Genomic DNA, 49,532 nt, shown 5'->3' on the forward strand with positions numbered 1-49,532 from the left:
GGCAGCATCCACATCAGCGGCAGCGTCGGTGTCGGCGGCAGCATCCACATCGGCCGCGGCGTCTACGTCAGCGGCAGCATCCGAGTCAGCGGCAGCGTCTACATCAGCGGCAGCATCGGTGTCGGCAGCAACGTCCACATCAGCAGCAGCATCGGTGTCGGCAGCGGCATCCACGTCCGCGGCAGCATCGGTGTCGGCAGCAGCGTCCGTGTCAGCAGCGGCATCCACGTCCGCAGCGGCATCCACGTCGGCAGCAGCATCGGTGTCAGCGGCAGCATCGACATCGGCGGCAGCATCCGTATCAGCAGCGGCATCCACATCGGCGGCAGCATCCGTGTCCGCGGCAGCATCCACATCCGTTGCAGCGTCCGTGTCAGCAGCGGCATCGACATCGGCAGCAGCGTCCACATCAGCGGCAGCATCCACGTCGGCAGCAGCATCGACATCAGCGGCAGCGTCCGTGTCGGCAGCAGCATCCACATCAGCAGCGGCATCCACATCGGTGGCAGCATCCGTGTCAGCCGCAGCATCCACATCGGCAGCAGCATCCACATCCGTTGCAGCATCCGTGTCCGCAGCAGCATCGACATCCGTTGCAGCATCCGTGTCGGCAGCAGCATCCACGTCGGAGGCAGCATCCGTGTCCGCAGCAGCGTCCACATCGGCGGCAGCGTCCGTGTCAGCATCCGCGTCCACGTCGGCAGCAGCGTCCGTGTCCGTGTCCGCAGCAGCGTCGACATCCGCGTCGACATCAGCGGCGCCGTCGGTGTCCACGTCGACGTCGACGTCAGCCGCGGCGTCGACATCGACCGCCGCAGCGTCGGTGTCGACGTCGACCGCGCCGTCCTCGATCGTCACGTCGGCCTCGGCCGGCGTCTCGGAGACGTCGCCCTCGGCGGTGACCGTCACGGGGCCCGGCGTGAAGTCGTCCGGGATGGGCAGCTCGACGGTGAAGGAACCGTCCGCGTTCGTCACCACGGTGACCGGCGGCGCACCCGGGATGGAGACCGTGACGGTCTCGTTCCCGGCGAAGCCCGTCCCGTCGACCGTGACCGACTCACCCGGCAGCACCGAGGACGGGTCGACCGTGATCGCCGTGTCGTAGGCGAGGACTTCGATGGTCGTCGTCGCCGGCTCGTCCGATGCGACCCCGAGAGCCGTCACCGTGACGTCACCGAGGGCGTACCCGGCGGGCACCGGCAGCGTGGCCGTGAAGCCGCCGCCCGCGTTCGTCACCTGTGTGACCACCGGAGCGCCGGGGATCGACACCGTCACCGACTCGTTGGCCGCGAAGCCCGAGCCCGTGATGACGGTGGAGTTGCCCGCGATGAGTGCGTCGGGATCGGCGGTGATGACCGGCGTGAACACGATGGCCGTCACCGTGACGGTCGCCGTGGCGGGCGTCTGCGACACCGCACCCTCGGCCGTCACGAGCAGCGGACCAGCGGTGGTTCCCGCCGGGACGGTGATGCCGACCGAGAACTCGCCGGCACCGTTCGTCGTCGCCGGGACCGCGGTACCACCGGGCACCGTGACCGTGACCGACTCGTCGGCCGCGAAGCCGGTACCGGTGATGAGCGTCGCCCCACCGGCCGTGACCGTGCTGGGGGTCGCGACGATCGCCGTGTCGTACGCCTCGACGGTGAGCTCGGCGTCGGCGGGCGTCGCCGAGGTCGCACCGACAGCGGTAACCGTGACCGGACCCACAGGCGTTCCGGCCGGCACCGGCAGGGTGGCCGTGAAGCCGCCCGCGCCGTTCGCCGTCACCACGACGGGGTCGCCGCCGGGGATCGAGACACTGACCGACTCGCCCGGGAGGAAGCCGGAACCGGAGACCGTGGTGCTCTGGCCCGGGTTCAGCGTGTCCGGGGTGAGCGTGATCGCCGTGTCGTAGACCGTGGCCTCGACCGTGACCGTGGTGGTCGCCTCCGTCGCGGACACGACCCCGAGGGCGGTGACCGTGACCGGCCCGGTCGCGAAGCCCTGCGGCACCGCGAAGGAGGTGGTGATCTCACCGTCGGCGTTCGAATCGGCCGTCACCGGGGCGAGCCCGGGGAAGGTGACCGTGACGCTCTCGGTGGGCGCGAAGCCCGCACCCGTGATGACCGTCGAGGTACCACCGGCGACCGTGGCCGGGTCGGCGTCGATCGTCGGCGTGTAGACGACGTCGACCGTGAGGTTCGTCGAGGCCGGGGTGTCGGACGTCGCACCGAGTGCGGTCACGACGACCGTGCCCTCCGCGTAGTCGGCCGGCACGGGCAGCGACACCGAGATGGTGCCGGTGCCGGAGGCCTGCGTGGTGACGGGGTCGGCACCCGGGATCGAGACGGTGACGTCCTCGTCCGGTTCGAAGCCGGTTCCGGTGATCAGCGTGCTCGAGCCGGCGACGACCGTGGCCGGGTCGGCCGTGATCGCGGTGACGTAGATCGTGGCCTCGACCGTGAGGGTGGCCGTTGCCGGGGTGGCCGAGACCACACCCGTCGCCGTGACCGTCACGTCACCGATCGGGAAGGCCGCGGGGAGCAGGATGCTCACCGAGATCTCGCCGTCGGCGTTCGCCGTGGTCGGGAGCGGGTCGACGATGCCCGGGACCGTGACGTCCACGCTCTCGTTCGCGGCGAACCCGGTGCCGGTGACGGTGGTGCTGCCACCAGGGGCGACCGTCGCCGGATCCAGCGTGATCGCCGTCTCGTAGGCGAGCACGGTGACGGTGGTCGTGGCGTCGGTCGCGGAGAGTGCACCGGTCGCGGTGACGACCAGGTCGCCGGCGGCCGTGCCCGAGGGGATCGGCAGCGCGACGGTGAAGCCACCGGTGCCGTTCGTCGTCGTGACGACCGGGGTACCGCCCGGGATCGACACGGAGACCGACTCGTTCGGCGCGAAGCCGGTGCCGGTGATCGTGGTCGAGGTACCGGGGAGCAGGGTGCCGGGGGCCGCGGTGATCGCGGTCTCGTACGCCTCCACGGTGACGTCGGCGTCAGCCGGCGTGTTCGAGGTCTCACCGGTCGCGGTGATGGTGATCGGCCCGGCCGGGGTGCCGGCCGGGATGGTGACCTCCTGCGTGAAGTCGCCGTCGCCGTCCGTCGTGACCGTGACGGGGTCGCCGCCGGGGATCGTGATCGTGACGGTCTCGTTCGGTGCGAAGCCGGTGCCGGTGACGGTGGTGGTGCCGCCGGGGTTGGCGGTCGTCGGGTCGACGGTGATCGCCGTGTCGTAGACGACGGCCTCGACCACCACGGAAGTCTGCGCCGGGGTGAGCGAGAGGGCGCCCGTGGCCGTGAAGGTCACGGTGGCCGGCACGAATCCGGCCGGGAAGGCGACGACCTGGCTGATCTCGCCGAGCCCGTTCGCGGTGGTGACGACGTCGTCGAAGCCGGGGGCCGAGATGGTCACCGATTCGTTCGCGACGTAGCCGCTGCCCGAGAGGATCGTCGAGTCGCCGGGGTTCAGCGTGGACGGGGTCGCCGTGAGCGTGGTGTCGAACGCCTGGACCGTGACCGTCGCGGTGGCCGGCGTGTTCGAGACGGCTCCGACGGCGGTGACGACGACGGGTCCGGCGGCCGTGCCGGGCAGGATCGGCAGGATCGCGGTGATGCCGCCGTCGGTCCCGGCCTCGACGACGACGGGCGTGCCGCCGGGGATCGAGACGGTGACCGACTCGCCGGGCAGGAAGCCCGTGCCGGTGACGGTGGTGCTGCCGCCGGGCAGGAGCGCATCCGGGTCGGCGGTGATCGCCGTGTCGTACACGGTGGCGGTGACGTCGACCGTGGTCGTCGCCTCGGTGGCCGACACGACGCCGAGCGCGGTGACGGTCACGGGACCGACGGCGAAGTCCTGCGGGACGGCGATGGTGGTCGTGATCTCACCGTCGGCGTTCGAGGTGACCGTGACCGGGTCGAGCCCGGGGAAGGTGACGGTGACGCTCTCGGTCGGTGCGAAGCCGGTGCCCGTGATCTCGGTGGCGGTGCCGCCGGGGACGGTCGCCGGGTCGGCGGTGATCGTCGGGGTGTAGACCACGTCGACCGTGAGGTTCGTGGTGGCCGGGGTCTCGGAGACCTCGCCGAGCGCGGTCACGACGACCGCTCCCTCGGCGTAGTCCGCGGGGACGGGGAGCAGCACCGAGATGGTGCCGGTGCCCGACGCCTGCGTGGTGACCGCGGGCGCACCCGGGATCGAGACGGTGACCGTCTCGTCGGGTTCGAAGCCGGTACCGGTGACGAGCGTGCTCTCGCCGGCGACGACCGTCGTCGGGTCGGCCGTGATGGCGGTGACGTAGGTGGTGGCCTCGACCGTGAGGTCCGCGGTGGCCGGGGTGGCCGAGACCTCGCCGGTGGCGGTGACCGTCACGTCGCCGAGCGGGAAGTCGCCGGGCAGGGAGACGCTGACGGAGATCTCACCGTCGCCGTTCGCCGTGGTGGTCACCGGGGTGGTGAGGCCGGGGATGGTGATGGTGACCGTCTCCTGCGGCACGAAGCCGGAGCCGGTGACGACGGTGCTGCCGCCGGGGGCGACGGTCGACGGGTCGAGCGTGATCGCGGTGTCGTAGGCCTCGACGGTGAGGTCCGTCGTCGCCGGGACACCGGAGACGGCACCGGTGGCGGTGACCGTCAGTGTGCCGGCCGGCGTCCCGGACGGGATCGGGAGCACGGCGGTGAATTCGCCGTCGCCGTCCGCAGTCACGACGACCGGCGTTCCGCCCGGGTAGGAGACGGAGACCGATTCGTCCGCCGCGAAGCCGGTACCGGTGATCGTGGTGGCGTTCCCGGGGAGCAGCGTCGCGGGGTCGGCCGTGATGGCCGTGTCGTAGGGCAGGACCTCGAGGTCGGCGGTCGCCGGGGTCGCGGAGGTCTCGCCGGTCGCGGTGACGACGAGCGTTCCGGCCGGGGTGCCGGCGGGGATGGGGAGCTCGACGGTGAAGTCGCCGTCGGCGTCGGCGTCGACGGTCACCGGGGTACCGCCCGGGTAGCCGACGGTGACGGTCTCGCCGGGCAGGAAGCCGGAGCCGGTCACGGTCGTCGAGGTACCCGGGATGAGCGACGTCGGGTCGAGCGTGATGGCGGTGTCGTAGATCGTCGCGGTGACGGTGACGACGGTGGTCGCCTCCGTCGCGGACACGGCGCCGAGGGCGGTGACCGTGACGTCGCCGACCGCGAAGTCCTGGGGGACCGCGATGGGGGTGCCGATCGCGCCGAGCGTGGTGGCCGTGACGGTGACCGGGTCGAGGCCGGGGAACGTCACGACGACGTCCTCACCGGGGGCGAACCCTGCACCGTTGATGATCGTGGTCGTCCCACCGGCGATGGTGTCGGGGACGGCGACGATCGACGTGTCGTAGGCGACTGCGAGGTTCGTCGTGGCCGGGGTGTCGGAGGTCGCACCGACCGCGGTGACGACGATCGAACCGGTCGGGTAGTCCGTGGGCACCGTGAGGTCGACCTCGATGTCGCCGTCTGCGGTGGCCGTGGTGGTCACCGGGTCGGCGTCGGGGATGGTGACGGTGACCGTCTCGCCCCCGGCGAAGCCCGAACCGGTGACGGTCGTCGTGCCGCCCGCGAGGACACTCGCCGGGTCGACGGTGATCTCGGTGACGTACTGCGTGGCCTCCACGGTGACCGTCGTGGTCGCCGGGCTGGCCGAGGAGGCGCCGGTCGCCGTGACCGTCACGGGTCCGAGCGGGAAGGCCGCCGGGAACGTGAGGCTCGTCGAGATCGTGCCCGTGGACGTGGCCGTGGTGACGACGGGGTCGGTGATGCCCGGCACGGTGATGGACACCGACTCACCGGCCAGGAAGCCGGTTCCGGTGATCGTCGTGCTGCCGCCGGGGGCGACCGTCGCCGGGTCCGCGGTGATCGCCGTGACGAACGGTGCGACGACGAGGTCGGTGGTGGCCGGGGTGGCAGAGGTCTCCCCCGTGGCGGTGAATGTGACCGTCGCCGGAGTGAAGCCGGCGGGGATCGCGACCGGCTGGCTGATCTCGCCAGCGGCGTTCGCCGTCGTGATGACCGGATCGAAGCCGGGCGCGGCGAGCGTGACCTGCTCGTTCGCCGCGAAGCCGGAACCGGTGATGACGGTGGACTGCCCCGGGTTGACGGTCGCCGGCGTCGCCGTGATCGCCGTGTCGAAGACGACGAGCGTGCCGCGCACCGAGGACGACGCGAGGTTGACGGTGGCGAGTGAGATCGCCGGGACGAGGGAGACCTGCGCGGCGCGGACCGTCGAGGACCCCGCCCCGAGGTCACCGGTCGCCGGTTGCACGTTGGCGGTGACGTCCGCGGCGAGGCGCACGATGTTGAGGATCGGGCCGACGACGTTCGTCGCCAGGCCACCGGTGATGGTGTTCAGGCTGGTGTTCACCGTGCCGAGCCCGGTGAAGGCGGTCGCGACGGTGTTCTTGACGATATTCAGGACGAGGTTGACGACGCCGTCGAGGGTGAGTCCGAGGGTCGTGAGGATCGGGTTGAGCACGTTCGGCAGGAGGCCGGCCGAGGTGAACGCGGCGGTGCCGTTCTGGACGGCGCCGAGCGTCGAGTCCAGCGAGAGCGAGATGACGGGCACCTGCGTGACGACCACGTTGGTCGTGACGTTGCCGGTGACCTGGATGCGCGTGTTGTTGACGAGCGTCTGCAGGCCGGCGGACACGGCAGTGACCTGCGCGGTGACGGCCGAGGTGATCGCGGCAGCGATCGCAGCGCCGATCGGCCCCGACAGCAGCGAGGTGTTCGGTGGGAGGTCGTTGAGGTCCGGCAGGGTCGGATCGTTCGCGAGCAGGGTCGCGAGGTCGACGGTGACGGCGCCCGTGAGCAAGTTGACCGAGACGCCGGTCGCCGCGGTCTGCGACGCCTGCGTGGTGAGGATCGTGTTGACCGCGGTCGCGAGGTTCGGCGGGGTCACCGTCGCCGTGGCGCTCACCCGGAGGACGCCGATGAGGTTCGCGTTCAGCGCCGTGTTGAGCGCCGAGGTCAGTCCGTTGAGCGTGGTCTGCAGCGACGGGACCAAGCCCGTCACCTGCGTGCCGACGTTCTGCACGAGCGGGCTGGTGAAGTTGAGGGTCGCACCGGAGATCTGGTAGTCGGGGACGGCCGTGGCGCCGCCCGTCTGCGAGATCGTCGAGGCGAGCGCGCCCAGGCTGAGCGAGAGGTCGCTGAGGACACCACCGGTGGGCGTGCCGACCCGGCCGAGCAGGCCGGTGAGGTTCAGGTCGGCGTCCGCGGGTGGAGCGTCGGGCCCGCCGATGGAGACACCGCCCTGGTCGGTGACCGCACCGGATCCGGCGTAGGCGTCACCGTTGGTGGCCGCAGCACCGTACTGGGCGACCGCGCCGAGCTCGACGACGCCGTTGGTGCCGAACAGCTGCAGCGAGCTTCCGAGATCGACACCGAGCGTGTTCAGCACCTCGGCCGACAGCGGGTTCGCCGCGACCGGGTACACGCCGCTGGGGTTCTCCGCCCGGGCGCCGGGGACCGCCGCGAGGGCGTCGAGGTTGATGCCGGCCGCCTGCCCGCCGAGGAACCGGCCGAAGCCGTCCGAGACGTCCGCCGGTGCCGCGGTCGCCGCCGTTGTCGACCCCATGGCGATGACCGTCCCGACCACGGCCATGGCCGCGACCTTCCATGCACGGCCTCTGCCGAGGATGCTTCGTTGCTGTTCCCCCACGGTGGAACCCTTTCTTCGGTGCACGGGCGGACCCGTGACTGGCGTCGATCCCGGCCAATCTAAAGCCGGCTCAACCTGTCCCCCACCGAGGGGACACCAACCCCGGTAGTACAGGGATCGAAACCCGTATTCAGACCGCCGAGAGCCCCCGGACGCGGGACATTCCCCCGGGGTTACGAGATAACCCCCATGTGAGGTACGTAGTTTCTACTGAGAACCCACAGCTAGGTCTCCTGGACCGCTCAGGGAATACGGATAATGGGGGCAGTCCGACGGAGGATTCGCAGCATCCCTAGTGGTGCGGATCCCGTCGGAAGCTGACGGAGCTTGAGGGGGCTGCGATGGATGGACTGTTGGCGACGGCACGACCGCAGGAGCGGTGGACGATCTCGCGTGAGCAGGTCCGTTCATGAGCGCCGGCGGACACCAGTACAGTGGCGCGAGCCGGTCGGCCGGGTCGGCGCTTCGGCGCTCCGGCGAGTTCCGACAGTCCGCCACGCGGGCGCCAGCCGCCCAAAGCAGCCGAGCCGCGGCCATCGCCCGCGTCGCCACGCTGATCGACGATCGGGCCAGCACCCTGCTGGTCGGCCCGCACGGCTACGGCAAGACCTTCGCCGCAGAGTCCATCGGGCGCCGGATGCACGAGCAGGGGCGCTCGGTCATCCGCCTCACCGACTCCTCCCTGCACGCCTCGAACGCCCTCGGCGGGTGGCGCGACGCACCGAGCGGCTCCGTCTTCATCATCGACGACGGCGCCGACCTGCACCCATCGAGCCTGACCGACCTCGTCGATCTCGCACGATCGCGGGACCAGGTCGCCCTCGTCACCCTGGAACAGGAACGCACCGGCCTGCAGGGGCGGCCAGACGAGGCCGCACACCGCCTCCTCGCCGTCTGGCGAAGCGGCGCGCTCACCCGCATCGACCTCCCTGCCCTCGACGGCTTCGAAGCCTCGGCGCTCGCCGACGCAGCAGCCGACGACGCCGTCCTCGACGACATGGCCAAGGCCGTGATCGTCCGTCTCAGCAACGGTTCGCCGCGGCTCGTCCACGAGCTCACGAAGGACGCGCTCGAGACGGGCGGGGAGTTCTACCTCCCCCGCAGCATCCTCTCCCTCGGCGTCGCCGGGGTCTCCCCGCGCGTGCACGATCTGACGGAACCACAGCTCGCACGCCTCGAGGACGAGGAACGGTACGCGCTCGTCATGCTGGCGAAGCTCGGGACGATCCCCTACGCACGAGCGGCACGCCTCCTCGGCGAACATCCGCTGCACGCCCTGATGCGGCTCGGACTCGCCCGAAACGACGGGACGGGACAGGACCGGATCGTCGCCGACGAGCTGCACGCCTGGTCGGCGCTCGCGGAATGGCGGCACAGCGGTCGTCTGCACCGCCACGACCGCGTGCAGCGGACCCTCATCTCCGACCTCAGGGTCGGCGGCCGCCTCACCCCCAACGAGTCGTTCATCCTCGGTCGCTACTGGCTGACGACGGCCGCCGACCACCTCGACGAGGGCCTCAAGTCCTCCACCGTGGCCCGTGTCTTCCTCGACGCGGCGCACGTCGCGAACGTGGCGGGGCTGGCCGAGGACGCCCGCTCACTCGCCGAACGTTCGGCCGCGTTGTATCCCTCGGTCGCGGCAGCACTCCAGTGGTCGCGGTCGCTCGCGATGCTGGGTGACGTCGTCGGCGCGCAACGCGTCCTGGAGGTGGACGCCTCCGCGGCCACCGATGACGACATCCAGTCGGAGGTCCTCAGCTGGCGGGCGACCCTCGACCGGTGGAGCGAGCGCACCTGCGCCCAGCACCTCACCGAGCAGGAGGAGGACAGTCGCGTCCTCTCGCAGCGGATCCTGATGATCGAGACGTGGCGGGACCAGCACGAGCAGGGTCCGACCGACAGCGACGCGGTCTTCTGGAAGGTCCTGCGCGACACCGAGGCGACGCAGTCCTCGCGGCTGTACGCCGCAGCCGCGCTCCTGACGCGCCTCGGCATGCACTCCACCCCGTCCGAACTCCGCGACCTGTTCCAGCTGGCCGACTCGGTGTACCGGGCGGTGCCGTACAGTTCCGCTCGCCCCCTCTCCCACGCAGTCCGGGACGCCAGCGCGATGTACGTGCTGTCGGCGGGCACCATCCGGCTCTTCGCGGGGCTGTCCTGGGCCGGCTTCGCCCGCTACGTCGACGAGTTCGCGGAACGGGCCGAACGCGGTACCGGCCGGTTGGCGACCATCGATCAGAGCGTGGTCGGGATCCTGGGCGCACAGTTGGCCCTGTTCGACGGACGACCGGAACGGGCACTGGCCGACCTCCGGATCGTCGAACGGATGCTCGACTCCACCCTGCCTCCGGAAGTGCACACGCAGCTCGGCCTGCTCATGGTCAGCGCGCTCGCCCAGACCGGTCACGTGGACGAGGCGATGGAACGTCGCGCCACCGAGGATCAGCAGCTGATCGACGCTTCGACGGCCCTCTCCTACCTGGCCGACGTGGCCGACTTCAGCCTGTTGATGTCGAGCGGCAAACTCGACGCGGCTCGGGTACATCTGTACGGCATGGCACGGTCGTCTCAGAAGCCGCTGACGGAACGCGTCTACGCCGCGTGCCTCGCCTCGGTGGTCGGCGCGGAGCCGGTGGAGGCCTTCGAGTGGGTCGCCGATGCCCGGTCGAACGAGCTGACCCCGCTCCAGGGCGCCTTGCTGCTCCTCCTCGAAGCCGGGGCGGTCGGTGACGCCAGCCGAGCCGAGGAGGCCGCCTGCTCGCTCGAGCAGCTCGGAGCCCGGCATCGGGCGATCGGGGCCCATCACCTCGCCGAACGACTCCACGCCGCACAGGGCCGGCCGCAACACGCGCGTCGGTGTGCGGAGCGAGCCGCGCAGCTGACCGACGCCTCACCTCGGCCGTCATCGGAGGCCGTGATCGATCAGCACGCGATCGCGTCCCCGTCACCGCTCTTCGTCTCCTTCCGGACCGACACCGGTGCGGTCCCGACGACGCCGGCGCCGCCGCCCTCGCACGCGCCGCTCGCCTATCTCGCGACGGACGCTCGGAGGAGCGAGAGCGAGGAACCCGCCGATCTGAGTGCCCTCACCCGCCGCGAGCTGGAGGTGGGACTGCTCATCGCCGAGGGGCTCAGCAACCAGGAGATCGCGACCCGACTGTTCCTCAGTGTGCGGACGGTGGAGTCGCACGTGCTCCAGGCGCGGACGAAGGTCGGTGCCGGACGCCGGCGGGACCTCGGCAGGATCGTCTCCCAGTCGGTGCGGCGCGAGGCGTGATGCCGGTGATGCTGCGCCGACGGGCTCCGTCCCCGCAGTTTTCCCGGTAGCGGTGAGGGATCCCAGTACCCCACTACTGGTGACAACACCTGAGCGTCCTGCCTATCGTCCTGTGAGTGTCGAGAGACGCGTGGAGGTCGTCTCCCCGTGCCAGACACCCGCAGGTGGCACGAGGTGCCATCGCCGGACTCCAGGGGGCTTCCATGACCATCGACACCACCACCGAAGCCCCAGCGGCGACCGGCGCTGACACACCCGCACGCGGCCTCCGCAGCAAGCGGGCTAAGGCGATCCTCGCGGGCGGGCTCGTCCTCGGTGTCGGTGCGGCGATCACCTTGGCCGCCTGGAACGACTCGGAGTTCGCGACCGGGGTCTTCGCCGGTGGTGCGTTCAGCATCGAGGGCAGCACCGACGGCGCCGCGTTCACGGAGCACCCGACCGACGACGTCGCCGCTCCACTCACCTTCGCTGTCGAGGCCGACAACCTGGCCCCGGAGGAGCCCGTCTACGCCGGCTTCGCCGTGCAGCTGACCGCCGCGTCGACGTACGCGGCGACGGTGGACATCACCGCGTCCAGCGCCGCTCCGATCGCCGCCTCCCTCACCTACTCCGTCGTGGCGACCGACACCTTCGGGTGCGACGCGACGAGCTTCGCCGCGGGTGAAGCGCTCGTGACGGACGCCGCGACGACCACGAGCACGGCCGCCGACATCTTCACGCTCGGAGCGGCCACGGAACCCGTCTTCCTCTGCTTCGAGGTCACGCCCGCCGCGTCACTCCCCCAGGCCTCACCGAGCGGCACCGTGCTCTGGGAGTTCTCGGCCGTCTCCACGACCCCGCTGCCGTAGTCGCGGGACGGACGGGCATCATGGGACGCCACTCGCCCGCCCTCGGGCGGCACCATCGCACGGCGACGCCTCGCCGGGCAGGTCGGTACACGCGCACGCGGGCCGCACTGGCCGCAGCACTCGTCCTCGGCGTCGGCACCTCACTGACCCTGGCGGCCTGGAGCGACGACGAGTTCGGAACGGCGACCTTCGCGGCGAGCACCTTCGCCGTGGAGTCGCAGACCGTGACGTCGACGTGGGCGGCGCACGAGGCGGGGAACCCGGCCACGTTGGCGTTCAACGCGGTCGCGATGTCGCCGTCGCTCTCGCAGTACGCGACCATCGACATCCGCACCACGGCGTCGACGAACATCGGCGGCTCAGTGGCACTCACCTCCACGTCGGCGGCGACCGGGACCCTGCTCCCGCAGCTCGAGTACCGCGTGGTCGTGATCCCCGTCGCCACCGCCTGCAATGCAGGGGCCTTCACCTCCGGGACCGTCCCCGCGTACACGACCACCCTCGCCGTCGGTACGGCCACGCCGACGGCGTCCGGGGCGTTGTCGGCCGCGGCCGGTTCCACGGTGCGGTTCTGCTTCGACGTGCGGGTCAAGGCGAACGCCCCGTCCTCGGCGCAGGGTGGGACGGCGTCGGCGACGTGGCAGTTCACCAGCACCTCCAGTTCCTGATCGGAGCACCGTGACCCCGACCCTCGCGGACACCATCGACGTCACCGGACGGCAGCGACCCCACCGTTCGGTGGCGTCGGTCGTCGGGAGCACCCTGTTGAACCTCGCGGCCCTCGGCGGCGTGGTCTGCATCGTGCTCGTGATCCTCGCCACCTGCTTCAACATCACGCTCATCATGTTCAAGACGGGTTCCATGAGCCCGACCATCCCGACCGGCTCGCTCGCCCTGGTGCGGGAGATCCCGGCGTCGGACATCCGCGTCGGCGACGTCGTGACGGTCGACCGCCCCGGGCAGCTCCCCGTGACCCACCGGGTCACCTCGGTCACGGACGGTGGTGACGGCGCCCCGGGATCGCAGCGCCTGATCACGATGCAGGGGGACGCGAACCTGTCCGAGGATCCCGAGCCCTACCGTGTGGAGACGGTCAGGATCGTCCTCGGCTCGGTGCCCGGCCTCGCCGCCATCGTCATCTGGTTCTCGAACCCGTGGGTCCTCGGCGGCCTGACGCTCGCCTGTTCGGTGCTCGTCGGCTGGGCGTTCTGGCCGCGCTCCGGACGGAACGACCCGCCCGGAGGGACCGGCGGACGGCGGACCGCGGCTGCCCCGGCGGCGAAGGCTCCGAACCGGCGACCTGCACGGCACGCCGCCCTCCGTTCCACACCCCTCGCCGTCGTCCTCGGGACAGGCCTCGCGCTCGGCGCCGCAGCTGGTCCGGCGCACGCGGAACCGCAGGTCGACGTCGTCTCCGGCGAGGCCGTCGTACTCACCTCGGTGGGCGACCCGACGGCCATGCAGAACCTCGGCCCCGGCCGGTCGACACCGTGGCAGGTGGGCATCCACACGAAGCCGGCGGCGACGCCGGGGTCCATCGACGTCTCCATGGTGGGTTCCGGTTCGTCCGCACTCGGCCTGGTGATGGAGGTCGACGCCTGCTCGGTCCGGTGGACCTCCGCCGGATGCGAGGGGACCACCACCCACCTGTTCGACGAGATGCCGGTACCGGTCGACGGTGTCGAGCGTGCTGTCCTGTCCATGCGCAGCACCGAGGCCTGGTGGGTGCGCTTCGACGTGCGGATGCCCGCCGGGGCCGCGGCCGCCGACGCGTCGGTCGCCCTGACGCTCATGGCCGACGGCATCGGTGACGACGTGTCCGTGTCGGCCTCGCCCATGACCACCCTCCCCCGCACCGGCGCGAACGTCGAGTTCGCGATCTGGGCGGCGGCCGGAGCCGTCATCCTCGGACTCGTCGGGGCCTGGACCGGCGCGCTGCGCCAGCGGGCTCGACTCGCGAAGGCCGGTCGATGAGGGATGCGCGCTGACACGACGGTGACGGATCGACGCGGGCGAGCGGGCCATGCCAGGCGCCCGATCGGCACGCACCGACGGCTGGTGGCGTCGGTGGTCGCGCTCGCCGCACTCCTCCTCGCGGCGCAACCCGCCCCAGCGCAGACCGAGGCGGCCTGGACGGTCACCAGGTTCGGCTCCGCGAGTTTCTCCGCGTTCACGGTGCCGTCACCGGCGATCACCAGCTGCACCTTCAACCCCAACACGATCGGGCTGCTGTCCTCGTACACCGTCGTCTACACGATCCCCGCGGGCTACACCATCAACTACGCGTACTCGCCGAACGCCTCGTTCACCTCGCCCACCGTCATCACCCCGACCTCGACGAGTGGGACCACCACGGTCACCTCGACGTTCAGCCTCGGGTTGCTCGGCGGGCTCCTCGGGTCCAACGTCTACATCGGTGCCCGGCTGACGCTCCCGTCGACGACGTGGTCGTCGCCCTACCGGCTGGTGAACGGGACGTCCAACGCCCTGGGGACCAACGGCGGCTGCGCGATCGTCCCCTGAGTCCGCCTCGGTCCCTGAGCCTGTCGAAGGGCGCACCCCCGGTCCCTGAGCCTGTCGAAGGGCTCGGCTGCTGGTCCCTGAGCCTGTCGAAGGGCGCTCGCTCCGGGACCGCGGCCGGTCAGCTCGGGCCGCTCAACTCGCGCCGCTCCCCGCGATCACGAGTGCGGCGGCCATGCCGTTGAACCACATGTGGGTCCAGATGCCGGGGCCGAGTCGCTTGGTGGTGGCGGCGTACACACCGTTGACGACGCCGAGCACGAGGATGGTGAGGCCGAGGGTCACCATGGTGATCGGGCTGCCCCAACCCTCGTAGAGGTGGACGGCGGCGAACAGCAGTGCGCTCGCGCCGACGGAGACCACGGCTGCGGTTCGGCGGCGCGAGGTCGACGGGGTCGCGCCCGCGCCACCGCGGACCGCGCCGGACGCTCGTCCGCGGAGGATCGTGTTCCGGAAGCCACGGAGCAGCAGCCCACGGAAGAGGAGCTCTTCGCAGATGGGCGCGACGATGGCGACGGCGATCACCGAGTTGAGGATCACCCACCCGATCTCGGGGGCAGGGGGTGCCAGGTTCGACTTCGGCGTTCCGCCCATGAGGGTGATGACGAAGCCGTCGATCATGCCGGCGATGAGCCGGATGCCGATCGCCGAGCCGAGGCCGATGAAGACGTCGAACCAGCGGATCTGCAGCCCGAAGTCCGTGACCCAGGAGCCGGTGCCGAACCGTTTGCAGACGATGGCCAACGCGATGAGGATGCCGCCGTAGAAGACGGTCCACAGGAGGAGGTCGGCGAGTTGGGTGTCGCCCAGGACGGCGGGGAGCGCGCCGCGCAGGACGACGAGGAGCGCCAGGGTGATGACGAGGACGACGAGGGCGGTGCCGGCTCCCCATCGGCTGCCGTCCGGTGGGGTGTATGGCAGGGCGGCGGCGGCCCGGCGGTCCTCGGCTCGTCGCTGGCGCGGGGTCGGCGACGGCTCGGTCTGTCCGGTGGTCATCGGACGGGTCGGGAGAAGTGCGCCCGCGCTGCCGGGAGGTACATCTCGACGACGGCGACGATGGTCACGATGACGACGACGATCGCGAGGATGTTGCCGACGAAGATGGAGGCGATCGAGCCGAGGACGGACAGCACGCCGAAGATCGTGAGGATCACGCGGGCCCAGTTGCGTCCTTGCGCCATGAACCAGGCGAAGAGCACGTGGAGCGCGGCGCCGATGAACGAGCCGATGCCGGAGGAGATGGTCATGACCTCGGTCGGCACGGGCAGGTTGAGGCGGGTGGCCGCGGCCTGCTCAGCCGGTGAGGTGGCGGTGAGGATGCCGGAGATGACGAGGAGGACGGCGACGACGACCCACAGCCAGAAGGAGATGGCGATGGGGGTGGGGACGGTCTTCTTGCCGATGTTCATGGTCATGATGCTCGTTTCGGATCACGGGAGGATCCGACGGCCGGACCCAGGCTGGTCGAAGAGTATTGCCGACTGCCTGACCCCCGGAAGGGGGTATGTCCCGGCTGTCCGTTTTCTGCAGCGATCGCCTGCCGGCCGAGGTCCTGCCGGCCCGTCGGGTCCGGTCCCTGAGCCTGTCGAAGGGCACCCGCGCATCCTGTCAACCCTGCCCGTCTCCGGAGCCGTACCTCTTAATCTCTCTCCATGACGAACCACACCAACGACACCGACAGCACCTCGAGCGAGGGCACGCCGAAGCCGGACGGCCTGGGCGAGAACCAGACCATCCCCAACAGCGAGGACGGCCTCGCGGTCGGCCACGACCCCGACGCCTCGAACTTCAACCAGGAAGAGGACCCCGACCACCCGAGCGACGACGCGTAGGTGGGAACACGACAAAACGGCCGGTGCATTTGCACCGGCCGTTCTGTGTTGGTCCGTGGACCGAGAGGTTGTTACGCGGCGAGGCCAGCGCGCTGACGACGCATCATCACGAGGACCGCGATGAGTGCTGCGCCGAGGACGACTGCACCAGCAGCGCCCCACACGAGGAAGGCCGGGGTGTTGAAACCGGTGTCGGCGAGGCCGTCGCCACCGGTGCCACCCGAACCGCCACCGGCAACCGCACGGACCGTGACGGTCGTGGTGCCGATGATCTGCGAGGAGAGGCCGGTGCCGGTCACCGTGTAGGTGCCCGTGGCGTTGGTCGGGAGGGTGACGTTCAGCGCAACCGAGCCGGTGGCCGAAGCGGTCTTGACGAGCGTCTTGGTGTCGACGGCGGCGAGGGTCGCGCCGGTCGCGTTCTCACCGGTCAGGGCGAGCGAGACGTCCTCGTTCGGCTGGAAAGCGCCGTCGGTGAAGGTCACGGTGAAGGTGCCACCGGCCGTGACATTGCCGGAGACGACAATGTCGGCGCCGGGAACGTACGAAGCGTTCGCAGCGACCGGAGCGATGAAGAGGCCAGCGAGGGCCAGCGCGAAGACCGCGGTGATTTTCTTGAGCATGTGTGGATTCCCCTTGGAGACTGATCGGTTGACAGTGCTGTAACTGACAGAGCTGTAGCTACCGCCACGAACAGCCGCATCGTGACGAAGAGCGTTGCGTCGTATCCGAAGCCCCCCGAAAACGGTTCAAATCCGACAACACGCATTACTGTACGGCAAATTCGCAGGTAAGCGCCAGTTGTTGTGTTTCAAAAAGATGAAGTTTGGGGGTCGAGACGACAAATGGCTGCTTCGACACGCCGGACGTGGAGACCGCGAGGTCGACCGTCGTGCTCTCACCGGGAGCCAATTCGAGCCGGAACTGTGACAGCGGGAAGTCGCCGTCGAGCGCCGGCTGCACCGGAAGATCCGCGCCATCACGCTGGATTCCCTCGGTGTACGACCCCGGCGGCGAGTACAGCGCGACCTTGAAGTTGAAGTTCCCCGGCGTGACCCCGTAGCTTCCGCCACCGGTGATGTAGTCGCTCAGTGACGTCGCCGCATCCGCTGGAGCCGTGTTCGTAAATTTCAGACGCAATCCGAGGATCTGTCCTCCGGAACCGCATTGTGCTATGCCGCTCTCCGTTTGCACGTCCAGGTAGTAGCCCATCTTGCTGCCGGTCGCGTCGTTGATGTACACGCCGAAGGCGTCCGCCTGCTGCTCCTTCGTCGGGAGCATGTCGGTCAGGCTCGTCCCGGCGAGGAGCGCCTGCTCCTCCTCAGCGGCGCTCCACACCAGCACCCGTCGTTCGTCGCCCGACTTCGCGAGGGCTTCCACCAGCTTCGTGGCGTCGAAGTTCCCCGTTGAGATACGCGCGAAGACGGCGGCCGATGCCGCAGCGAAGAACGCGTCCTGCTCCGCCCCGGCCGGATAGCGCTGGTAGACCTGGTTCAGGAGCAGGTCCGCGGCATTCTCGGTGGTCAGCTGGTCGCCCGAGGGCAGGTCGATCGGACCCGTCGCCGCCAGGAGGTAGCCGAGTGCCACCGGATCGATGCTGAGCACCCCGTCGACGCGCGTCCCGAACCGCTGGAACCACATCTCCGATGCGAGCTCCGAGGACAGGTCGAAGCGTGGCGTGAGCGTCGTGTCCTGCAGGAATCGGCCGGTGATGTTGCCGTACACGCCGGCGGTCTCCACCGGGAGCGGCAGGACCGGCTCCGGGAAGCGGGGGAAGTCGGCGGTGGTCGCCTGCTGGACGAGCGAGATCCGACCCCCGTCGGTTCCGATGAGCGCGAGGGCTCCGGGGTTGCCGCCGCTTGCGCGTGGCTCGGCCGGGTTCTGGAACATGATCAGGTAGTTGCGCGGGCCGTCAGCCCCGAGCATCGCCGGGAGGAGGTCGATCGCGCGGCGCGCCGCATCCACGGTGTCCGCGGTCTCCGTGAGCACCGGCCCGAGCTGGTCGACAGCGGCCGACACCTGGCTGATCAGCGAGGACTGGTCGATGCCGCGGACGCGCTGGGCAGCGCTCTCCAGGGCGTCGTCGGCTGAGCGGACGTCCTGCTGGGCGTCGATCATCGGCTGCAGCGGCACCGCTCCGTCGACCGGCTTGAAGAGGTCGGGGCGAAGGGAACCGGAGAGGTTGACGAGGGGCGAGATGGCTCCGACGGCCACCTCGTCCGTCGCACCGGCGAGGTTCCGCACCGCCGAGAGGTTCGGCCCGATCCAGGGGACGACCTCGGCAGCACGCCAGATGGGGTCGCTCGTCAGCGCGGCAGCCTCACGGGCGTGTGAGGCGAGTTCACGGGCGGTCTTCCCTGCAGCGGCGGCATCGCCGGCGAGCACCTGCTCGCGGACCTGCTGCGCGAGGGGCACCGCGGCCTCCAGCTCCCCCTTCGCGAGGAACGCGCGAACACCGATCCAGGCAACGACGGCGAGGAGCAGCACGAGCACACCCGAGACGATGAGGGCCGTCCGACGACGGCGGGCGCGGAGGCGCTCAGGGTCTGCATTCTCCCGGCGGCGGGCACGCTTACGAGCATTCGTGCTTCGGCGGCTCCGCGACGAGGATCGGGAGGAGCTTGAGGAGGATGAACGACGATTGTCGGGTTCGGGTGCCGGCATGGGGGTTATTCAATCACGACGCCGGTGCCGCCCGTCACGGCCGTCAGGCCGAGAGCGAGGACCGAGGTGTTGAAAACGATGTGCGCGACGATCGCCGGGCCGAGCCGACCGGTCAGGATCGCCAAGCTCCCCGTGACGAGACCGACGAGGAGGGTTCCGACCCCGACGACGATCGTCTGCGCCAAGGTGGTCACGACCAGCAGGTGCAGGACGGCGAAGAGCACGGCGCTGATCACGACGGCGATCCAACGGCCGCCGCGAAGGGTTCCGATCACGGAGGGCAGGACGAGGCCGCGGAAGAACAACTCCTCGATGATCGGAGCGAGCGCGACGACGGCGAGCAAGGCGACGACGAAGAATACAACCTGATCGACCGTGTCCAACGGGACGGCACCTCCGGCTGTCGCCGGCAGCCCGCCGTAGAAGAGGATCTCGAGGGAGCTCGACGCGATCCGGAGGACGAATCCGGCGGCGGCACCCCACAGGAGGTCGATGGGCCGGATGCTCCAGCGAACCGCTGACGACCCCGCAGCGCGCCAGCGAGGTACCAGGGCGACGGCGAGCAGTGCCGCGACGAGCGGCAGCCAGACGAGCAGGTAGCCGTTCAGCGGGGAGAACGGGCCCAGGATCTGGACGCCGGCGGGGAACGCCAGGATGAGCGCCACCGTCGCTGCGAACCCGAACAGCGCGATGATGAGGCGCGATCGAGCGACGTGTTGATCATCGTGCGGAGTCGGTTCACCTGGGTTCGTCACGAGAGCAAACTACGGCAATCGACCATGTTCGCGACACGACCGCTCGGGAACAAGCGTCGGTTTATGGCAGCATGGCTCCCAACGCCCTGTTCGGGGCACGCCTTGGCAGCAGGGTGAACCGCTCTCCTCCTGACTGATCGGAAGCCACCGCGTGGAGCTCAGTGACTACCTCCGTATCCTCCGCAAGTACTGGGTCCTCATCCTTGCCCTCGCTCTGACGGGGTTGGCCGCCTCCGCGCTCTACTCCCTGTCGAGGACGCCGGAGTACAGTTCATCTGCAAAGGTCTTCGTCTCGACGCAGGCCACGGACAACCTTTCGGAACTGAGCCAGGGAAACACCTACTCGCAACAGCGGGTCAAGACCTACGTGAACCTGGTGAGCACGCCGATCGTGCTGCAGCCCGTCATCGCGGCACTCGAGCTCAACATCACCGCCAGCCAGTTGGCCGGTCAGGTGAGCGCCACCTCGACGGCCGACACGACGATCATCGAGATCACTGCTTCGAACGCCGACCCCGTCCTAGCCGCCGAACTCGCGAACACCACCGCAGAGAGCCTCACCGGCGTCGTGGCGAAGATCGAAAGCTCCGAGGATGGCGCCTCCAGCCCGGTCAAGCTCACCCGGGTGCAGGAAGCGAACGTCCCCACCCAGCCTGGAAGCCCGAACGTTCCCCTCAACCTGATCATGGGGACGCTGCTCGGCGTGGCACTCGGAGTCGCGTTCGCGGTGCTGCGGACCACTCTCGACACGCGAATCCGCAACGAGCGCGACGTAGAATCGGTGACCGACCTCCCGCTCATGGGTGGCATCGCCTTCGATCCGAAGGCCAAGCAGCGCCCGCTCATCGTGCAGGCCGACCCGAAGAGCCCCCGGGCTGAATCGTTCCGCAGTCTGCGCACCAACCTCCAGTTCCTCGACGTCAGCGATCAACCCCGCAGCTACGTGATCACCTCCTCGATCCAGAGCGAGGGCAAGAGCACGACGGCCGCGAACCTCGCGATCGCCCTGGCGGACGCCGGTCACCGCGTGATCATCATCGACGCCGACATGCGTCGCCCGAAGCTCGCGTCGTACTTCGACCTCGAGGGAGCCGTCGGGCTCAGCGACGTCCTCATCCGTCGGGCCACGCTCGAGGACACCATGCAGCCTTGGGGCCGCGGCGCACTCACCGTCCTGCCCGCCGGCGCGATCCCGCCGAACCCGAGCGAGCTGCTCGGGTCGAGCGTGATGCAGAAGCTCATCACCGGTCTCGAGAAACAGTTCGACTACGTCCTCATCGACGCACCGCCGCTGCTCCCCGTCACCGACGGCGCGCTTCTCGCCCGCCACACGGGTGGCGCGCTCGTCGTCGTCGCCGCCGGCCGGACGCACAAGAACCAGCTGAAGGGCGCCCTCGAGTCCCTCGTCCATGTCAACGCCTCGGTGTCCGGTCTCGTCATGACCATGGTCCCGACCAAGGGCCCCGACGCCTACGGCTATTCGCGCTACGGGTACGGTGCCGGCTACGGCTACACCGAGGATGTGAAGGCGTGACCGACGGCACGACGACGACGGACACGCGTCCGTTCTCGATCCTGTTCGTCTGCACCGGCAACATCTGCCGCTCCGCGCTCGGGGCGCAGCTGCTGACCGCCCGACTCGACGAGGCCGGGGTCACCGCGGGTGGCCACCTCATCCGCGTGACGAGCGCCGGAACGGGCATGGAGCCCGAGCTCGTCATGCCGGCGGAGGTCGCCGAGCAGTCCCGCCGCTTCGGAGGAGACCCGAGCGGACACGTCGCCCGCCAGCTGGACCGCGACATCGTCGCCGACGCCGATCTCATCCTCACGGCGACGAGAGCGCACCGCAGCGACGTCGCCCGCCTGCTCCCCCGCGCTTCGCGAGTCACGTTCACGGTGCCCCAGTTCGCGCGCCTCGTGGCCGAGACGGAACCGGCGGCGGACCTGTGGGCCCTCGTGGCGGAAGTGGCCGCCGAACGCGGGCTCGTGCCACCGCCCGAGAACCCTGACGACGACGACATCGAAGACCCCTATCGCCGGAGCGCCGAGACGTATGAGCGGGTCGGCGAGCAGATCCGCGGCTTCATCGACATCATCGCGAGTCGCTTGGCGCAGTCGGGCGATCGACGGTGAGCACGAAACGAGGGCGCTCAACGTTCCGCTCGGCGAAGGGCCGATCACGGTGGCGGGACTCGCTGAGTTCCAGCCAGCGGGTACTCGTCCTCGTCGGCCTCGCGCTGTTCCTCATCGTCGACGTGATCCTCGTCGGGCTCGCGCTCTCGGCGAACCAGGCTCCGAGTGCAGAACGCACGCCGCGCCCGCTCGTCACCTTCAATTCGACTCCGCAGCCGGCGCCCGAACCCGTTGCCTCGGCCGATCCGACGGCTGCGCCGACAGCAGACGGCAAGCGGTTCATCACGACCATCGACGGCCAGACGCTGTGGCGCGCCACCGCAGGTGCGTGTGCCTCCGCACCCGCGGTCGTCGAACGGAGCGTCGACGCCGGCGCGACGTGGACGCCGTTGGCGACGAGCGCCTTCGACCTCCGACAGGTACTCACGCTGACGACCGGTGACGAGGGAGAGCTCGAGATCATCGGCGCCACGGGCGACGCCTGCGCTGTCGGCGGTTTCTCCTCCACCGATGCTGGAGACACCTGGGCCCCGGATGCTGCGTTGCCGGGCGAGGTCGGCTATCTGACCCCCGACGAGACCTCTGTCGTCGTCGCAGGCCAGGGCGTCGGGCTCCCGTGCCCAGCAATCGACGTCATCGACGCGACGGCGACGCGGACGGTCGCCGCCTGCGCAGCGGTCCTGGCGGAATGGAACCCGGCCACCAGCTCCTGGGGTGCTTCCCCCTACGCCGGTGTGCACGGACTGGCAACCGACGGCGAGCGCCTCATGTTCGTCGCGCGTGGCGTGCCGGGCTGCAACGGTCTGGGTGCCCTCGTGACGAACGGTGCCCCCGCTCCGTTCGAGAACGCCTCGCTGGTCGGTTGTGCCGAGGGAGCGGACGTCACCGCTCCTGCTGCCCTCGCGATCGCGGGCACCGGGGCCTGGCTGTGGGTCGGCGACACCGTGCTTCGATCGACCGACGGCGGCGTCACCTGGGGTTAGGGTTTTCCCTACAGTTGTAGCTCAGGAACCCCGGCTGGGGGCCAATCGCTAAAAGGAGGACAGATGTCGGGCATCTCGACCGCTATCCTCGGCAACAGGATGGATACATCCGCGTATCGAACCACGAAGCTCTTCCCTCGTCACCCGTAGTAATTACGTGTCCCACCACGGAGACCGCATGTTGTCGCAGCCTTCCGTGCCGCTGCCAACGACGCCCGCGAGCACTGCCCCCGACCCAGCTCGCCCTGTCGCGCGCGATTGGCGACGTGTCTACGCGCGCCGACTCGCGGTGACCGACGCGATCGTCCTCATCTGGATCGTCTTCGGCACCCAGCTGTTCTGGTTCGACTTCGACCAGGAGACGACGTCGGTCGGTTTCGACATGGCCCGGGTGGTCGTCAACTACACGGTCATCTCGATCACGCTCATCGTCGCGTGGCTCGTCACCCTTCGCATCTTCGGCACCCGCGAGTACCGCGTGGTGGGCAGCGGCAACGCGGAGTACCGGCTCATCGCCGACGCGAGCATCCGGCTGTTCGGCATCATCGCGATCATCGCCTTCCTGGTGAAGCTCGACCTTGCTCGCGGCTACTTCCTCCTCGCGTTCCCCCTCGGCATCCTCGTCCTCCTCCTCTCGCGGTGGATGTGGCGGCAGTGGCTGTCGGTGCAGCGCGCGCACGGGCGCTACGCATCACTCGTCCTCCTCGTCGGCTCGGCCGAGTCCGCCGAGCACATCGCCAAAGAACTGACCCGCAACACCGATGCCGGCTACCGGGTGGTCGGCGCGTGTGTACCGACGGGCAAGATCGGTGGAACCCTCGGCGACACGGGCATCCCCGTGTCCGGCACGGTGGACACCGTCCTCGAGGCGATCGCGGTGACGCGCGCGGACACGGTCATCATCACCAGCTCCGACGAACTGACGCCGGTGCGCGTGCGCGAATTGAGCTGGAGCCTCGAGCCCGGACGCCAGCACCTCATCGTCGCGCCGAGCCTGACCGACGTCGGTGGCCCACGCATCCACACGCGACCGGTCGCCGGGCTGCCGCTCATCCACGTGGAGACCCCGCGATACGAGGGCCGCAAGCGGTTCTCGAAGCGCGCGTTCGACATCCTCGGTTCCGGTGCGATCCTCCTCGTGGCCTCGCCCATCCTGCTGGTCGTCGCGCTCCTCGTGAAGTTCACCAGCCCCGGTCCGGTCCTCTACCGGCAGGAGCGGATCGGTTTGAACGGCGAGCCGTTCCACATGCTCAAGTTCCGCTCCATGCGGGTGAACGCCGACGCCGAGCTCGCCGCGCTCCTCGAGCAGCAGGGCACCAGTGACCGCCCGCTCTTCAAGGTGCAGAACGACCCCCGCCTCACGCGGGTGGGCGCGACGCTCCGGAAGTTCTCGCTCGACGAGTTCCCGCAGCTCATCAACGTGTTCCGGGGCGACATGAGCCTCGTCGGCCCACGCCCGCAGCGTGAGGGCGAGGTCGCGCTCTACGACTCGGCGGCCAAGCGTCGCCTCATCGTGCAACCCGGCATGACCGGCCTCTGGCAGGTCAGCGGCCGTTCCGCGCTCAGCTGGGAGGACGCGATCCGTCTCGACCTGTACTACGTCGAGAACTGGTCCCTCACGGGCGACGTCATCATCCTGTGGCGCACGATCCGGGCGGTCGTCGCGCCCGGCAAGGAAGCCCACTGATGGCGGGTCTCATCGTCCACGAGTGGATCGAACGCCACGGGGGTTCCGAGAACGTCGTCGACGCGATGGCCGCCGCGTATCCCGACGCCGACATCCACTGCCTCTGGAGCAACGCCCCGGACCGCTTCCCCGGCCACACGGTGAGCGAGTCCTGGCTCGCGCGCACCCCGCTCCGCAGGAGCAAAGCGGCGGCCCTGCCGTTCATGCCCCTCACCTGGGCGCGCACCGACGTCTCGGACGCCGACTTCGTCCTCATCAGCTCGCACGCCTTCGCGCACCATGCCGGAGGACGACAGCCCGTCGACGGCCCAGAGCGCTTCGTCTACGTGCACACGCCGGCCCGCTACCTCTGGGCTCCGGAACTCGACGTCCGTGGCGGGAACCTTGCCGCTCGCGCCCTCGCACCGGCGCTGCGCCGGGTCGATCGCAAGCGCGCGCAGGACGGGGCGACCTTCGCCGCGAACAGCGACTACATCCGGCAGCGGATGGAACGATCCTGGGGTGTCGAGGCCGAGGTCATCCACCCGCCTGTCCGCGTCGAGTACCTGCAGAGGGTGCCGTCGTGGGCCGATCGGCTGAGCACCGCGGACGCGTACCTGTTCTCGACGCTCCCGACGGACTACGTCCTCGGCGCCTCGCGATTCGTCGACTACAAGCGTCTCGACGTCGCGATCCGAGCCGGGGAACTGGCCGGGCTGCCGGTCGTCCTGGCGGGCGCCGGCCCGCAGCACGCCGAGTTGCAGGCCCTCGCGGACGCCGCCTCGGTACCCGTCATCATCATGACGCGGCCGAGTGACGAGCTCCTCTTCGCGCTGTACGAGGCCGCATCCCTCCTCGTGTTCGCGGCGATCGAGGACTTCGGCATCATGCCGGTCGAGGCGATGGCGCTCGGCACCCCGGCGCTCGTGCTGTCCGAGGGCGGCGCTTCGGAGAGCGTGCTGGCCATCGACGGCGGGGTGGTCGTCGATGCGCTCGACGACGCGACGCTCCGCGAGGCCGTCGAGCGTGCACTACTCGTCGACATGGCACCCGCGCAGGACCGGGTGAACGCCCTCTTCGGATCGGCCGCCTTCGCCACCAAGCTCACGAACTGGGTCGGACATCCCGTCTCCGCCAGTGGTACCGATCGGACCGTCGCCTCATGATCCTCGCCGACACCAGGTGGAGCGGCGTCCACGGTATCGGTCGCTATGCGTTCGAAGTACTCCCACGGCTGAGCGTCGAGTGGTCGGCGCTCCAGGTGGGCGGCAAGCCGTCGGACCCCCAGGACTTCCTGCGGGTGCGCCGCACGCCGGCCGGTGAGACCATCTACTCCCCCGGCTACAACGGCTTCCTCGCGCGTTCGCCGCAGGTGGTCACCGTGCACGACCTCATCCACCTGCACCCGACCACCGGTCGCCGCGCCGTCTACCTCGCGCACTACTCGACCGTCCTGCGGCCGATCATCCGCCGCAACCGCCTGGTGCTCACCGTCTCCGAGACGTCGAAGCGCGCGATCGAGGAGTGGGTGGACGACGACCGCGTCCGTGTGGTGAACGCCGGCAACGGCTTGTCCGAGGCATTCCACCCGGGCGACACCCCGGCCACCGCCGACGGGGCCCCCTCCTTCCTCTACGTCGGGAACCTGCGGGCGCACAAGAACGTCGATGTGGTGTTCCGGGCCCTGGCGCGCGTCCCCGATGCCCGGCTCGTCGTGGTCATGAACGACCGCGACGGTGCGGTGCGTCGCGCCACCGAGCTCGGTGTCGCCGACCGGGTCGAGGTGCGCAGCGGGCTGTCGGACCCGGAACTCGCCGAGCTGTACCGTGGCGCCGTGGCGACCGTCTTCCCGTCGCTTGTCGAAGGGTTCGGACTCCCCGCGGTCGAGAGCATCGCGTGCGGCACACCGGTGATCTTCTGGGAGGGGTGCGAGTCGATCGCCGAGATCTCGAGTGGGCAGGGGTTCCCGGTCGGTGACGCATACGACGACGTCGCATGGGCAAAAGCGATGGAGCAGGTACTGTCTGAACGCCCCAGCGCGGTTCCTCTCGCAGCGTCCTACAGCTGGGACCGGACGGCCGAGCTCGTGTCCCGGACGTTGGAGGAACAGTCATGACGAAGCCTCTGACGATCGCATTCGTCAGTCACACCGACGCCTCGGGATCATTCCGCGTCGGCAGCCACCACCTTGCTCGGGAGCTGTCCCGCCTCGGCCATCGGGTCCTGCACCTTTCCACGCCGGTCTCGCTCGTCCACCGAGTCCTCAGGCGGGGGGAAGCGACTCGCGACGAGGCCTCGCTTCAGGGAATCACCACGGACTCGGATGGCGTCATTCACCTGGTGCCGCGGACGCTCGTCCCCGCCGGTCTCGCACCGCTCTCGTTCGCGCGGATCTTCTCGAAGGCCTTCGGCACACCCCGAATCGACGTCGCGTTCGTCGACCAGCCTACGCTCTGGTCGAGCGAGCTCAGACGGCTTGCGATGACCGTCGTGTACCGCCCGACGGATCTCTACGAGAGCGGCGTTAAGGCACGATTCCAACGTGCAGCCGTCATGGCCGCCGATCGCGTCGTCGCGACGTCGGGTGCCGTCCTCACGGCGCTCGACGTGCCAGCCGCAACACCCTCACTGGTGCTGCCGAACGGCGTGGAACTCGCCCGCTTCGCAAACCTCGACGAGGTTCCCCGCCAGGACCGAGCGGTCTACATCGGCGCACTCGACGAACGGTTCGACTGGGACGCCGTCCGGGAGATGGCTGTCGAAGCACCAGGGTGGGCCTTCGACGTCTTCGGGCCAGGACGGCCTCCGCAGGCACCTCTCCCCGCGAACGTCGTCTTGCACGGTCCGATCAGCTATGACGACATCCCTGAGCAACTGCGGAGTGCTCGTGTCGGGCTCCTGCCGCTGTCCGACGCCCCCGTAAACCGCGGGCGGAGCCCTATGAAGTTGTACGAGTACCTTGCGTCGGGGCTCGCCGTTGTCACCCGAGAGACTGAGGTGCTGCAGAGTAACCCAGAGTTCGGGGTGTACGGATATGAGACCGCCCGAGACGCCGGCAAGGCCATCATTGCCGCGGTGTCGGTGATCATGCCAAATAGGCATGGTATGGCGGCCGCAGCCGAGGAAGGTTGGGCTGGAAAAGCCCGCAAGCTGCTCGACTTCACCCTGGAGGCACGACGATGACCGCCATGACCGACCAGCTGAAGACGTCGCATCGCCGCCGCAATGCTGCACTACCGTTAAGCACTACTTTGCCGTTCGCAGAAGGGAAGGAGGCCAGCGTGTTGAGGCGTCTCCTCACGAACCCGCTTTTCTACCTGCTGGCCCCGGTAGTCGTCAGTGCCCTAGTCTGGTCCGTTCCCGGAACCTCGGACCAGCTTCGCGGGTTCACTCAGCGCGCGGAAGGCACGTTTGAGGGCTGGCTCCTACTCGCCTGCTTCTATCTCGTCACTGCATTCGCCGTCTGGTTGGGCTTCCGGCTCGGTGTCCTGGCCGGCCCGAGCGAGCGTCTCATCCAGGCGACCAGCACAGAGCGGTTCGACCGTCGGTTCTCCCTCACGCTGTCCGCGTTTGCCACCGTCGGAGTGCTGTACTCCTTGTACCTCGTGCAGCAGCAAAACTCGATATTCGAGGTGCTAGGAGCCACTCAGGGAAACCAGCTCAAGGAGTCGATTGGCGGCTCCGCCGGAATTGCAACGCTGAGGTACACCGCCGCGATCTCCGCGCCGGTAGCCCTGTACGTGTGGCGCTTCCGCTCCGGCCGATTGAGCCTAGCTATCTGGAACGTCCTCCTCCTCGTCGCAAGTGCCCTATTCTCGAGTCGCCTGTCATTTATCATGGCCGTCGTCGTGCTCATCTTCATCGTGATCAACCTGAGGAGCGGAATCCGGTTCAAAGCGGTGCCCGTAGCAATCGCCGGGGCAGTCGTCTTTGGTGCACTCGTCGCATTCAACTACTTCCGGAATGCAGGTTTCTACGAGAATCTCGGCATTACGGACCCGATCTCGATGAACTTCTACCAAGTGGCGGCCTACCTCGGTTCACCTTTTCAAGCCTCGCTCGGTGTCGCCGACGGCATAGCAAACGGCGGGTTCCGACAACCCGTGGATGTGGTGTCGTCCGCAGCTATCGTGGTTCCAACTTTTCTTCGGCCGGAGAAGTTTGGTTCCTACGGGTCTTTCGACAGCGTTGTCCAGGTCGCGTCCAACCTCACGACGAACTCTGCATTCGCCGACACCTACGCGGATTATGGATGGTGGGGGCTCGCCTACGTGATCGCGACGCTGTTCCTCGGGAGCATGCTCGCCGGGTACGTGTCGCAGTTCCGGTCCCTGGTGATCGTCGCCGGGGCGGTGGTTGCATACGGCCTCGCGGAGGTGTGGCGGATCTTCCTCTTCGCCCAGGGGCTCGTGCTCTACCTCCTGATCGCTGTATTCGCCGCAACAGTCTTTGGTCTCTTTGGCAGCTCGATCCGTCAGGATTCGCGCGTCATCTTGAGAGGACCCGACCGCATTGCCCGATGATCAGAGCGCCGGAGCACCCGGGCGAGGGTCCCGTCCCGCCGAACGACCGATTAGAGTTCTGCTCTCCGTACGCAGGTCCGCCACCAAGATCAATCCTTTCGTGACCTTGCTTGTCGAAGCCCTCCGAGCGGACGGCCGCGTCGAGATCGACTTTTTCTCGTGGCCTACGGCCTTCTCCGGTCGCTACGACGTGTTCCACATCCACTGGCCCGAAGCGATAACTCGTGGGCCGAGCCGATTTCAGCGAGCCGCGTCGCTCGTCCTAAGTTCGTTTCTGCTCCTCCGCCTACGCCTCGCCAGGACGGGCGTGGTGCGGACCGCGCACAACCTGACCCCGCACGAGTCCGGTTGGCCGGGAGAACGTCAGATCCTCTCCGCTTACGACCGGGCGACCAGCGAGTGGATCACGATGAACCGGCACACTCCCGTCCCCACAGACGGCCACCGATCGGTGATCCCGCACGGACATTATCGCGACCGGTACCAGGTACCGACGCCCGCCTCAAATTCCAGCCGCACGCTGCTCTATTTCGGTCTCGTACGCTCGTACAAGGGCGTCGATACGCTCTCGGCTGCCTTCTCGACAGCTCCGGCGCTCACCGACTTCCGACTCCGCATCCTCGGCAAGCCAGATCCCTCCGGCATCTCTCCGGACCTGCAGCGGCTCATCGACGACGATCCGCGCATTGAAGCTGATCTCCGATACATTCCTGAGGACGTCCTCGCCTCCGCGATCTCCGATGCTAGCCTCGTCGTTCTGCCTTACCGGAAGATGCACAACAGTGGCGCAGTCCTCCTCGCCCTATCCTTGAACACTCCTGTCCTCGTGCCCGACAATCCGATCACGCGCGACCTCCGCGAGGAATTTGGCGGGGACGTGGTGAAGCTCTTCCAGGGCGAGCTGACAAGCGACGCGCTGAGTTGGGCAGTCAAAGAGCTCGACGATAGCGCTCTCGTCACGCCGATTGATATGACGTCGCGGGACTGGACCACGATCGCGCAGTCCCATGTCAGCGTCTACCGAAGGGCCAGCTCATGACGACAAAGATCAACGCTGTGCGTCACGCTACACCGATGATGGGTTAGGAGAATTTGATGCATGCCCTTATCGCTGTCGCGAGTTTCCGCAGACCAAATGACCTGCATGTGCTGCTGGATTCGCTGCTCCAATCCGAGGCCAAATCGCAGCACACCATGGATATTCTCGTCGTCGACAACGATCCGACAGGATCGGCCGAACAGACCGTTGCCGCCTTCAATGGAACTGTCCGATACCTACTCGAGCCGCAACCAGGGATCGCCGAGGCGCGCAATAAGTCCCTCGCCTACTTTGCAAGTGAAGGCGACTACGACGCAATAGTCTTCGTCGATGACGATGAGTACGTCGGCGCGCCCTGGTGGGATGTGCTCGCAACCGCGGCAGTGAATACAGATGCCGGGGTAGTGACCGGCCCGGTCACGTCGATTTTCCCGGACGAAACCCCTGGATGGATTCGCCGGGGCGGCTTTATGCAGCGCGAGGGACATCGAGACGGCGAACGGCTGACGGCCGCAGCGACGAACAACACCCTACTGAAGCGAGGGGCCTGGGCGCGGGCAGGCTCTCCTCGTTTCGACCGCTCCTTCTCGTCAACCGGAGGCAGCGACGCGCGATTCTTTGCTGATCTCCTCGCCGCGGGTGTGACAATCGAGTTCTGTCTCGATGCGGAGGTGTTCGAGCCGGTCCCCCGGGATCGCATGACACCAAGGTGGGTGGCCCGCCGTGCGTTCCGGAACGGCGTCGTTTTGGCGCGGATTGGCGTCACCAAACGGAGCGGACCGCTCACCTTCGCACACGGCGGCTACCTTGCGGTGACCGGGTTGGGCCTTGCAATCGTCGATCTTGTTCGCGTCCGTGGGTTGCGGGCGAGGTCCTTCAACCGAACACTGAACGGCATCGGCGTCATGTCGTCCTTGCTGGGCGCACGGGTCCACGAGTACCGACGGGAACCGAGCGCATGACACTCGAACAATTGACGCCACACCAGATCAAGGAAGCCAATATGCGCGACACCAGCATGAGCCTCATGCGCGAACGCCTCAGCGGTTGGCGGAGCGGCTCGACCGCCGCGCACCAAGCCCCCCTCAACAACTCAAGCGATCGGTAGGGCCCGCCCATGGATCTGTTGTCCCAGATGAAGCACCGCCTCGTGGCAAGTCGCGTTTTCTTCGCCGCCGAGCGAAGGCTGTCGCAGTTGCTCGCAAGACGGTGGAGAGCCGGCGCGCCCGAGGCGACCCACCCGCCAACCCATCTGCTGTTGGCCGCTCCAGGAAGCGGTAGCGTCGGCGACCAAGCCATGTTCGAAGCGTTCGTGGAAGGCGTCACCGGCGATGTCCTAGTGATCGTCCGCTCGCCTGAGACTCTCCTCCGCATGCGACCCGAGTTCGAGGAGCGTGTCTCCGTCCTCGTCTTGCCGGAATTGTTGTATGGGTCGACCCGTTCGTATCTGCGCGACCTCCGCGTCCTCGTCGGCCGCTTCGCGACCGGGATTTCGTTCTCGGTGATCGGAGCCGACATCATGGACGGCGCATACAACGCACGCGCGTCGAGCCGTCGGTTCTGGTTGGCCGCTTTCGCCGCACAATCCGGGCTCTCCAGTCGAGTGCTCGGGTTTAGCTGGAACACGCATCCCGCGCCCAGCACTCGCGATGCTGCGCGCTGGGCCTCGCGTTCGGTGGACCTCCTGGCTAGAGATCCGCGGTCGGGCGAACGCCTGCGGGCCCTCGGAGCGCAGAACGTACACGATGTCGCCGACCTGGCGTTCCTGGTTCCGACTTCGGCGACCGTGCCGGAGCACATTGCAACCTGGTTGAGCATACAGCGAGACCTCGGCCGGAACGTTGTCGTCGTGAACGCCAACTACCTGCTCGAGAAGGAGATCAATCAGGTGGGGATCATGTCGACGCTGATCAGCTCGCACCTCTCGCAGAGCACCTCGTTCGTCCTCCTCCCCCACGACTCCCGCAAGGCTCCGAGCGACGAGACCTTGGCCGCCGCCATCTCAGCCGCCGCAGGTTCCTCCGACCATCTGCTGCTCGTCGATCGCGTGCTGATGCCCGACGAGGTCGTTGAGCTGACATCGAGGGTCGATTTCGTTATCACGGGGCGGATGCACCTCGCGATCCTCTCGGCGATCGCGGGGACCCCCGCCATCGCTATCTCCTACCAGGGCAAGATCGAGGGTTTGTATCGGAACCTCGACCTGGACTGCTTCCTCACCACCGAGGGCGACTTCGCCCGAGCCCTCGAGGCCCAGTACCAGCGGGTGTCTGCCAACCTCGCATCAGTTCGGGCGCGGATGATTGAGCGAGTGCCGGCCATGAAGTCGCTGGCGGAGGAGAACTTCACTGGTCTGCGAGAGCAGGGTTGAGTACGCCGGAAGTCCCGCCTGCAACAGAGCCGCCGGCGCGCTCGCTCGGCTCGATCGCGGCGCGCGGCGCGGTCACGACGATCACCGGCCAGGTTGCCCGGATCGCGATCCAGCTCGGTGGGTTGCTCATCCTCACCCGGCTCCTATCTATCGAGGACTACGGAGTCTTCGCCATGGTCACGGTGGTGATCGGGATCGGCGAGGTCTTCCGCGACTTCGGACTCTCGACCGCGGCCGTCCAGGCGTCGACGCTGTCGCGCTTCGAACGGGCCAACCTCTTCTGGCTGAATGCAGCCCTGGGACTGGCGCTGGCGTTGGTCGGTTTCTTCGCGGCACCGCTGGTTGCCTTCCTCTACGGCGATGACCGGCTGCTCCTGGTAATGCAGATCCTCGCATCGACGTTCCTACTCAACGGGCTCTCAGCCCAGTACCGGGCCGACTTGAACCGATCGTTACGGTTCGCCGCACTCGCGACGGTGGATGTCACGGCCGCTGCTCTCGGGCTCGGCACGGCCATCGCGCTGGCGCTGCTGGGCTTCGGGTACTGGTCGCTCGTGGCCCAGCAAGTCGTCTACGCGCTGCTCGCCCTCGTCCTCGTCGCGGTCCTGGCGGGCTGGTTTCCGGGCTGGGTGAGCCGGAAAACGTCCATCCGGCCGCTGGTCACTTACGGTTCACACCTCGTCGTCTCGCAACTCATAACCTACGTCGGGAGGAACGCCGACACCGTCGTCCTCGGCGCCCGCCTCGGCGCAGCACCCCTCGGTCTGTACAACCGTGCGTTTCAGTTCATTCTGCTCCCGTTGAACCAGATCAACGCGCCGGCGACGAAGGTGGCGGTTCCCGTCCTCTCCAGACTCAAGGACGACAAGGAGCGTTTCGATTCCTTCATCCTGCACGGCCAGACAGTGCTCCTCCACGTGCTCGTCGCCGCCTTCGCCTTCGCGGCGGCCGTCGCCGAACCACTCATCGTACTGGTCCTCACCGAGAAGTGGGCACCGCTCGTCCCCATCTTCCAGGTGCTCACCGTGGTCGGCGTTGCCCGAGCAGCCAGCTACCCCACCTACTGGGTAGCGCTCTCCAAGGGCCTCACGAAGGTGAGCATGCGGCTGTCGATCGTCTCTGCTCCTCTGCTCGTGCTCGCCGCGTTCGTCGGATCATTCTGGGGGGTGATGGCCGTCGCCGTCTCGGTCGCCATCGTCACGCTCGCGCTCTGGCCCATCGGGCTCTGGATCTACGGTCGCCACTCCGATGCACCGGTCAAACGCTTGTTCGTCAACGGATGCATCGCCATCCTCGGCTACGGCGCCTGTGCACTCGGGGCATTCCTCGCTATGTTGCCGTTCGGGCAGCTCATCGAGATAGCGCGGTTGGGTATAGGCCTTGGCGGCTACGCGATCACGTTCGCGCTCGTCCTCCTCGTTTGGCCCACGTTCCGTAAGTCGGTCATCTCCGTCATCAAGAGCAGGTCGTTACTCCGCTGAACAAGCGATAACGCCGAGTATGCGACCTCTATTGACCACACCGGACCAGCTCACCTTGCGTCGGGTTCATATCATTGAGTTCACCTCGCGGAGGGGACGATTGGCGCGCGGGTGCTCTTCTTGAGGCGGAGTGCGGGAGCCTCGACGAGGTAGTAAGTTGCCGTCGCGAGCGCCATGCTCACCAAGAAGACGATCACACAATTGCCGACGAGCCCGAGCGGTGTATCGGGGAGAACCAGACCTCTGTCGCTCAGCAACCAGATGACCGGTACGTGCCAGAGGTAGAAGCTGTAAGAGACGAGACCGGTATAGCGGAACGGGGTCAACTCCAACGCTCGCGAGACGGCCGAATGCTGGCCGCGCCCATTGGGAAGAACCACTACGAGGAGCAGAGCGCCGCAAGCGACGCCGACGAGCGAATCCGTGAGGAAGCGCCCGAGCCCGCTGAAACCGATCAGCGCGAACGAGACCGACACCCCGATCGAAACGCGGACGATGACCCGGATGGTCTCAGGGCGGATCTTCTTCGTCTGCGCCAAGACCACGATGACGGCTGCGATCATTCCGTAGGCGAACAGGTCGGCGTGGACCAGAATGCTGCGGTTGAAGACCGAAATCCAGTTGTCGCCCCACTCAAGCGCGAAGTGCAGACGCTCCGGATACGACTTTGCGATCATCGCAGAAACGACCTTGCCGCAGACACCGAGCCCGATGAGTAGCAGCGGTGCGCTTGCCAGGGCGAGGAGGGTGCGGTTCCACCGGTTGCGAATCGACCCGGCCAACAGAGCTAGCAGCGGCAGCAGGATGTAGAAGGTGAGCTCGACGCTCAACGACCACGCGACACCGATACCAAGCCGGTTCGTGTCCGGGAACATCGTCTGAACCATGAGGAGGCTGGCAATGAATCCCGCTGGGTCGTGAAGGAATCCGATACTTGCGTCGGTTCGACCGAAACCGTCATCACCCCATGTGGGAGCTTGGGTGTTGGCTGCGCCGATCACGAAGCTCACGAGCACGAGGATGACGATGTAGCCGGGGTAGATCCTCAACAGCCTGTTGATGGCGTACTTGCCGGTCGCCGGCCGAGCGGTCCCGTTAATCAGCGCTGCCGCGAATGGCCTGAAGAGCAGGAATCCGGACAGCGCGAAAAACAACGTCAACCCGTGACTGGTGAAACCGATAATCCTCTCCCACGGGCCGCTGACCGCTACCTGGCCCAGCTTGCCCTGCACGTGGGTGACCATGACTGCAACTGCAGCGAACGCGCGCAGTCCCTCAATCCCGAGCAGGCGACGCCCCCAGGACGGAGCTGGGGCACGTTTCCAGAGTCGGGTCACGTTTCGACAGTAGCGTCAGGGCGCATCGGACATCGGTCGATGAGCGCAGCCGCGGGCAAGCTGAGCTTGGTTACGTCTTGGGCACGGCCTCGAGCTACTGCGGTCAGGCGACGGGTCGCCCTCACGCGGCCGCCTCAAGCATCTGAGAAAGCCATCCGTCCAACAGCGGCACGAGCGACTCGCTGTACTCGACGGTCAGGTGAGTCCGGTCACGTCGCACGACCGTGCCGTCGACGACCGCGGGACACACGCCATCGAGCGTGCAGAACCAGGCCGCGGTGTCGATAACCGTGGCACCGAACGGTCGCGCCGCCGCCGAGGTGGTCGACAGGTTAACCAGCCATTCCTTCGAGACCCCGGTGCCGCAGTCGGCGGGTCCGTTGAACCGGTTCGCGCAGACCGCCGTCTCCGGGCCGTCGACGGGCGGGGTCAGGATGGCCACCGGCGCGACGGATGAAACGCGCTCCAGCGTTTGCGTCCACCCCTGCGCCAGGGCCTCTTGTGGCTTGAGGGTTGAACCTGGTGCGAGGTTGAAGTCGCGTGCGGAGGCCATGAGGATGAGGTCAGGTTGCAGGCGCTGCACTTCGTCGAGCACCTGGCTACGGAAGTCGTCGCACTGTGAATAGACAGAGCCGTCCGTGGACAGGACGGTCATTTCAGCTGCGGGGCACCCGGGTTTCGCGAAGATGCGGAGGGTGAAGTCCATCTTCGTCGCGAGCTTCCGGAGCGCCGACGAATACGTCATCGCGATCGAGTCCCCCACCAGGACGACGGACCGTGAGGCGGCTGAGTCTCCAACTACACACGAGTTGAGGTCACCGACTCTTGATGTCCAGCAATTCAACATCGTATCGGGCACGATGGGGCCGAGTGCGTCGATCGCCGGACTGACGTCGTTCCAGGCGGCCGCATCAACAGATTCCTGGATCAAGCTCTGCAACACGTCGACTCGAACGGCGACGGCCGCGGGCTCGTCGGCCGGGCGTTCAAAGGCCTCGGTCGGGGGCTGGACAGCTGCGCGTGTCGCGATCGAGGCTCCTCCGACGAGCACTGCTGAAGCGAGAACGCCGACCGCGAGCATCGCGGTACTGCGCAGCACCCACGGCCGCCTCGGCGTTGATCGGCTGCCTCGCTGGAGCCACGAGGACTGCAACACCGCCTGTTCAACGAACCGGTAGGAGAGGGCGGATAGCCCGAGGGTCAGGACGAGGGCTACGGCTATGGCGACCGCCTTCGATGGGATGGTGCTCCTCGCGATGACGATCACAGGCCAGTGCCAGAGGTACAGCGAATAGGAGATACCGCCGAGGTAGCTGATAGGTCGGCTCGTCAGCAACGGAATCCGGAGTCCGCCGTCCTGGCCCGTACCCGCTGCGATCACGAGGAGGGTACTGAGCATGGGGAGGATCGCCGCGGGGCCCGGGAACGCCGACTCCGGGTCGATGACCCACACGGACACGACGAGCCCCACGAGCCCGAGGCCAGCCATGACTATCCGAACCTTGTGCGGGACACGCGTCAGGGACACTGCGCCGATCGCCAGTACGGCGCCACCGGCGAACTCGAACGCCCTCGAGGCGGTCGAGAAATACGCAGCCGTTGGAGCGACGTTCGTCTCGAAGCATGCCCATGCCAACGAGAGCAAGCCGACCGCTGCGGCGGTCAGACCGATCGCCAGGCGTGGTCTGCGAACCTTGGCGGCGAGCACTCCGCCCAGCAGGATGACAAACGGCCAGACGATGTAGAACTGCTCCTCCACCGAGAGCGACCAGAAGTGCTGGAAGATCGATGGTGCAGAGGAGGCGAAGTAGTCGGTGCCGGTCACCGCGAACGCGATGTTGGAAACGAACAGCAACGACCATAGGCCGTCCAGGGCGTACTGATTCGCCTGCGACGTCCAGAAGAGGACATACGAGGCCATGAGGACGACGACGACAACAACCACGGCCATCGGGAGGATCCTTCGGGCTCGCCGCTGATAGAACTTGCGAAACGAGATCTTGCCGGTTGCCAATCGTTCGTTCACGAGGTGCGAAGTGATCAAGAAACCGGAAATAACGAAGAAGATATCCACGCCAATGAATCCGCCTCGGGGACTCCCTGGCAGGCGCTGCAAGAGTGCGGCGTGATCCAGGATCACGAGGCCGACTGCGATCACTCGCAGCATCTGGACGTCGACTCGGAAGTTGGCGCGCGCCATGAGTTTTCTCCTAATCGGCCGCTCAAGCGACGATCGCGAATTTGAAAGGTCAGAATTAAGAGAACGTTGGTGGAACGGGACAATCTGCGCCAGTGACGCGCGATGCAGTGGATCGCGACAGACCGCTGCGTCGTGACGAGCCGGATCACGATTTGCGTTGCTCAAGCCTCAGCGCACATCGCTGACAGTATTCAAACACGTCTGGCTAACGTGCGGCGGAAGCAGGCCGATGACGCACTGTGTTTCCAACCATGTGAAGGCGTGAGCACGTTCAAGTGTCGAGCGACAGGGAACACGGAGCGTCCCGTAATCACTCCTTGCAGCGACGCGATTGGCAAACCTTCAAGAGGGATTTTCGTTCGGCTTGCGCTCAGCGTCTACGCTAGATTCAACGGACAAGTGCGCCGCTCGGTTCCAGCGCGGTATTGCTCCGCTAGCGGGGAGGCGTAGATGGTCAGGAACGACAGCGACGCAAGACCTGCAGACGAAACCCCCGCTCCCCGCCGCAAACGCCCCGCGTCCCGCCGTGACTTCTTTCGCGCGGCAGGCTTCGGCGTCGCCGGCCTCGCGGCGGGCGGCGCGGTCGCCGGGGGCATCGCCGCCGCTACGGCCGCCAACCCGCAGGAGGATTACGGCTTCACCCCGCTCCCGAAGCGCAGCGAACCGGGGTTCGACCACGTCGTGGTCGTGATGTTCGAGAACCGCTCCTTCGACCACATGCTCGGATGGCTCTACCCCGCGGGTGGTGAGCCGGCCGGACAGACCTTCGACGGTCTCGCCCAGGGCGACTACAGCAATCCCGGCGAGGCGGGTGAAGCGGTCCCGGCCCACGTCTACAGCGGTCCGACCGATCAGATCATGGCGCAGCCCGACCCGGACCCGGGCGAGTTCTACCCACACGTCAACACCCAGCTGTTCGGCACGATCGATCCCGAGAGCAACGGCGACCTCCGCAACCCGCTGCAGCCACCGTGGAACCTCCCGGCCGACACCTCGGCGCCCACGAACGACGGCTTCGTGAAGGACTACATCGTCAACTCCACGCTCGCTCGCGGCCGGAAACCCACGCCCGAGGAGTACGCGGTGGTGATGGGTGGCTTCTCCCCCGAGATGTTGCCGGTGCTCTCCACCCTCGCCAAGCACTTCGGCGTGTACGACCACTGGTACGCGGCGGTCCCGTCGCAGACCTTCTGCAACCGCTCCTTCTTCCACGCGAGCACGTCCCACGGCTACGTCACGAACATCGAGGGCGACGGCATCGGCAAATGGTTGAGCGCCCCCGCCGTCCCGACCGTGTTCAACCGGCTCGAGGAGGCCGGCAAGACGTGGCGGGTCTACTACGACGCGCAGCAGGTCGTCTCGCTCACCGGCCTGCTCAGTGCCCCGTCGATCGAGCAGTACTGGAAGAGCAACTTCCGCAGCATGGAGCAGTTCCACGAGGACGCGGCGAACGGCGACCTGCCCGACTACGCGTTCGTCGAGCCGCGCATGGTGTTCGACCACAACGACATGCACCCGCCGGTGGTGCGGCCCGACAACCCTGGCCGGGACGACGCCGATCCGGAACTCGACTCCGCCTACTCCGACATGCGTGCCGGCGAGCAACTGCTCGGCGAGGTCTACACGGCGGTCAAAGACGGGGCGTCGACCACCGGTTCGAACGCGATGAACACCGTCCTGCTCGTCACCTTCGATGAACACGGCGGGATCTACGACCACGTCGCCCCGCCCAAGGCGACGCCGCCGTCCGGCGAGCCCGAGGCCGGCGAGATGGGGTTCGGCTTCGACCGATTGGGCCTCCGAGTGCCCACCATCGTCGTCTCGGCGTACACGAAGGCCGGCAGCGTCATCAACGACGAGATGCACCACGGCTCCCTCATGAAAACGCTCGCCGAACTGCACGGCCTCGACCCGCTGACCGAACGCGACCGGACCGCCACCAGCATCTTCAATGCGGTGAACCTCACGACGCCGAGGCAGCCCGTCCTGTGGCCGACGGTGACGCCCGCCTACGTCCCGCCGAACCCCGAGGCGAACGCACGCACCGATCGGGAGAAGGACCGCAAGCGTCCGCTGACGCCACCGGCGCTCGGCCTCATCGGCATCCTCCTCGCGAAGTACGAGCCGGGTGCTCCACTCCCCGACAACTACGCCGACGCCTACGCGGTCCTCATGAAGCACGGGGACGGGTTGTTCGGCACGCGGGACTGAAGTCGGCGAGCCTGCCGAGGCCTCTCAAAAAGCGACGTCGGCCACCAGCGGGAACTCGGTGATCGGGTCGTCTCCGATGGGGGCCAGCTCCAGGTACGTCGGGCGATCGTCGTCGATGAACAGCAGCAGGAACGCGTCGTCGGTGCTCGCCTCGAGCACCGTCCTGCGGCTCGGGCCCGCACTGTCGGCCTCGTCGCTCGGCGCCAGTTCGATCGAGGGGCAACTCCCGCACCCACAGGTGCCGTGCACCTTGGCCGCGGCGACCTGCCCCGCCCACCGCTCCCGGTCCGACTGGGCGATGGACGCGTCTGATCCGACCGCCGAGCCGCGAGCGATCAGGGCGAAGAGCAGGTCTCGCTCGCGAGCGGTCAATGGGCGCACCCCTCGAGTGTAGGCGAGCGACCCGTGCTCCTCTCGGCGTCGGCGGAATGCGCCCGATCGGCCTCGAACCACGGCACGGAGACGACAAACGTTGCCTAAAAGCACCAGGTCAGCGCTGAATTCCGCCGAGACTCGAATGTCAGTGGCTCATGTTTGGATGAATCCATGTCCAGCAGCCCACGCGTCCCCCTCGGCCCGGTCTCGGTCGACCCGATGGGTGCGCTGAGCGAGACGATGTCGGACCTCCTCCGCACCTGGTCCGGGGCGCTCGACCCGATCCGCCCAGGCGACGACGCCATCGAGCAACTCGCCGGCATGAACGACGCCGGCGTGGTCCGCGTCCTCGACCAACTCGGTGCAGTGCAGCACGTGGTGGAGGTGCTGGCAGCACGGGTGATGGGATCGGTCGCTGAGCGTTCCCGGGCCGGCATCGTCGGTCACGATCCACTGGCCCGCAGCCATGGATACGCGTCGCCCGCGGTCATGCTCTCCGAGCGTTGGCGCATCCCTCGCGGACGCGCCGCCACGATCACCTCGGTCGCCCAGGCCATCACCCCGAAGCGTGCCCTCACCGGCGACGTGATCGAATGCGACCGCCCGGAGATCGCCGCCGCAATCGAGCCCCGGCCGGCCGTCGCCGGCGCCAACGCCTGCGAACAGCTGTCCGCGACCGACACCCCGACGTGCACGGTCGACCACGACGGCGTCGACCCGACAGACCAGCCGCGTCTTGTCCGCTCTGCCCTGAGTATCGACGGCGCAGGCGCGCTCCTCCGCGAACTGCGGCTCGTCAGCTCAGCTGTCGACGCCGACCGGGCGCACCTGGCCGTGAGCGCAGGCATCGAGCACTGCGACGGCGCACCGCTCGCCGAGGTCAACAGCCTCGCCAGGCTCGTCCGCACGAGCCTCGACCAGGACGGCCCCGTACCCCGCGAGATCGCCCTCCGCCGGCAGCAGCGCTGCACCCTGCGGGAGCTCCCAGACGGCATGACCGAGCTGCGCGCGTTCCTCGCTCCCGAGGCCGCAGGGTGGGTCCGAGCCACCATGGACGCCGTCGTCGGCAAACAGCTCCGGCAGGTCCGGTTCGTCGACCAGACCGCCAACGAGGCCGGCACGGAAGACCCGAGTGCAGTGCAGCCGTCGGCGGACCCGTTCGACGACGCCTACGTCCCGGCCGCAGAGATGCCCGACACCCGCACCATGGATGAACGACGCGTCGAAGCCCTCGTGGAGGTGTTCCGCCACGCAGCCGGCTGCGAGGCAGCGGTCACGGAACTCGCGCCGGTCTCCCTCATCATCCGCATGGACGACGAAGACCTCGTCGACGACAGCCCCTGGTCCGACGGCAAGGCCTTCATCGACGGGGTCTCCGAGCCCATCACCGCCGCAACCGCCCGCCGCATGGCCGCGGACGGCCGCATCATCCCCATGGTGCTCGGCGGGCCGTCCCAGGTCCTCGACCTCGGCGTCGGCACGCGGCTGTTCAGCAAGGCACAGAAGGTCGCACTGGCCGAACGCGACGGCGGCTGCGCCTGGACCGGCTGCACCCATCCACCGTCGTACACCGAAGCACATCATCTGCAGTGGTGGTCCCGCGGCGGACCGACCGACCTCAGCAACGGCATCCTGCTCTGCGGATTCCATCACCATCGCATCCACAACGACGGATGGGAGGTCACCGTGCGCGATCACGTGCCCTGGTTCATCCCGCCTGCCCACGTCGATCCCCACCGCATTCCGCGGCGGGGCGGTAAGCCGCGGCTGCGGGTCGCCTGACATCGGCGACCCCCGATGTTGCACATGCGGTCAGCGCACAGATCCCGCTCCGGTGCCCTCCGATCGCCCGACGATCACCATCCGACATGCGGGCGGCCTCCTGCGCATTCCTCCTGGACACGGACCGCGACATTCCTGCAGATTCCATCCAATCCACCTGTGTCCCGGCTCCGAACTCGAATCACGCAGCTTTGCGCATCCAACGAAGGAGCAATCGCACAATGACGTCACCGCTCTCACGATCACTCGCAGCACTGGGCGTCATCGCCCTCAGCGCCGCGGGTGTCGTCCTCACCGGCATCCCCGCCCAAGCCCTCCCAGCATCCGCAACCATCGCCGCACCCGACTGCACCGTCCCCGCAGCCGCGACCGTGAGCATCACCGTCAGCAACGCAGCCGACGACGCCACCGACCTCACCTACAAGATCGTCCAGGACTACGGCACCGTCCTCTTCGACAACGTCACGCTCGCCCCCGGCGAGAGCGACGACTACGTCATCCCCGTCCTCGAGGACGCGTCGACACCACTCCAGGTCATCGACGTCACCGGGGGCGTCATCGCCGGCGCCGTCCAGACCGCGAACTGCACACCCAACGCCAGCCCAGCGGCGGTCGCGACCATCGGCGAGGCCAGCTGCCTGCTCCCCTCCGGCGGCATCATCCCGCCCTCCCCCGGGTTCCTCTGGACCTTCGACAACTCCGCCGGCGTCGGTCCTGCCGACTACGAGTTCGTGAAGAACGACACCGTCGTCGAAAGCGGCACCCTTGCCGCCGGCGAGACGCGAAGCTACGCCGCATCCCTCACCCCGAACGAGAGCGGCACCTCCGCGATCCGGTCCGTCGACGCGGCCGGCGACCCGGTCGTCCTCGCCAGCTCCACCTTCGACCTCGACTGCGAACCGGGCCCGGCACCGACCGGCGCCGTCAGCGACGCATCGTGCGAGATCCCGACGGGCGGCATCCTCGTGCCCACCATCCCCGGCGTCGAGTACACCTTCGACAACTCGCTCGGCACCTCCGACGCACCGTACGCCTTCCTCGACGGCGACACCGTCGTGGAGAGCGGCACCGTCGTCGAGGGCGACACCAGGGTCCGATCCTGGTCGCTGACCGAGGACCTCGAGACCGTCGTGCAGGTCGTCACCGAGGACGCCGCCGGCCAACCGGTCGTCCTCGACGCGAAGACGGTCACGCTGGACTGCCTCGCCAACACGCCGACGATCGTCGCGCCCGCCGCCGACGCGGTCGTGACCACGCCCACGACCACCATCAGCGGCACCGGCGACGCGGGCGAGACCATCACCATCGTGATCACCCCCGCCACTGATGACGCCACAGCAGCCGAGACGGCCGCTCTGGACGAGTCCGACGTGTCCGCCGCTGCGGTTGCGGTTCCGGCCACGCTGACCACGACGGTCCAGGCCGACGGCACGTTCTCCCTCGCGGTCGAACTCGCCGACGGCGCGTACAGCGTCTCGGCCTCGGCCACACGGGCCGCCAGCGCCAGCGGTGTGGTCCCGGAGAGCACCTCGCCGTTCTCCGCGCCGACCGACTTCGCGGTCGCGATCGCGGCACCGGTCACCCCGCCGGCTGGCGGTGGCACGACGGTCACCCCCGTGGGATCCACCGGCGGTGGGAACGGTCCGCTCGCGAACACCGGCGTAGAGACGGCCACCTTCGCCGGACTCGCCGCAGTGCTCCTCCTCATCGGTGGAGCCGTCACCATCCTGGTCCGGCGCCGCACGGCCTGATCGACCAGGCGGCACGACCGCCGATCCGAGACCCGCCGGGAGCACGATTCGCCCGGCGGGTCTCATCGTGCCGTCGAGGGGGGCCGTCCACGACCGGCAAGACGATCCAATCCGGTCTCCCGGCTGCTCCGAAGCATTCATTCCGGTCGTTTTCGTGACCCGAATGCGCGAACGGCCGTTTGCATCACCCGGTCCACCCCGACCGCGGTCGATGCGGCAGGGCGGAAGGCAGCAACGGAGCTGCACTCCGCCCGCCACACCTCGCCCAGACGCCGGCCCCTTCGGCATGCCCCGGGACCGGGATGATCGTGCAACCCTTCGACAGGCTCAGGGACCGGGGAGGGCCCGGGGCAGCACGAAGCCCCGCCGTCGACCGGAGTCGATGACGGGGCTTCGCAGGATGAGACGAGGCGGTGACTAGGCCGCGACCTGCGCGCCCTTGCGGCGAGCAGCAGCGACCAGCATGCCGGCAGCACCGAGGAGCAGCAGCGCGGCAGCGCCACCGACGAGGACACCCGAGTCCGAACCGGTGTCAGCCAGCGTCGGAACGACCGGAGCACCAGCAGCGACCGGGTCAGCGATGACGGCGATCGAGTCGGCAGCGACCCGACCAGCCGTGTCCGTCACCGAGAAGGTGTAGGTACCGACCTGGATGCCTTCACCCTCGAGGGTCAGACCCTCGGCGACGAAGCCACCGTTCTCGTCGGCGATGACCGTGTTGGCACCGTCGGCCGAACCGAAGATCTCACCGTTCGGGTCCGTCACAGCGATCGACAGGGTGTCGCCAGGCGTGAAGCCAGCAGCCGTCACACCGAAGCCGGCGCCACCGGGACGCACGTCGGAGAAGAAGATCGTGTCCGGGGTGACCTGCACGCTCGGGACTGCAGCGACGGGAGCCACGAAGGAGTACGTGTCGTTGAGGTAGGTGATCGACTGGACGACGTCGTCGCTGCCAGCAGTGGCCTTCACACCGAACCCGAGGATCTCGTAGTCGTTGCCGATCGCGGCGCTGATCTCTTCGATCGAAACGGGCGTGTTCGCGGGGATGCCCGGCAGGTCATCCGTGCTCGCCTGCCACGGCGGTCCGGGGATGTTCGCCGGGCCCGCGAGCGAAGCGCTCACGGTCGTGGTCGAGTCCACGTCACCCGGAATGACACGGACCTGAACCTGGAAGTACGCAGCATTGAGCGACGAGACGAAGTTCGCGGACGTCAAGAGCGTCTGGAACGAGATCGTGGCGGGCTCCGGAGCGTCGTACGCGTACATGATCTGCGAGTCGCCGGTGAGCACGAGCCCAGCGTCGGTGATCTCGGCAGGCGCGCCAACCTGGTCGGCCGGGAGGGCCTCGTACCAGCCGGTGGCGGTAGCGGGGTCGATGCTGCCCTGGAGCTCGTCCGGGGTCACCTGGTAGTCGAACGCAGAGGCAGAGCCCGCGACGAGGAGGGTGGATCCGGCGACAACTGCGAAGCCGGTGGCGAGAGCCGCAATGCGGCGTGACGTCGTGATTTTCACTGAGAGGAGAACCTTCGTTTAGGGGTCCGATAGGCGCGATGCACCTGTTGGTTCTCTGACACTAAGGGAACTCACAGCGAAACTGAATTAGGGGAACCACTGATTTTTGCGCGAGGCCTCGAGGAGGGTGCGGGAATCCGGACGTCGAACCCCTTCGACAGGTTCAGGGACCAGAGGTCGCGTCCAGGACAGCAGCGCCCCTCGACAAGCTCAGGGACCGCATGGGGTCGTGGAGCCCTTCGACAAGCTCAGGGACCGGGGGTCGCTAGGCCAGGGCGGCGACCGTCTGGCGGGCGATCTCGAGTTCCTCGTTCGTCGGGACGACGAGCACCGTCACCGGCGAATCGTCCGTCGAGATGACCCGGATGCCACGCGCACGCTCCGCGTTGCGCTCCTCGTCGAGGACGATGCCGAGCCCCTCGAGCCCCTGCACCGCACCGGCACGGATCTGCGGCGCGTTCTCGCCGACGCCGGCCGTGAACACGACGACATCGAGACCACCGAGCACCGCGAGGTACGCACCCAGGTAGTGCCGCAGGCGGTGGACGGTCACGTCGAGCGCGAGCTGCGCCGCCTCGTCACCGTTCGACGCCGCATCCGTCACGTCGCGCATGTCGCCCGTGCCCGACAGGCCGAGCAAGCCGCTGCGACGGTTGAGCAGGGTGTCGAGTTCGTCGAAGCCGAGCCCCGCCTTCCGGTGGAGGTGGAACAGCACCGCCGGGTCGATGTCGCCCGAGCGCGTGCCCATCACGAGGCCTTCGAGCGGGGTCATGCCCATCGACGTATCGACCGAACGGCCTCCGTCGACGGCGCACGCCGACGCCCCGTTGCCGAGGTGGAAGACGATCTGCTTCAGCTCCCCCAGCGGGCGCTCGAGATAGGCGGCCGCCGCCTCCGACACGAACTTGTGCGAGGTGCCGTGGAACCCGTACCGACGCACCCGGTGCTTCGCCGCGAGCTCCGCGTCGATCGCGTAGGTGTACGCCGCCGCCGGAATCGTCTGGTGGAACGCGGTGTCGAACACGGCCACGTGCGGCACGTCCGGGAACGCCGCCTGCGCGGCCGTGATGCCCTGCAGGTTCGCGGGGTTGTGCAACGGGGCGAGTTCCGAGATGTCCTCGATGTTGATCTTCACCAGATCGGTGACGACGGTCGGCTCGAAGAAGCGCTTCCCGCCGTGCACCACCCGGTGCCCGACGGCGATCGGCGCGTGCTCCTCGAGCGACGGACCGTGCTCGGCGAAGGCGTCGAGCATGACGCGGAACCCGGCCGTGTGGTCGGGGATCGCCCGCTCGATGATCCACCGCTCCTCGATGGGCGTCGCGTCGTCGTCCGTCTCGCCCGAGCTCGTGTCCTCATACGTCATCGCGCGGTGCTCGGCCGCGCCCGTCGCGTCGCCGATGCGTTCGACGAGCCCGCTGGCGAGCGTCCGCTCCGTCTCGACATCGATGATCTGGTACTTGAACGACGAGGAACCGGAGTTCACGACGAGGACGGTGGGCATGTGCGTGTGGACCTATTCCTGCTCTTGCGCCTGGATGGCGGTGATGGCGACCGTGTTGACGATGTCCTGCACGAGGGCGCCGCGCGACAGGTCGTTGATCGGCTTGTTCAACCCCTGCAGCACCGGCCCGATGGCGACGGCACCGGCCGAACGCTGCACCGCCTTGTACGTGTTGTTGCCGGTGTTGAGGTCGGGGAAGATGAACACCGTCGCGCGCCCCGCGACCTGCGAGTCGGGCATCTTCGTCGCGGCGACCGCGGCGTCGGCGGCGGCGTCGTACTGGATCGGGCCCTCGACGAGGAGGTCGGGGCGACGCTCCCGGACCTGCCGAGTGGCCGACCGGACCTTCTCGACATCGGCGCCCGCACCGGAGTCTCCGGTGGAGTACGACAGCATCGCGATCCGCTGCTCGATCCCGAACTGCTCGGCCGTCTCGGCCGAGGAGATCGCGATGTCGGCCAGCTGAGCGTCCGTCGGGTCGGGGTTGACCGCGCAGTCACCGTAGACGAGCACGCGGTCGGCGAGCGCCATGAGGAACACACTCGACACGACGGAGACGCCGGGCTTGGTCTTGATGATCTCGAACGACGGGCGGATGGTGTGCGCCGTCGTGTGGGCGGCACCCGAGACCATGCCGTCGGCGAGGCCGAGGTGCACCATCATCGTGCCGAAGTAGGAGACGTCGGTGACGGCGTCGTTCGCCATGTCGATCGTGACGCCCTTGTGGGCCCGCAGGCGTGCGTACTCCTGCGCGAACTTGAACCGCAGGACCGCGTCGAACGGGCTGACGATCGTCGCCTTGCTGAGGTCGATGCCGAGCTCGATCGCCCGCGACCGGACCTCGATCTCCTCACCGAGGATGGTGAGGTCGGCGACCTCGCGGGCGAGCAGCGTGCCTGCGGCGCGCAGGATGCGGTCGTCGTCGCCCTCAGGCAGGACGATGTGCTTCCGGTTCGACCGGGCCCGCTCCAACAACCCGTACTCGAACATGAGTGGCGTGACGACGTCGGCGCGTGCGACGTTGAGCAGCTCGAGCAGCAGCGGTGCGTCGACGTTCTGTTCGAACAGCGCGAGCGCGGTGTCGTACTTGCGCTGCGAGTCGGCGGCGAGACGGCCGCGGGTGTTCATGACGCGGACCGCCGTGTCGTATGTGCCGAGGTCGGTGCTGACGATCGGCGGGATCTCGCCGAGGCCAGAGATGAGCTCCTCGACGGCCTCGGGCAGCGGGAACCCGCCGTTCAGGACGATGCCGGCGATCGACGGGAAGGTGTCGGAGGCGTTCGCCATGAGCGCGGCCAGCAGGACCTCGGTGCGGTCGGCGGGGATCACGATGACCGCGCCCTCCGTCAGCCGCGGCAGCACGTTGACCATCGACATACCGGCCACGACGACGCCGAGCGCCTCGCGGGTGAGGAGTTCGGCGCTGCCCTTGACGAGGGTGCCGTCGACGGCCTCGAGGATGCTGTCCATCGTCGGCGCGATGAGGAAGGTGTCCTCCGGGATGGCCCAGACGGGGACCATCGCGGCACCGGCCGCGTGACCCGCCGGGGCGACGACGGACGCACCCGAGGAACCGTTCGGGTGGATCGCGTCACTGATCGCCGCCGTGATCTCGAGCAGCTTCTCGGGGTCGGCGCGGTTCGCGACGACGGCCAGCAGCTGGGCGTGGGCATCGGCCAACTCACCGAGTGCGAGCTCCGCGATGTTGCGCATGTCGTCGGGCGTGCGCGCGAGCGATTGGCCGAGCTGCTCCCCCGACCCCTGGCCGGCGCGGCCGCCGAGCACGAGGAGGACGGGCGCACCGAGGTTCGTGGCGATCCGGGCGTTGTAACCGAGCTCCGTCGGGCTGCCGACGTCGGTGTAGTCCGAGCCGAGGATGACGACGGCGTCGCACTGCGCCTCGACATGCTTGTACCGCTGGACGATGCGCGAGAGCGCCGCCTCGGGGTCGGCGTGGACGTCGTCGTAGCTGACGCCGATGCAGTCCTCGTAGGAGAGGTCGACGCCGTCGTGCTCGAGCAACAGCTGCAGCACGTAGTCGGGTTTCGTCGTCGAGCGCGCGATGGGCCGGAACACCCCGATCCGCTCGATCTGATGGCTCAGGGTGTCGAGGACCCCGAGGGCCACCGTCGACTTCCCGGAGTGTCCTTCGGCAGAGATGATGTAAATGCTTCGCGCCACGGGTTCCAGCCTACGGGGAGGGGGTCCGTGGGGGCTGGGTAACCGCACAATGTCGGGTTGCACGGGGGGGCTGTAGCAGCGGATTCGGCCCAGGGCAAGCCTGGACTTCCGCCGCCATGAATGGTGCGGCCGATGCGCCCTGCGGGAATGGTCAGCAGTGGAACCGCTGACACGATCGACAACCGCGACATTCCGCCGAAGTGGCCACCGATCCCCGCGCTACACCCGCGTAGCGGTACGCTGATCAGGCATTTTTGTCGATCAGCCGATTTCCGCTAAAGGACCGACAGCGCTCTGGAGACTGTTGGCTTCTCCCGCAGGGCGACCGACATCCGACGGACGCCCGGTCCGGTCGTATCACCCGTCCATGAAGACGGACGCCCTGCACAGTCGCAGGCGGCAGTCCTGCCGGACGCCCCAGCCCCATCCTCGAACCCAAGGAATGCTCTTGTCACGACACCTGTCCTGGCGGAAGGCACTCGCCGTGCCCGCCGCCATCGCTCTTGCCCTCGGCGGCGCGGTGCTCACCGCAGCACCGGCCTCCGCTGCCGAAGCCGGCCTCACGGTCACCGCGCCTGCTCAGAACTCCACCGTCGACTCCCGCACGGTCACCGTCACCGGTTCCGTGTTCGGCGGCTCGACCGTCATCGTCTACGCCGCGGACGGCACCACCCCGCTCGCTCGGACCAACGTCGGCGGCAGCTTCGGCCAGCCCATCGACTACAGCGTCCAGCTCCCGACGTACGCGGACGACGCAACCGTCGCCCAGAACATCAAGGTCGGTGGTCTGTTCGGCGGCAGTGGCATTCCGCAAGTCCCCGTCGACTTCTCCCTCCCGGCCGTGGCCCCCGTCTTCTCGGTCACGAGCCCGACGGAAGGCCAGGAGCTGGACTCTCGCACGGTCACGTTCACCGGTACCGGCACCGACGGCTCCACC

At 68.1% G+C, this 49,532-nt stretch carries 33 protein-coding genes and 1 pseudogene; 22 read left to right on the top strand and 12 right to left on the bottom strand.

Annotated features, from left to right (window positions below; all coding sequences use genetic code 11):
* Positions 1–7,596, bottom strand: a 7,596-nt coding sequence (locus ASE44_RS00355) for a choice-of-anchor G family protein (protein WP_162235715.1), incomplete at its 3' end; no start/stop codon positions are given.
* Between the two features lie 466 nt (positions 7,597–8,062).
* Between ASE44_RS00355 and ASE44_RS19065 the strand changes: the two genes are divergently transcribed.
* From ASE44_RS19065 to ASE44_RS00380, 5 genes are all read left to right on the top strand, one after another.
* Positions 8,063–10,930 carry a LuxR C-terminal-related transcriptional regulator gene (locus tag ASE44_RS19065; protein ID WP_056776367.1) on the top strand — a complete coding sequence of 956 codons (2,868 nt, stop codon included), beginning with the start codon at positions 8,063–8,065 and terminating at the stop codon, positions 10,928–10,930.
* Between the two features lie 203 nt (positions 10,931–11,133).
* On the top strand, positions 11,134–11,778 hold the full coding sequence (locus tag ASE44_RS00365; protein ID WP_157579735.1) for a SipW-dependent-type signal peptide-containing protein: 645 nt from the start codon (positions 11,134–11,136) through the stop codon (positions 11,776–11,778).
* 20 nt (positions 11,779–11,798) lie between these two features.
* Entirely contained in the window at positions 11,799–12,446 is a 648-nt protein-coding gene (locus ASE44_RS18885) for a SipW-dependent-type signal peptide-containing protein (RefSeq protein WP_056014432.1), read from the top strand.
* A gap of 10 nt (positions 12,447–12,456) precedes the next feature.
* Positions 12,457–13,752 (top strand): signal peptidase I, encoded by a 1,296-nt coding sequence (locus ASE44_RS18765; RefSeq protein ID WP_235522509.1) that lies wholly within the window; start codon positions 12,457–12,459, stop codon positions 13,750–13,752.
* Between the two features lie 3 nt (positions 13,753–13,755).
* Positions 13,756–14,301: a hypothetical protein gene (locus ASE44_RS00380; protein WP_056776371.1), complete on the top strand. Its 546-nt coding sequence runs from the start codon at positions 13,756–13,758 to the stop codon at positions 14,299–14,301.
* A gap of 132 nt (positions 14,302–14,433) precedes the next feature.
* Here the strand turns inward: ASE44_RS00380 and ASE44_RS00385 are convergent, their stop codons facing one another.
* Together ASE44_RS00385 and ASE44_RS00390 are read right to left on the bottom strand one after the other, a co-directional pair.
* Entirely contained in the window at positions 14,434–15,294 is an 861-nt protein-coding gene (locus ASE44_RS00385) for a type II CAAX prenyl endopeptidase Rce1 family protein (protein ID WP_056914176.1), read from the bottom strand.
* Positions 15,291–15,713 carry a hypothetical protein gene (locus tag ASE44_RS00390; RefSeq protein WP_056014423.1) on the bottom strand — a complete coding sequence of 141 codons (423 nt, stop codon included), beginning with the start codon at positions 15,711–15,713 and terminating at the stop codon, positions 15,291–15,293. Before ASE44_RS00390 ends, ASE44_RS00385 begins: the two co-directional genes overlap by 4 nt.
* Before the next feature lie 237 nt (positions 15,714–15,950).
* Between ASE44_RS00390 and ASE44_RS00395 the strand changes: the two genes are divergently transcribed.
* Complete coding sequence (locus ASE44_RS00395) at positions 15,951–16,130, top strand: hypothetical protein (protein ID WP_056014419.1); 180 nt, start codon at positions 15,951–15,953, stop codon at positions 16,128–16,130.
* A 71-nt stretch (positions 16,131–16,201) separates the two neighbouring features.
* Here ASE44_RS00395 and ASE44_RS00400 read toward each other — a convergent pair whose 3' ends face one another.
* The 3 genes from ASE44_RS00400 to ASE44_RS00410 all read right to left on the bottom strand — a co-directional run bounded on the left by ASE44_RS00400 (position 16,202) and on the right by ASE44_RS00410 (position 19,546).
* On the bottom strand, positions 16,202–16,750 hold the full coding sequence (locus ASE44_RS00400) for a hypothetical protein (RefSeq protein WP_056776376.1): 549 nt from the start codon (positions 16,748–16,750) through the stop codon (positions 16,202–16,204).
* 145 nt (positions 16,751–16,895) lie between these two features.
* A complete protein-coding gene (locus ASE44_RS00405; protein ID WP_056776379.1) occupies positions 16,896–18,620 on the bottom strand; it encodes a DUF4012 domain-containing protein in 1,725 nt (574 codons plus the stop codon).
* Positions 18,621–18,796: 176 nt separating this feature from the next.
* On the bottom strand, positions 18,797–19,546 hold the full coding sequence (locus tag ASE44_RS00410) for a CPBP family intramembrane glutamic endopeptidase (RefSeq protein ID WP_056776381.1): 750 nt from the start codon (positions 19,544–19,546) through the stop codon (positions 18,797–18,799).
* Between the two features lie 151 nt (positions 19,547–19,697).
* Here ASE44_RS00410 and ASE44_RS00415 point away from each other — a divergent pair, with 151 nt between their 5' ends.
* The 12 genes from ASE44_RS00415 to ASE44_RS00470 all read left to right on the top strand — a co-directional run bounded on the left by ASE44_RS00415 (position 19,698) and on the right by ASE44_RS00470 (position 33,742).
* Positions 19,698–21,080 (top strand): polysaccharide biosynthesis tyrosine autokinase, encoded by a 1,383-nt coding sequence (locus ASE44_RS00415; RefSeq protein ID WP_056776384.1) that lies wholly within the window; start codon positions 19,698–19,700, stop codon positions 21,078–21,080.
* Positions 21,077–21,679, top strand: a complete 603-nt coding sequence (locus ASE44_RS00420; protein ID WP_056776386.1) for a low molecular weight phosphatase family protein — start codon at positions 21,077–21,079, stop codon at positions 21,677–21,679. Before ASE44_RS00415 ends, ASE44_RS00420 begins: the two co-directional genes overlap by 4 nt.
* Positions 21,676–22,662, top strand: a complete 987-nt coding sequence (locus tag ASE44_RS00425) for a hypothetical protein (protein ID WP_056776389.1) — start codon at positions 21,676–21,678, stop codon at positions 22,660–22,662. Before ASE44_RS00420 ends, ASE44_RS00425 begins: the two co-directional genes overlap by 4 nt.
* 289 nt (positions 22,663–22,951) lie before the next feature.
* Positions 22,952–24,349 (top strand): sugar transferase, encoded by a 1,398-nt coding sequence (locus ASE44_RS00430; RefSeq protein ID WP_235522510.1) that lies wholly within the window; start codon positions 22,952–22,954, stop codon positions 24,347–24,349.
* Positions 24,349–25,494: a glycosyltransferase gene (locus tag ASE44_RS00435; RefSeq protein ID WP_056776391.1), complete on the top strand. Its 1,146-nt coding sequence runs from the start codon at positions 24,349–24,351 to the stop codon at positions 25,492–25,494. Before ASE44_RS00430 ends, ASE44_RS00435 begins: the two co-directional genes overlap by 1 nt.
* A complete protein-coding gene (locus ASE44_RS00440) occupies positions 25,491–26,444 on the top strand; it encodes a glycosyltransferase family 1 protein (RefSeq protein ID WP_056776394.1) in 954 nt (317 codons plus the stop codon). Before ASE44_RS00435 ends, ASE44_RS00440 begins: the two co-directional genes overlap by 4 nt.
* Positions 26,441–27,511: a glycosyltransferase gene (locus ASE44_RS00445; protein WP_056776397.1), complete on the top strand. Its 1,071-nt coding sequence runs from the start codon at positions 26,441–26,443 to the stop codon at positions 27,509–27,511. Before ASE44_RS00440 ends, ASE44_RS00445 begins: the two co-directional genes overlap by 4 nt.
* 5 nt (positions 27,512–27,516) lie before the next feature.
* The gene (locus ASE44_RS00450; RefSeq protein WP_162235717.1) at positions 27,517–28,851 is read left to right on the top strand and encodes an O-antigen polymerase; all 1,335 of its coding nucleotides are present in this window, start codon (positions 27,517–27,519) and stop codon (positions 28,849–28,851) included.
* Between the two features lie 100 nt (positions 28,852–28,951).
* Positions 28,952–29,890, top strand: coding sequence for a hypothetical protein (locus ASE44_RS00455; RefSeq protein WP_082455560.1), 939 nt, complete (start codon positions 28,952–28,954; stop codon positions 29,888–29,890).
* Between the two features lie 56 nt (positions 29,891–29,946).
* Complete coding sequence (locus ASE44_RS00460; protein ID WP_082455562.1) at positions 29,947–30,852, top strand: glycosyltransferase family 2 protein; 906 nt, start codon at positions 29,947–29,949, stop codon at positions 30,850–30,852.
* Between the two features lie 155 nt (positions 30,853–31,007).
* Positions 31,008–32,261, top strand: coding sequence for a polysaccharide pyruvyl transferase family protein (locus ASE44_RS00465; RefSeq protein WP_082455564.1), 1,254 nt, complete (start codon positions 31,008–31,010; stop codon positions 32,259–32,261).
* Positions 32,258–33,742, top strand: coding sequence for a lipopolysaccharide biosynthesis protein (locus ASE44_RS00470; protein ID WP_056776411.1), 1,485 nt, complete (start codon positions 32,258–32,260; stop codon positions 33,740–33,742). Before ASE44_RS00465 ends, ASE44_RS00470 begins: the two co-directional genes overlap by 4 nt.
* 80 nt (positions 33,743–33,822) lie before the next feature.
* Here ASE44_RS00470 and ASE44_RS00475 read toward each other — a convergent pair whose 3' ends face one another.
* Together ASE44_RS00475 and ASE44_RS00480 are read right to left on the bottom strand one after the other, a co-directional pair.
* The gene (locus tag ASE44_RS00475) at positions 33,823–35,079 is read right to left on the bottom strand and encodes an acyltransferase (RefSeq protein ID WP_157579738.1); all 1,257 of its coding nucleotides are present in this window, start codon (positions 35,077–35,079) and stop codon (positions 33,823–33,825) included.
* A gap of 121 nt (positions 35,080–35,200) precedes the next feature.
* Positions 35,201–37,279, bottom strand: coding sequence for an acyltransferase family protein (locus tag ASE44_RS00480; RefSeq protein ID WP_056776416.1), 2,079 nt, complete (start codon positions 37,277–37,279; stop codon positions 35,201–35,203).
* 450 nt (positions 37,280–37,729) lie between these two features.
* On the opposite strand from ASE44_RS00480, the gene ASE44_RS00485 reads away from it, so the two are divergent.
* Positions 37,730–39,490 (top strand): alkaline phosphatase family protein, encoded by a 1,761-nt coding sequence (locus ASE44_RS00485; RefSeq protein ID WP_056776420.1) that lies wholly within the window; start codon positions 37,730–37,732, stop codon positions 39,488–39,490.
* A 24-nt stretch (positions 39,491–39,514) separates the two neighbouring features.
* Here ASE44_RS00485 and ASE44_RS00490 read toward each other — a convergent pair whose 3' ends face one another.
* Entirely contained in the window at positions 39,515–39,871 is a 357-nt protein-coding gene (locus ASE44_RS00490; RefSeq protein WP_157579739.1) for a hypothetical protein, read from the bottom strand.
* 165 nt (positions 39,872–40,036) lie between these two features.
* Here ASE44_RS00490 and ASE44_RS00495 point away from each other — a divergent pair, with 165 nt between their 5' ends.
* Positions 40,037–41,647, top strand: coding sequence for an HNH endonuclease signature motif containing protein (locus ASE44_RS00495; protein WP_056776424.1), 1,611 nt, complete (start codon positions 40,037–40,039; stop codon positions 41,645–41,647).
* Positions 41,648–41,868: 221 nt separating this feature from the next.
* Positions 41,869–43,398: an LPXTG cell wall anchor domain-containing protein gene (locus ASE44_RS00500; RefSeq protein ID WP_056776427.1), complete on the top strand. Its 1,530-nt coding sequence runs from the start codon at positions 41,869–41,871 to the stop codon at positions 43,396–43,398.
* Between the two features lie 417 nt (positions 43,399–43,815).
* Here the strand turns inward: ASE44_RS00500 and ASE44_RS00505 are convergent, their stop codons facing one another.
* From ASE44_RS00505 to pta, 3 genes are all read right to left on the bottom strand, one after another.
* Complete coding sequence (locus ASE44_RS00505; protein ID WP_056014349.1) at positions 43,816–44,910, bottom strand: hypothetical protein; 1,095 nt, start codon at positions 44,908–44,910, stop codon at positions 43,816–43,818.
* A 265-nt stretch (positions 44,911–45,175) separates the two neighbouring features.
* Entirely contained in the window at positions 45,176–46,414 is a 1,239-nt protein-coding gene (locus tag ASE44_RS00510; protein ID WP_056776431.1) for an acetate/propionate family kinase, read from the bottom strand.
* Between the two features lie 12 nt (positions 46,415–46,426).
* Positions 46,427–48,595 (bottom strand): phosphate acetyltransferase, encoded by a 2,169-nt coding sequence (gene pta / locus ASE44_RS00515; RefSeq protein WP_056776434.1) that lies wholly within the window; start codon positions 48,593–48,595, stop codon positions 46,427–46,429.
* 448 nt (positions 48,596–49,043) lie between these two features.
* On the opposite strand from pta, the pseudogene ASE44_RS18655 reads away from it, so the two are divergent.
* Positions 49,044–49,532 (top strand): annotated as a pseudogene (locus tag ASE44_RS18655) (hypothetical protein); the annotation flags it as partial.

The organism is Plantibacter sp. Leaf1, from assembly GCF_001421315.1.
Classification (GTDB): Bacteria; Actinomycetota; Actinomycetes; order Actinomycetales; family Microbacteriaceae; genus Plantibacter.

Excerpts from the sequence above, each read along its gene's own strand:
- ASE44_RS19065 (WP_056776367.1), top strand. The coding sequence starts at position 8,063 with ATGAGCGCCGGCGGACACCAGTACAGTGGCGCGAGCCGGTCGGCCGGG.
- ASE44_RS00365 (WP_157579735.1), top strand. The coding sequence starts at position 11,134 with ATGACCATCGACACCACCACCGAAGCCCCAGCGGCGACCGGCGCTGAC.
- ASE44_RS18885 (WP_056014432.1), top strand. The coding sequence starts at position 11,799 with ATGGGACGCCACTCGCCCGCCCTCGGGCGGCACCATCGCACGGCGACG.
- ASE44_RS00380 (WP_056776371.1), top strand. The coding sequence starts at position 13,756 with ATGCGCGCTGACACGACGGTGACGGATCGACGCGGGCGAGCGGGCCAT.
- ASE44_RS00385 (WP_056914176.1), bottom strand. The coding sequence starts at position 15,294 with ATGACCACCGGACAGACCGAGCCGTCGCCGACCCCGCGCCAGCGACGA.
- ASE44_RS00390 (WP_056014423.1), bottom strand. The coding sequence starts at position 15,713 with ATGACCATGAACATCGGCAAGAAGACCGTCCCCACCCCCATCGCCATC.
- ASE44_RS00395 (WP_056014419.1), top strand. The coding sequence starts at position 15,951 with ATGACGAACCACACCAACGACACCGACAGCACCTCGAGCGAGGGCACG.
- ASE44_RS00400 (WP_056776376.1), bottom strand. The coding sequence starts at position 16,750 with ATGCTCAAGAAAATCACCGCGGTCTTCGCGCTGGCCCTCGCTGGCCTC.
- ASE44_RS00435 (WP_056776391.1), top strand. The coding sequence starts at position 24,349 with ATGGCGGGTCTCATCGTCCACGAGTGGATCGAACGCCACGGGGGTTCC.
- ASE44_RS00440 (WP_056776394.1), top strand. The coding sequence starts at position 25,491 with ATGATCCTCGCCGACACCAGGTGGAGCGGCGTCCACGGTATCGGTCGC.
- ASE44_RS00445 (WP_056776397.1), top strand. The coding sequence starts at position 26,441 with ATGACGAAGCCTCTGACGATCGCATTCGTCAGTCACACCGACGCCTCG.
- ASE44_RS00450 (WP_162235717.1), top strand. The coding sequence starts at position 27,517 with ATGACCGACCAGCTGAAGACGTCGCATCGCCGCCGCAATGCTGCACTA.
- ASE44_RS00460 (WP_082455562.1), top strand. The coding sequence starts at position 29,947 with ATGCATGCCCTTATCGCTGTCGCGAGTTTCCGCAGACCAAATGACCTG.
- ASE44_RS00465 (WP_082455564.1), top strand. The coding sequence starts at position 31,008 with ATGGATCTGTTGTCCCAGATGAAGCACCGCCTCGTGGCAAGTCGCGTT.
- ASE44_RS00480 (WP_056776416.1), bottom strand. The coding sequence starts at position 37,279 with ATGGCGCGCGCCAACTTCCGAGTCGACGTCCAGATGCTGCGAGTGATC.
- ASE44_RS00485 (WP_056776420.1), top strand. The coding sequence starts at position 37,730 with ATGGTCAGGAACGACAGCGACGCAAGACCTGCAGACGAAACCCCCGCT.
- ASE44_RS00495 (WP_056776424.1), top strand. The coding sequence starts at position 40,037 with ATGTCCAGCAGCCCACGCGTCCCCCTCGGCCCGGTCTCGGTCGACCCG.
- ASE44_RS00500 (WP_056776427.1), top strand. The coding sequence starts at position 41,869 with ATGACGTCACCGCTCTCACGATCACTCGCAGCACTGGGCGTCATCGCC.
- ASE44_RS00510 (WP_056776431.1), bottom strand. The coding sequence starts at position 46,414 with ATGCCCACCGTCCTCGTCGTGAACTCCGGTTCCTCGTCGTTCAAGTAC.